At 48.0% G+C, this 57,671-nt stretch carries 48 protein-coding genes (2 of these 48 cut by a window edge); 28 read left to right on the top strand and 20 right to left on the bottom strand.

Annotated features, from left to right (window positions below; all coding sequences use genetic code 11):
• The 11 genes from KE626_RS26715 to KE626_RS26665 all read left to right on the top strand — a co-directional run.
• A protein-coding gene (locus KE626_RS26715; protein WP_211976084.1) for a FecR family protein crosses the window boundary here: on the top strand, positions 1 to 383 show its 3' end. 763 nt of this gene lie to the left of the window's left edge; the window shows 383 of its 1,146 coding nt (coding positions 764-1,146); the start codon falls outside the window, past its left edge; the stop codon is at positions 381 to 383.
• Positions 384 to 785: 402 nt separating this feature from the next.
• On the top strand, positions 786 to 4,220 hold the full coding sequence (locus KE626_RS26710) for a TonB-dependent receptor (protein WP_249207703.1): 3,435 nt from the start codon (positions 786 to 788) through the stop codon (positions 4,218 to 4,220).
• Between the two features lie 17 nt (positions 4,221 to 4,237).
• Positions 4,238 to 5,659 (top strand): RagB/SusD family nutrient uptake outer membrane protein, encoded by a 1,422-nt coding sequence (locus tag KE626_RS26705; RefSeq protein ID WP_211976083.1) that lies wholly within the window; start codon positions 4,238 to 4,240, stop codon positions 5,657 to 5,659.
• Positions 5,660 to 5,679: 20 nt separating this feature from the next.
• Positions 5,680 to 6,765, top strand: a complete 1,086-nt coding sequence (locus KE626_RS26700; RefSeq protein WP_211976082.1) for a TlpA disulfide reductase family protein — start codon at positions 5,680 to 5,682, stop codon at positions 6,763 to 6,765.
• A 15-nt stretch (positions 6,766 to 6,780) separates the two neighbouring features.
• Complete coding sequence (locus tag KE626_RS26695; protein WP_211976081.1) at positions 6,781 to 7,890, top strand: redoxin domain-containing protein; 1,110 nt, start codon at positions 6,781 to 6,783, stop codon at positions 7,888 to 7,890.
• Positions 7,891 to 7,912: 22 nt separating this feature from the next.
• Positions 7,913 to 9,121, top strand: coding sequence for a TlpA disulfide reductase family protein (locus KE626_RS26690; protein ID WP_211976080.1), 1,209 nt, complete (start codon positions 7,913 to 7,915; stop codon positions 9,119 to 9,121).
• A 130-nt stretch (positions 9,122 to 9,251) separates the two neighbouring features.
• On the top strand, positions 9,252 to 9,935 hold the full coding sequence (locus KE626_RS26685; protein ID WP_211976079.1) for a response regulator transcription factor: 684 nt from the start codon (positions 9,252 to 9,254) through the stop codon (positions 9,933 to 9,935).
• On the top strand, positions 9,932 to 11,251 hold the full coding sequence (locus KE626_RS26680; protein ID WP_211976078.1) for a sensor histidine kinase: 1,320 nt from the start codon (positions 9,932 to 9,934) through the stop codon (positions 11,249 to 11,251). The genes KE626_RS26685 and KE626_RS26680 overlap by 4 nt, the downstream gene beginning before the upstream one ends.
• Before the next feature lie 121 nt (positions 11,252 to 11,372).
• Complete coding sequence (locus KE626_RS26675; protein ID WP_211976077.1) at positions 11,373 to 12,755, top strand: TolC family protein; 1,383 nt, start codon at positions 11,373 to 11,375, stop codon at positions 12,753 to 12,755.
• Between the two features lie 61 nt (positions 12,756 to 12,816).
• A complete protein-coding gene (locus KE626_RS26670) occupies positions 12,817 to 16,101 on the top strand; it encodes an efflux RND transporter permease subunit (RefSeq protein ID WP_211976076.1) in 3,285 nt (1,094 codons plus the stop codon).
• A 34-nt stretch (positions 16,102 to 16,135) separates the two neighbouring features.
• Positions 16,136 to 17,260 (top strand): efflux RND transporter periplasmic adaptor subunit, encoded by a 1,125-nt coding sequence (locus KE626_RS26665; RefSeq protein ID WP_249207702.1) that lies wholly within the window; start codon positions 16,136 to 16,138, stop codon positions 17,258 to 17,260.
• Between the two features lie 94 nt (positions 17,261 to 17,354).
• Here KE626_RS26665 and KE626_RS26660 read toward each other — a convergent pair whose 3' ends face one another.
• From KE626_RS26660 to KE626_RS26650, 3 genes are all read right to left on the bottom strand, one after another.
• Positions 17,355 to 18,092 carry a hypothetical protein gene (locus tag KE626_RS26660; protein ID WP_211976075.1) on the bottom strand — a complete coding sequence of 246 codons (738 nt, stop codon included), beginning with the start codon at positions 18,090 to 18,092 and terminating at the stop codon, positions 17,355 to 17,357.
• A 257-nt stretch (positions 18,093 to 18,349) separates the two neighbouring features.
• Positions 18,350 to 20,098 carry an ABC transporter ATP-binding protein gene (locus KE626_RS26655; protein WP_211976074.1) on the bottom strand — a complete coding sequence of 583 codons (1,749 nt, stop codon included), beginning with the start codon at positions 20,096 to 20,098 and terminating at the stop codon, positions 18,350 to 18,352.
• On the bottom strand, positions 20,095 to 21,876 hold the full coding sequence (locus KE626_RS26650) for an ABC transporter ATP-binding protein (protein ID WP_211976073.1): 1,782 nt from the start codon (positions 21,874 to 21,876) through the stop codon (positions 20,095 to 20,097). The genes KE626_RS26655 and KE626_RS26650 overlap by 4 nt, the downstream gene beginning before the upstream one ends.
• A gap of 110 nt (positions 21,877 to 21,986) precedes the next feature.
• Between KE626_RS26650 and KE626_RS26645 the strand changes: the two genes are divergently transcribed.
• Entirely contained in the window at positions 21,987 to 22,979 is a 993-nt protein-coding gene (locus tag KE626_RS26645; protein ID WP_211976072.1) for a helix-turn-helix transcriptional regulator, read from the top strand.
• Between the two features lie 124 nt (positions 22,980 to 23,103).
• Here the strand turns inward: KE626_RS26645 and KE626_RS26640 are convergent, their stop codons facing one another.
• Together KE626_RS26640 and KE626_RS26635 are read right to left on the bottom strand one after the other, a co-directional pair.
• Positions 23,104 to 23,940 carry a sugar phosphate isomerase/epimerase family protein gene (locus KE626_RS26640; protein ID WP_211976071.1) on the bottom strand — a complete coding sequence of 279 codons (837 nt, stop codon included), beginning with the start codon at positions 23,938 to 23,940 and terminating at the stop codon, positions 23,104 to 23,106.
• 95 nt (positions 23,941 to 24,035) lie between these two features.
• Positions 24,036 to 24,503, bottom strand: a complete 468-nt coding sequence (locus tag KE626_RS26635) for a hypothetical protein (protein ID WP_211976070.1) — start codon at positions 24,501 to 24,503, stop codon at positions 24,036 to 24,038.
• Positions 24,504 to 24,594: 91 nt separating this feature from the next.
• On the opposite strand from KE626_RS26635, the gene KE626_RS26630 reads away from it, so the two are divergent.
• The 3 genes from KE626_RS26630 (at position 24,595) to KE626_RS26620 (ending at position 27,795) form a co-directional block, all read left to right on the top strand.
• Positions 24,595 to 25,326 carry a DUF481 domain-containing protein gene (locus tag KE626_RS26630; RefSeq protein ID WP_211976069.1) on the top strand — a complete coding sequence of 244 codons (732 nt, stop codon included), beginning with the start codon at positions 24,595 to 24,597 and terminating at the stop codon, positions 25,324 to 25,326.
• Positions 25,327 to 25,401: 75 nt separating this feature from the next.
• Entirely contained in the window at positions 25,402 to 26,517 is a 1,116-nt protein-coding gene (locus tag KE626_RS26625; RefSeq protein ID WP_211976068.1) for a helix-turn-helix domain-containing protein, read from the top strand.
• Between the two features lie 87 nt (positions 26,518 to 26,604).
• Positions 26,605 to 27,795 (top strand): serine hydrolase domain-containing protein, encoded by a 1,191-nt coding sequence (locus tag KE626_RS26620; protein ID WP_211976067.1) that lies wholly within the window; start codon positions 26,605 to 26,607, stop codon positions 27,793 to 27,795.
• Between the two features lie 98 nt (positions 27,796 to 27,893).
• Here the strand turns inward: KE626_RS26620 and msrB are convergent, their stop codons facing one another.
• The gene (gene msrB / locus KE626_RS26615) at positions 27,894 to 28,409 is read right to left on the bottom strand and encodes a peptide-methionine (R)-S-oxide reductase MsrB (protein ID WP_211976066.1); all 516 of its coding nucleotides are present in this window, start codon (positions 28,407 to 28,409) and stop codon (positions 27,894 to 27,896) included.
• Positions 28,410 to 28,683: 274 nt separating this feature from the next.
• Here msrB and KE626_RS26610 point away from each other — a divergent pair, with 274 nt between their 5' ends.
• Positions 28,684 to 29,982, top strand: coding sequence for a spondin domain-containing protein (locus KE626_RS26610; RefSeq protein ID WP_211976065.1), 1,299 nt, complete (start codon positions 28,684 to 28,686; stop codon positions 29,980 to 29,982).
• A gap of 54 nt (positions 29,983 to 30,036) precedes the next feature.
• Positions 30,037 to 30,903, top strand: a complete 867-nt coding sequence (locus KE626_RS26605) for an AraC family transcriptional regulator (protein WP_211976064.1) — start codon at positions 30,037 to 30,039, stop codon at positions 30,901 to 30,903.
• A gap of 35 nt (positions 30,904 to 30,938) precedes the next feature.
• Here the strand turns inward: KE626_RS26605 and KE626_RS26600 are convergent, their stop codons facing one another.
• The 3 genes from KE626_RS26600 to KE626_RS26590 form a co-directional block, all read right to left on the bottom strand.
• A complete protein-coding gene (locus KE626_RS26600) occupies positions 30,939 to 31,313 on the bottom strand; it encodes a DUF302 domain-containing protein (protein ID WP_211976063.1) in 375 nt (124 codons plus the stop codon).
• Between the two features lies 1 nt (position 31,314).
• Positions 31,315 to 31,878, bottom strand: coding sequence for a carboxymuconolactone decarboxylase family protein (locus tag KE626_RS26595; protein ID WP_211976062.1), 564 nt, complete (start codon positions 31,876 to 31,878; stop codon positions 31,315 to 31,317).
• A 79-nt stretch (positions 31,879 to 31,957) separates the two neighbouring features.
• Positions 31,958 to 32,518, bottom strand: a complete 561-nt coding sequence (locus KE626_RS26590) for a TetR/AcrR family transcriptional regulator (protein ID WP_211976061.1) — start codon at positions 32,516 to 32,518, stop codon at positions 31,958 to 31,960.
• 107 nt (positions 32,519 to 32,625) lie between these two features.
• Between KE626_RS26590 and KE626_RS26585 the strand changes: the two genes are divergently transcribed.
• Positions 32,626 to 33,759 (top strand): lactonase family protein, encoded by a 1,134-nt coding sequence (locus KE626_RS26585; protein ID WP_211976060.1) that lies wholly within the window; start codon positions 32,626 to 32,628, stop codon positions 33,757 to 33,759.
• A gap of 44 nt (positions 33,760 to 33,803) precedes the next feature.
• Here KE626_RS26585 and KE626_RS26580 read toward each other — a convergent pair whose 3' ends face one another.
• From KE626_RS26580 to KE626_RS26570, 3 genes are all read right to left on the bottom strand, one after another.
• Complete coding sequence (locus tag KE626_RS26580; protein ID WP_211976059.1) at positions 33,804 to 34,538, bottom strand: glycosyltransferase family 2 protein; 735 nt, start codon at positions 34,536 to 34,538, stop codon at positions 33,804 to 33,806.
• A gap of 126 nt (positions 34,539 to 34,664) precedes the next feature.
• Positions 34,665 to 36,326 carry a lectin gene (locus KE626_RS26575; RefSeq protein ID WP_211976058.1) on the bottom strand — a complete coding sequence of 554 codons (1,662 nt, stop codon included), beginning with the start codon at positions 36,324 to 36,326 and terminating at the stop codon, positions 34,665 to 34,667.
• A gap of 445 nt (positions 36,327 to 36,771) precedes the next feature.
• Positions 36,772 to 37,416 (bottom strand): HAD family hydrolase, encoded by a 645-nt coding sequence (locus KE626_RS26570; RefSeq protein ID WP_211976057.1) that lies wholly within the window; start codon positions 37,414 to 37,416, stop codon positions 36,772 to 36,774.
• Positions 37,417 to 37,479: 63 nt separating this feature from the next.
• Here KE626_RS26570 and KE626_RS26565 point away from each other — a divergent pair, with 63 nt between their 5' ends.
• From KE626_RS26565 to KE626_RS26555, 3 genes are all read left to right on the top strand, one after another.
• A complete protein-coding gene (locus KE626_RS26565) occupies positions 37,480 to 38,535 on the top strand; it encodes a serine hydrolase domain-containing protein (RefSeq protein WP_211976056.1) in 1,056 nt (351 codons plus the stop codon).
• Positions 38,536 to 38,665: 130 nt separating this feature from the next.
• Positions 38,666 to 41,032 carry a glycoside hydrolase family 95 protein gene (locus tag KE626_RS26560; protein ID WP_211976055.1) on the top strand — a complete coding sequence of 789 codons (2,367 nt, stop codon included), beginning with the start codon at positions 38,666 to 38,668 and terminating at the stop codon, positions 41,030 to 41,032.
• Entirely contained in the window at positions 41,029 to 42,186 is a 1,158-nt protein-coding gene (locus KE626_RS26555) for an SGNH/GDSL hydrolase family protein (protein WP_211976054.1), read from the top strand. The genes KE626_RS26560 and KE626_RS26555 overlap by 4 nt, the downstream gene beginning before the upstream one ends.
• A 251-nt stretch (positions 42,187 to 42,437) precedes the next feature.
• On the opposite strand, the gene KE626_RS26550 is transcribed toward KE626_RS26555, so the two are convergent.
• Positions 42,438 to 43,316, bottom strand: a complete 879-nt coding sequence (locus tag KE626_RS26550; RefSeq protein ID WP_211976053.1) for an AraC family transcriptional regulator — start codon at positions 43,314 to 43,316, stop codon at positions 42,438 to 42,440.
• Positions 43,317 to 43,473: 157 nt separating this feature from the next.
• Here KE626_RS26550 and KE626_RS26545 point away from each other — a divergent pair, with 157 nt between their 5' ends.
• The 4 genes from KE626_RS26545 to KE626_RS26530 are packed head-to-tail and all read left to right on the top strand — an operon-like array spanning position 43,474 to position 48,457.
• Positions 43,474 to 44,244 carry an SDR family NAD(P)-dependent oxidoreductase gene (locus tag KE626_RS26545; protein ID WP_211976052.1) on the top strand — a complete coding sequence of 257 codons (771 nt, stop codon included), beginning with the start codon at positions 43,474 to 43,476 and terminating at the stop codon, positions 44,242 to 44,244.
• Positions 44,245 to 44,256: 12 nt separating this feature from the next.
• Positions 44,257 to 45,588 carry an alpha-L-fucosidase gene (locus KE626_RS26540; RefSeq protein WP_211976051.1) on the top strand — a complete coding sequence of 444 codons (1,332 nt, stop codon included), beginning with the start codon at positions 44,257 to 44,259 and terminating at the stop codon, positions 45,586 to 45,588.
• Complete coding sequence (locus KE626_RS26535; protein ID WP_211976050.1) at positions 45,585 to 46,826, top strand: enolase C-terminal domain-like protein; 1,242 nt, start codon at positions 45,585 to 45,587, stop codon at positions 46,824 to 46,826. Before KE626_RS26540 ends, KE626_RS26535 begins: the two co-directional genes overlap by 4 nt.
• The gene (locus KE626_RS26530; protein ID WP_211976049.1) at positions 46,823 to 48,457 is read left to right on the top strand and encodes a sodium:solute symporter; all 1,635 of its coding nucleotides are present in this window, start codon (positions 46,823 to 46,825) and stop codon (positions 48,455 to 48,457) included. The genes KE626_RS26535 and KE626_RS26530 overlap by 4 nt, the downstream gene beginning before the upstream one ends.
• A gap of 237 nt (positions 48,458 to 48,694) precedes the next feature.
• Here the strand turns inward: KE626_RS26530 and KE626_RS26525 are convergent, their stop codons facing one another.
• From KE626_RS26525 to KE626_RS26500, 6 genes are all read right to left on the bottom strand, one after another.
• Positions 48,695 to 49,507: an enoyl-ACP reductase FabI gene (locus KE626_RS26525; protein ID WP_211976048.1), complete on the bottom strand. Its 813-nt coding sequence runs from the start codon at positions 49,505 to 49,507 to the stop codon at positions 48,695 to 48,697.
• Between the two features lie 136 nt (positions 49,508 to 49,643).
• On the bottom strand, positions 49,644 to 50,321 hold the full coding sequence (locus tag KE626_RS26520; RefSeq protein ID WP_211976047.1) for a DUF2625 domain-containing protein: 678 nt from the start codon (positions 50,319 to 50,321) through the stop codon (positions 49,644 to 49,646).
• Positions 50,322 to 50,484: 163 nt separating this feature from the next.
• Entirely contained in the window at positions 50,485 to 52,197 is a 1,713-nt protein-coding gene (locus KE626_RS26515) for a GMC oxidoreductase (RefSeq protein ID WP_211976046.1), read from the bottom strand.
• Positions 52,198 to 52,208: 11 nt separating this feature from the next.
• Positions 52,209 to 52,760 (bottom strand): gluconate 2-dehydrogenase subunit 3 family protein, encoded by a 552-nt coding sequence (locus KE626_RS26510; protein ID WP_211976045.1) that lies wholly within the window; start codon positions 52,758 to 52,760, stop codon positions 52,209 to 52,211.
• A gap of 130 nt (positions 52,761 to 52,890) precedes the next feature.
• Positions 52,891 to 53,037, bottom strand: a complete 147-nt coding sequence (locus KE626_RS26505) for a hypothetical protein (RefSeq protein WP_211976044.1) — start codon at positions 53,035 to 53,037, stop codon at positions 52,891 to 52,893.
• A gap of 30 nt (positions 53,038 to 53,067) precedes the next feature.
• Positions 53,068 to 53,586: a DinB family protein gene (locus KE626_RS26500; RefSeq protein WP_211976043.1), complete on the bottom strand. Its 519-nt coding sequence runs from the start codon at positions 53,584 to 53,586 to the stop codon at positions 53,068 to 53,070.
• 73 nt (positions 53,587 to 53,659) lie between these two features.
• Here KE626_RS26500 and KE626_RS26495 point away from each other — a divergent pair, with 73 nt between their 5' ends.
• Positions 53,660 to 54,964, top strand: coding sequence for a putative oxidoreductase C-terminal domain-containing protein (locus tag KE626_RS26495; protein ID WP_211976042.1), 1,305 nt, complete (start codon positions 53,660 to 53,662; stop codon positions 54,962 to 54,964).
• Between the two features lie 81 nt (positions 54,965 to 55,045).
• Positions 55,046 to 56,233, top strand: a complete 1,188-nt coding sequence (locus KE626_RS26490; protein ID WP_211976041.1) for a M20 metallopeptidase family protein — start codon at positions 55,046 to 55,048, stop codon at positions 56,231 to 56,233.
• Between the two features lie 1,019 nt (positions 56,234 to 57,252).
• Here the strand turns inward: KE626_RS26490 and KE626_RS34960 are convergent.
• Positions 57,253 to 57,384 carry a hypothetical protein gene (locus KE626_RS34960; protein WP_283093181.1) on the bottom strand — a complete coding sequence of 44 codons (132 nt, stop codon included), beginning with the start codon at positions 57,382 to 57,384 and terminating at the stop codon, positions 57,253 to 57,255.
• 95 nt (positions 57,385 to 57,479) lie between these two features.
• Between KE626_RS34960 and KE626_RS26485 the strand changes: the two genes are divergently transcribed.
• On the top strand, positions 57,480 to 57,671 hold the start of the coding sequence (locus KE626_RS26485) for a glycosyltransferase family 2 protein (protein ID WP_211976040.1). The gene runs 909 nt beyond the window's last position; only the first 192 of its 1,101 coding nucleotides appear in the window; it begins with the start codon at positions 57,480 to 57,482; its stop codon lies off the right edge, out of view.

Here is a 57,671-nt window from a genome sequence, read left to right as displayed (position 1 = left end):
AAAGCAGCATCAAAACTACCCTGCTGAAAGGCGCGGTATTGATACGAACCGAAAACGGTATAAAACACCTGCTCCCGGGGCAGCAATCCAGGGTAACACCTGCCGGAGACGAGATTCTCGGGATCGACAGGGTAGATGGCAGCAACGCCATCGCCTGGAAGAACGGCTATTTTTCTTTTGAAGAAGCCGATATCCCAACAGTGATGCGGCAGCTATCAAGATGGTATAACATAGAAGTGAAATACAGTGGAAATATACCGGCAGAAACATTCACCGGGGAAATAGGAAGAGGACTTACACAGGAGCAACTGTTGAAAGTATTGTCACGCGCAAGAATAAATTTTAAAGTGGAGGAGGGAAGAAGAATTATCATTTATCCGTAAGTAAACCAACAACCAACCATAGCTGACACCACCAACGTCAGCAAAATAACCAATGTTGCAGGGCCCCACCAAAGCCCGCGCAGATAGCTATCCAGTAAATCATGTTATGAAGTAATGAGGTCCACCGGACGCGGAGATCTTATGTTCATCCATAAAAAAACCTGGTGTCAAGATTGGCGTCCGCACCAGGTTTTTGATCAATGGTTAACCCTGTTTTTAGGAAAGCTTTTCACTGCCTGCAAAGGCGGATGAGAAACATTTGTCAACCAAAAACCAATCTAAGGTATGAAAATTAATGTTGCGTGCAACAGGCATGGTATTTCCATGTTGATGATTAGTTCACATGACGATAGCAGATCCTCCCAACCAGGGATCAATTATGTAACCAAAATCTGGCGAGTAATGAAAATGACCGCAGTTTTATTAACGGTGCTGGCTTTACACGTTTGTGCCGGCGCAAAATCACAAACGGTGACGGTTTCCTGCAAACAGATGCCGCTGCAGCAGGTCTTTAGCGTAATCAAACAACAAACGGGGTACGTCTTTTTTTATCGTAGCAAGGACCTGTCGGATGTAAGCCCGGTATCGGCCGAGATCCGCGATATCCCGCTGAAAGTGGCCCTGGCCAAATTGTTGCAGGATAAGCCTTTGAGCTTCGATATTGAAGGCAATACCATCGTTATTTCCCGCAAGCCCGCGCCACAACCGGAGCGTAACGGCAATGACGAATTATCGCCCCCGGAAAATATCCGTGGGAAAATTACAGATAGTAAAGGCAGCCCGGTGCCCGGTGTCACCATTCGGGTAAAAGGCAGCGAAGTGGCAGCTATTACCGACCAGGCAGGGTTTTTTACGTTGCGTGGAGTAGGGCCCCGTGCGGTATTGGTGGTGTCCTGCGTAGGCTTTGAATCGCAAACCGTCAACCAGGGCGACAAACAATACCTGGAAATTGAACTGAAGTCAAAAGTGGATGACCTTAACCAGTATGTGGTGGTAGGGTATGGCAGTACTAAAAGAAAAGACCTGACCGGCTCTGTCGCGTCCGTAAACGTAGAGGAAGTAAAAAATGTTCCCTTTGCCAGTATCGACCAGGCGCTTTCCGGTAAAGCAGCGGGTGTACAGGTAACCCAGGCTGATGGCTCTCCGGGCGGCGTAGCCAAGATCCGTATCCGAGGAGGTACCTCGCTGCTGGGAGGTAATGATCCGTTGTACATTATCGATGGCGTGCAGGTGACTATCCAAAACAGGTATGTTCAAAACCAGGCGGAAGCCGTAAACCCTGTAGAACGCTTTGGCAGCGACAACCCTGATGTGGCTGTGGGCGGCTCTTTTGGCCGGGGATTGAACAGCCTCGCCGGACTTAACATCAGCGATATTGAAACCATAGATATCCTGAAAGATGCTTCTGCTACTGCTATATACGGTTCCAAAGCCGCCAACGGCGTGATCATCATTACCACCAAAAAAGGGAAGCTGAATCAGAAACCCATCCTGGAGGCTAATTATTATGCGGGTATCAGTTCGCCGATCAAAGAAAAGCTGCTGAATGCCGATCAATATCTAAACGTGATGAAAGAAGCGGCGCAAAACCTGAACGACGCGCGTGCCGCTGCCGGCCTGACGCCCTCAGCCCAGGCCACTAATATCCTCACCAAACCTGGCTTCCTCGGCACCGCTAATACCGACTGGCTGGGGCTTGTATTGCGTAATGCGATGTCGCATAATGCAGATATCTCCGTGCGCGGCGGAGGATCAGGTTCCCGTTACTATACCTCCCTCGCCTATACGAAACAAACAGGCGTTTTAAAAGGTACTGATTTTTCCCGCATCGCCGGAAAAATCAGCCTGGATAACGAAATTACACAGCGCCTGCGCATCATCACCAACCTGGATTATGGCTTCACTAAAAATAATATCACCAATGGTATCTATCCCGCTGCCTTATTTGCGCCACCTACCTTGCCGGCATATAATGCAGATGGCACCGCTTACCAGTTCCTGGGCTCACAGATAGGCGGTTATGATTACCAGGGCTATCAAAGTCCGATGGTATTGCTGGAGGGGATCAATGAAGGCAAAACATCTTCTCTCATCGGCTCTTTGTCCGGCGATTATGACATATTGAAGGATCTGAAATTCAGGTCTACCGTTTCCGTAAATTATAACAGCTACCACCAGCTGAATTATGTACCCAGCACCGCGGTGATTGCCTCGCCGAACGGCGTGGGAAGTTCCAATGGAGGAACCGCCAGCCAGGCCCAAACAGAAGATGTAAACCTCTTTTTTGAAAACACATTGACCTGGGATAAACAGTTTAATGAAAATAACCGGGTAAACGTGGTAGGCGGTACTTCCTGGCAGAAATACCGTTTTAATTCCTTCTCCGCCAGCGGGCAGGGTTTTCCGGATGATAAATACCTGAATAATTTATCTTCCGCTGCGGTGACGCTCCCCTCCACGGGAGTTTCTGGCCAGAATTCCCTGTTGAGTTTTTATGTACGTGCCAACTATGCACTGAAAGAAAAATACCTGTTTACTTTTACCGGCCGCTCCGACGCGTCCTCTAAATTTCCTGCTGCCAACAGGGTAGGATATTTTCCTTCCGGTGGCGTGGCCTGGCGTATTTCGGAAGAGCCATTCATGAAGAAAGCTAAGTGGGTAAATGAGCTGAAACTAAGGGCCAGCGCTGGTTATACCGGTACCCAGAATTTTGGTGACTACCTGTATTATACACTCTATACACCTGGATCGTACGGCGGTACCAATGCGCTGATACCCACGCAACTGGGCAACGATCAAATCAAATGGGAATCTACTTTACAAAAAGATCTCGGTCTTGATTTTGAACTGTTCGGCTCCCGGCTGCGCGGTGTGATCGGTTATTATGAAAAACATACCTCCGGTTTGTTGCTATCCACCATTCTGGCGCCCAGTTCCTCCTATGGCAGCGTGATCTCCAATATTGCCACCATCAGCAATAAAGGCCTGGAAATAGACCTGCGCATGGATTTCATTAAACATAAACAATTCAGCTGGAGTGGCGCAGTAAATATTTCCGGTAACCGCGCTATCGTGGAAGATGTGAACAGCGATTTCACCGACCCCAATGATGTCAACGCGTTTTCACTGGGCAACAGTATTGTACGGAAAGGAGAACCTTTAGGGCTCTTTTACGGCCACCAGTATGAAGGAATTATAAAAGATCAGAAACAACTGGATACGTACAAGAATGCGTTTACTTACGCACGATATTTTGCCCCCTACCTCGGTATCGGCGACCCTATGTATAAATTGGATAGCACGGGCTTTTTTGCCAACGAGGTAATAGGACGTGCCCAGCCTAAGTTCTATGGAGGATTTACCAATACGTTTACCTATAAAAATTTTAGCCTGATCACCCTGCTTACTTTTTCTTATGGAGGGGAAGTGCTTTACCTGGCAGATGTACAAAACAAATATATCTCCGGGTATATGAATAAAAGTACCAGGATACTTGACCGATGGACACCGGAGAACCCCAATGCCACCAGGCCCCGGCTCATCCTCGGGCAAAACAGCACGGCTTATACTTCCAGCAACGATATCTACGATGCCTCTTACATAAAATTAAAATCCATTACGCTTACTTATCAGCTGCCCGTGAAAACGGCTGCAAAATTACATATTCGCGATGCTTCCGTGTATGCGTCTGCCACCAACCTGTTTACCATTACAAAATATCCGGGGCCGGATCCGGAGGTAAGCAACAATCCTTACAGCCTCATTAACGGCAACAGCGACGTGAGTACATTTCCTACTGTTAAGCAGTTTAACCTGGGTATTCGTTTCGGATTTTAAACCAATAAAAAAGCATTATGAAAAGGATCATATATACAATTCTCGGAGTAGCATTAGTTGCCGGCGTTTCCTGCAGAAAGGAGCTGGCAAAACTACCTGAGAACGCAAAAGTTGACGGAAATACTATCCTGGATCAACGCACATCTGAAATTGCGCTCAACGGCGTTTACTATCGCTTTGCCAATGTGGATGCTGCCAATAATGTAACGGATTGGCAGGAGCATGAAGTTCAACCAGCTATGTTTGCCGGTTATCTTGGCTACGGTTACGGTGCCGATCCGGCAGAAGAAAATCAATATGCCAATTCCTGGTTCGGCAGCATTTACTGGACTTCTTCCTATAAGCTGATCAACGCCGCCAACGGCGTAATCAAGGGCGTGAGCCAGCTGGAAGATAAAGCGTTTACCGGCGACCGTAAAAAACAGCTCCTTGCAGAAGCAAAGTTTCTGCGGGCCTATGGAAACTTTAAGCTGTTGAGCTATTTCGGTCAGTGGTTCGACCTGAATTCTCCTTATGGCGTTTTATTACGCGACGAATTCATTTCCGTAGGAAATATCCCCAAAGCACGCAGCAACGTAAAGGAAAGCTATGCTGCTATCCTTGCTGATGCAAACGAGGCTATTGCTAATGCCCCCGCTGATAAGCCCAACTATAATGCTACCCGCTGGGCTGCCATGGCGCTGAAAATGCGCGTATTGATGAGTCATGCCCGGCCGGAAGATTATCCCGTGGTGATTGCACTGGCAGACAGCATCATCCTGCACAGCAAATACACATTAGAACCGCAAACAAAAGACATCTTTTATACAAAGGGGCTCAATAGCCCGGAAGTGATCCTCGGCATCCGCCCGCAGCAAAATCAGGAAAGCTACTATTATAATGTCAGCAGCCAATACTGGCCAGGCGCTTCTTCGCTGTATGTAGCCAAAACAAACCTGAAAGAGCTGCTGAAAGATGATCCCCGCCTGTCGTGGATAATAGGCAGTGCCAACGACAATGAGCCAGGCACCTACTTTTTCCTGAAATATATAAAAGAAGGAACAAACGCCACCACCGTTTCTGAAACAGCCTATGCTTTCCGTTTAACAGAAGTATACCTGTTGAAGGCCGAAGCAATTGTACGTGCAGGTGGCAGTCTTGCCGATGCCCGTGTTATCCTGAAAAATGTTATGGGTCATGCCGGTGTTACAGATTTTTCTGCAATAGACAATGCCACCACCACAAATGAAATGTTGAAACAACTGTACCTGGAAATTTCCCGCAACCTGGTGGGAGAGGACGGACAGGAATGGATGTCGCTGTTAAGGCTTCCTGCTGTCCTCATCCAGGAACTGAGGCCAACCGCAAACGATAAAGTCAAATATATTCTGCCTATTCCGCACGACGAATTCGTGAACAACCCAGCCATCGGTAAGCAGAACCCAGGTTATCAGCAATAATAAACACCTAAATACATTGTATGAAGATCCACACAAAAACCATGTTGGCCGCCGCACTGCTGGCAGCGGCCTGTAATCAGCCCAAGGCGCCTTCTGCCAGTATCACCGCGGAACTCAGGGGACTGAAAGATTCCGTAGTATTTATTTCCATTCCTGTAGCCGATTCTGCAAAAACGGATACGGTACCGGTAACGGATGGAAAGTTTACCTGGACAGGTAATATCAGCGAGCCGCAAAAAATATATATCGGTACCAGCACCCGGTACATTGAGCTGTTTATGGAAAATACTGCTGTCCGGATCAACGGGAACATCGATTCCACCGATCAGCTGGTGATCACCGGTTCTGCCACACAGGATGCCCGGAAGGCTTATGAAAACTCCATCGCGGATATTACCAAACAGGAAGAAGCCCTGTATCCGCGGTTTGAGGAAGTAAAAGATAACGATACCGCAAAAGCCGCACTGGAAGAAAGCCTGGAAGCATTGCGTTTACAAAGGAGAGGACGTGCCAAAGCATACATCGCCGCACATCCGGAAAGCCCGGTCAGCGTAAGCATGGTAGCGGATATGGCTGTTATGGATGAATACGCGGAAGTAGACAGCGTTTATCGTTTACTAACACCCGCTGCACAGGAAACCGCCACCGGTAAAAGACTGGCTGCCCGCCTGGCTATCCTGAAAAAAAGCGCCATCGGCCAGCCGATGATAGACTTTACCCAGGGAGATGTAGATGGTAAGCCGGTGCGTTTATCCGACTTCAAAGGCAAATATGTACTGCTGGATTTCTGGGCCAGCTGGTGCGGTCCCTGTCGCGCTGAAAACCCCAATGTGCTGAAGGCTTACAACAAATTCAAAGACAAAAATTTCACAGTAGTAGGGGTATCACTCGACGATAAGGCCGATAAATGGAAAGAAGCCATTCAACAGGATGGTATGCCCTGGATGCAGGTATCCGACCTGAAGGGCTTCCGGAATGAGGTAGCACAGCAATACGGCATACAGGCCATACCCTTTTCGTTCCTGATAGACCCGCAAGGCATCATCATCGCAAAGGAATTAAGAGGCGCCAAACTGCATACCCAACTCGCTGAAATATTAAAATAGAAAACCCAAACAGGTATGAAAAAAACAATCGCATTCCTGGCAGCTGCACTTACTACTGCCGCTGCACAGGCACAACAAAATACCACCATCACCGCTACCATCAAGGACCTTCCCGCAGGTCAATGGGTGTATTGGCGCTCACAGGGCGGCGACGATCGCCGCGATTCCGTGCAAACTACCGCCGGTGGCTTTACCATCAAAACAAATATCGCCCCGGGCGAAGCAGATTTTTATATCATCCAGATCGGGAAATCCTATAGCGACAATAGCGTGTTCCTTTATTACCTGGATAAAGGGAACATCACCATTAAAGGCGATGGTCCTATGTTTAAAGACGCCGTATTTGGCGGTCCGCAGTTTGTAAAAGACAACAACGGGTATAGCGCTATGATGAAACAGGCGCCCGGTTTAAAAGGTCAGGCAGACCTCTACAAACAGGCCAACAAACTATACGCGGAAAATGACTCCGCCGGCCTCGCGGCGCTGCAACCGAAAATAAAACAGATGCAGGAGGAAAGCGAAAAACTCACCAAACAATGGGTGCTGCAACATCCTGCGTCGGGTATCAGTGCGTCGTTGCTGTCGCACCTGAACGACACGCCACTGGATGAAAAAGAGCGGATCTTCAATAAACTGTCGGCCGCCGCAAAAGAAAACGGTCCGGCAAAACGACTGGCCCACAGCATCCGCGTCAATAAACTCACCGGTATCGGTAGCATGGCGCTCGATTTTACGCAGAACGATACCCTCGGCAAACCCGTTTCCCTGAAGGATTTCCGTGGTAAATACGTACTGGTCGATTTCTGGGCCAGCTGGTGTCACCCCTGCAGGGATGAAAATCCGAATGTAGTGGCAGCATTCAAAAAATACAACAGCAAAAATTTCACCGTGCTGGGCGTATCGCTCGATCAGCCCAACGGTAAAGAAAAATGGCTCAACGCCATCCACCAGGATGGCCTCACCTGGACACATGTATCGGACCTCAAGTTCTGGAACAATGCCGTTGCCAAACAATATGATATCGGCAGCATCCCCAGCAACCTGCTGATCGATCCTTCAGGTAAGATCATCGCAAAAGACCTGCATGGCGAGGAACTGGAAAAGAAGCTCGCAGAAGTTTTATAATTATCTCATCAAAAATAATCGCATGAAATATACGCTCATTGCCCTTCCCTTAATGATGTTGCAGTTTGGCGCACAGGCGCAAACAAAAGCACCGTTTACCCTTACGGGAGATATGAAAGGATTGCCCAACCGCTATGTATACCTCGCTTATACAGAGAGCGAAGGGAGATTCAGAACAGACAGCACCATGTCTAAAAACGGCAAATTTACTTTCCATGGCGAACTTGTACAGCCCGTGGAAGCCAGGATGTACCTCGACTGGAAAACTGCTATGTATGGCGAAGGTGATGTGACCAGCTTTTTCATGGAGTCGGCTCCGATGAAACTAACCTCTGCCACCGGGCGGCTGAAAGATGCCAAACTTACCGGCTCCAAAGTGCAGCTGGACCAGGATAAACTGACCGCCAACCGCGCTCCAGTAATGAAGAAACTGAAGCCCCTCTCTGATGCGTACAACAAAATGAACCTGGAGTACATCGCTGCTATGAAAGCCAAAAAGCCGGAGGCAACGCTGGAATCCTATAAAACAAAGCTCGACAAGCTGAAAGCACAGATGGAGCCATTCTATGATCAAATGGAGAAAGTAGATAAGGCTTTCATTGACCAGTATCCGGATTCTTATGTGTCAGCACAATTGCTCCGTTTCCGGGTAAGCAATATGCCGCTGCAGGAAGGTGAGGCCTATTATGCAAAAATGTCGCCGGCGATGCAGCAGAGCATGGATGGTATTGAAATCAAAAAGGAACTCGATGGCCTCCGCGGCGGTTCTCCCGGCAGCCCTGCCCATGAGTTTACCAAAACGGATATTGATGGTAAAACCCTTAGCCTCGCTGATTTCAAAGGCAAATACGTGATGCTTGATTTCTGGGCCAGCTGGTGCGGCCCCTGCCGCAAAGGCAATCCCCGCCTGAAAGAACTGTATGGTAAATACAGCGCCAAAGGCTTCGAAATTATCGGCATTTCGGACGATGACTCCAACCACGATGCCTGGAAAAAGGCGGTCAGCCAGGATGGTATTGGCATTTGGCGTCACGTACTCCGCGGACTGGACTGGGATAAAAGACAAAAGAACCTGCCTAACCCGGAAGATGTAAGCGATTATTACGGTATTCATTCACTGCCTACCAAAATACTTATCGATCCTAATGGCGTGATCATAGGCCGCTATGGCGGTGGCGGGGAAGATGACGAAGCAATGAACAAGAAGCTGAAAGAGGTGTTTGGTTCCTGATAACCGGAAATAAAGAGGATGTGTCCCCGTGGCCGATGGCTGCGGGGATTTTTTTATTATGCCCCTGTTGTTCCCTAAACTTCAAAATTCCTATAAATTTACATGCCACCTTACACCCAGGTATGTTTTTATGAAAGTATTGATTGTAGAAGATAACAAGGAACTGGCCAGCGGGATCTCCGATTACCTCAACGGTGAAAAGTATATCTGTGAACTGGCCTACACCTTCGAGGTGGCCCGCGAGAAGCTTTCTCTTTTCACGTACGATTGCATCCTGCTGGATATTATGCTGCCGGATGGCAACGGCCTGGAATTGCTTAAATACATCCGGCAGGAGAACATTAACAGCGGTATTCTCATTATTTCCGCCAAAGATGCGCTCGATGATAAGGTAAACGGCCTGGAAGGCGGGGCCGACGATTATGTAACCAAGCCCTTTCACCTGCCGGAGCTGCATGCAAGGCTCCGGGCTATTTACCGCCGTAAGAAGCTGGAAGGCAATAACCTGGTCATTTTCAACGAAATAGTGCTCAATACCGACACGGTAGAGGCCACCGTGAACAACACCCTGCTGGAGGTTACCCGCAAAGAATTCGACCTGTTGTTGTATTTTGTGGTAAATAAAAACCGTGTACTTTCGAGGCAGTCCATCGCCGCACATCTCTGGGGTGATTATACCGATAACCTGGCTAACTTTGATTTCGTTTACCAACATGTAAAAAATCTGCGGAAAAAGATCAGTGCGGTAGAAGGAATAGATTACATAGAAACGGTATACGGTCTGGGCTATAAGTTTAATACATCCAAAACATGAAGCTAATAAACAAAATAACAATCTGGTTTATCGGTATCGTGTTCCTGATCACACCGGTGACCATGTTCATCTCCCGTAACAACATCAAAAAACACCTTGATGAAGCGGAAGTAACCCGTATGAAGGAGGTGAACGACCGGGTAGCCCAGCAGTTAAAGGCGGGCGAAAAACCAGACCGCTATACCCATGGCAGGCCCATTGCCATCAGCCTGTTGCCGGGCGCGCTGCCGGAACAGCGGGTAACAGTGGTAAAAGACAATTACGTGGCAGAAGACCTCGGCCGCAAGGAATGCAGGATCACCGTTGACTCCTATTATGAAGTGGGCGCGCAGCATTATAAAATCTCTTCCTATAATTATGTAATTAAGTCAGAAGAAATTTTCCGGGGAATGCTGGGCACCGTGGTTTGGAAGATGCTGCTGATGATTGTGGCAGTAGCGGTTACTGCAAGACTGCTGTCCGGCAAGATTTTTTCTCCACTGCGGCGCACCATGAAAGCCATTCACAGCTTCGATCTCAAACAAAAAAATAAAATACAGCTGCCGCAAACCAGCACCACCGAATTCAAAGAGCTGAACGTTTTCCTCAGCAAAATGACGGATAAGGCGATGGAAGATTATGCGGCAGTAAAAGAGTTCAGTGAAAATGCTTCGCACGAACTGCAAACACCGCTCGCTGTAATCCGCAGTAAAATTGAATTGTTGTCAGAAACAAACATCGATGGCGTACAAGCCGCCCTGATAGGGGATATGCAGAATGCTATCGAAAAATTGTCGCATATTAACCGCTCTCTTATCCTGCTCACAAAACTGGAAAACCAGGAATTTAAAGCAACAGAAAGTTTGAAGTTCTGCCGGGTAACCAAGGAAGTGATTGCAACGTATGAAGACTGGATCACGATGCGGGAAATTCATCTCTCTACCAATCTCGATAAAAATATTCCGCTGACCATTCACCCGGCGCTGGCAGAAATGCTGATCAGCAACCTGCTGAGCAACGCGATCCGTCATAACCGCGATGGCGGTCAGATCAATGTACTGCTTACCCCGCGGGAGTTTTGTATCAGCAATACCGGGCTGCCGCCGCAGGGTCCTACCTGTGAACTGTTTCAGCGGTTCAAAAAAAGCAACCAGAGCAACGACAGTATCGGCCTGGGTTTGGCCATCGTAAAACAGATCTGCGAAGTCAACAATTATGCGATCGATTATACCTATTCAGATGGCTGGCACCGCATCCATGTATATTTTTATAAGAATGACCAACCTGTGATAAATAGCGCCGAAGCCTTGTCTATAGCGGAAGTACTGTCGGCGTAGTTCGCCATCTCTCCAAAAAAAAAATCAATTTTGAGTTTCCTTCAAAGTTACTTCAAAATGATACAGTCATTTTGCTGTTGAATATCCTTCAGGGTATTTCAACCGTAAAATCTATTTATTCATGTGGAGTAAACAATACTTCCTGTTGGCGCTGGCAGCGGTGCTTTCCGACTTTAGTGCAAAAGCACAACAGGTATTTACCCTTAAACAGGCCATTGACACCGCCATCGCCAACTATGGCACCATCAAGGCCAAAGCCAGCTATACAGCGGCTTCCCGGGAACAGGTATCCCAGGCACGCCGCGATTACCTGCCAAATTTTAACGTGGCAGTGCAGCAGGACTATGGTACTGTTAACGGCCAGAACGGCCCGTTATACGGCTTCGGAGGCCTTAGCGTGGCCTCTTCCGGGTTACCGCTCGATCATCAGAACTGGAATGCATCTTTTGGCGCATTATACCTTACTAATATCAACTGGGATTTCTTCGCTTTCGGCAGGGCAAAGGAAAAAGTTAAAACAGCATTAGCGGCCGCCGCACAGAACGATAAAGACTGGCAACAGGAGATTTTTAAGCACAAAATAAAAGTGGCGGCCACTTATTTAAACCTCGTAGCAGCGCAGCAACTGACCCGCTCTTACCGGGAAAACCTTGACCGGGCAGATACTATCCGCCGCGTGGTGGCTACCCGCGTAAAGAACGGACTCATTGCCGGGGTGGATTCCTCGCAGGCCAACGCCGAATATTCCAGCGCAAAAATTGCACTCACCAAAGCCATGGATTTTGAAGCAGAGCAGAGCAATCAGCTGGCGCAGCTGATGGGGATAACACCGCAATCTTTTGTAGTGGATACTTCCTATATGGCCCGTATTCCGGCCTTACCATCATCCACTTTCAACCCGGAAAATCATCCGCTGCTGCAATGGTACAAAAGCCGTATTGCCCTCAGCGATGAACAGGCAAAATACGCTAAAACCTTTTACTACCCGGCTTTTACACTGGTAGGCGTATTACAGACCCGGGGCTCCGGTTTTGGTTATGGCTATGCCTCCGATCAAACCGATTTCACGCATAACTACTGGGACGGCGTAAAACCTACCCGTACCAATTACCTTTTCGGAATAGGCGTAACCTGGAATATTACCCAGCCTTTCCGCATCTCGCGGCAGGTGAAGTCACAACAACTTATAAGCAAAGGATTACAATACGAATACGATCTGGCCGGTCAGCAAATCAGCGCGCAGCTGGAGCTTTCGGATACCAAAATAAAGAACGCGCTGGACAACTACCGGGAAGTGCCGGTACAGGTGAAAGCGGCTTCAGATGCGTATCTGCAAAAGTCGGTGTTGTATAAGAACGGGTTAACAAACCTCGTGGATGTAACACAGGCTTTGTATGCATTGATAAGGGCAGAAACAGACCGGGACATCGCCTATAGTAATGTTTGGCAGGCTTTATTGCTTAAAGCCGCTGCTGCAGGTGATTTCAGCATATTTGAGAACTAGCGTAATTCGCTTTCGTTAAACGGACGCCATTGATGGCTTTATTTATCAACACTTCATTACCATGAACTTAATCAGTTTCGCATTAAAAAAACCTATTACTATCCTGGTGCTGGTTGCCGGTCTGTTTTTCTTTGGGATAAAAGCGGTGAGCACGATTAAGATCGATATCTTCCCAAAGCTCGACATGCCCGTGATCTATGTATCCCACCCCTTTGGAGGATACACGCCAAAGCAAATGGAGTCTTTCTTCGCCAAACAATACATCAATATATTCCTGTTCGTAAATGGTGTTAAGAGCATTGAAACAAAGAATATCCAGGGGCTTACCCTGATGAAGATCAACTTTTATCCCGGCACCAATATGGCGCAGGCGGCGGCGGAAGTGAGCGCTTTTTCCAACAGGATACAGGCCATTTTTCCACCGGGTTCCAACCCACCCTTTGTTATTCGCTTTGATGCCTCTACCTTGCCCGTGGGGCAGTTGGTGCTGAGCAGCAGTAAACGGAGCAATAATGAACTGCTGGATATGGCGAATGTGTACGTGCGCTCTTCGTTTACATCCATTCCGGGACTGATTGGTTCCACACCTTTTGGCGGTAACATGCGTACCGTGGTCATCAAGGCCGATCCGGAGCTGCTCCGTCAGCATAACATGACGGCCGATCAGCTGGTGGAAGCCATGCGTTTGAACAACCAGACCACGCCTTCAGGTAACGTGCGTATCGGCAATAACAATTATATCACGCCCGCTAATACCACGATCCGCACGGTGAAGGATTTTGAAAATATCCCTTTATTTAAAGGAGATGTGCAAAATCTTTACCTGCGCGACGTGGCCACCGTAGAAGACGGCGCCGACGTTACCGCGGGCTATGCCCTTGTTAACGGCCGCCGCTCTGTATACCTGAGCATCGCCAAAAGTGCCGACGCTTCTACCTGGGAAGTAGTGCAGAACCTGAAAAAATCATTGCCCAAAATACAGGCACAGCTGCCTGAAGATGTGAAGCTGAGTTATGAATTTGACCAGTCGACCTATGTGATCAACTCCGTAAAAAGTTTGCTGACAGAAGGAACCATTGGCGCTATCTTAACGGGATTGATGGTACTGTTGTTCCTGGGTGATCCGCGGGGGGCCATGATCGTGATCCTCACGATTCCTACCTCCATTATCTCTGCGGTACTTTTTCTCAGCCTGTTCGGACAAACCATCAACATCATGACGCTGAGCGGACTGGCACTGGCGATCGGTATCCTGGTAGATGAGAGCACGGTGACGATAGAAAATATTCACCAGCATCTCGATATGGGGAAACCCAAGGCCCTGGCCATCTGGGATGCCTGTCAGGAAATTGCGTTTCCGAAACTGCTGATCCTTTTCTGTATCCTCGCTGTGTTTGCGCCTGCCTTTACCATGGGCGGCATCCCTGGTTCCCTGTTCCTGCCATTGGCGCTGGCCATTGGTTTCAGCATGATCATTTCCTATTTCCTGGCGCAAACCTTTGTGCCAATTATGGCCAACTGGGTCATGAAAGTAAAGCACCATAAGAAAGCAGACGGCAGCGAAATGACGGATGCGGAAGAATTTGCTGCATCGGGTTTGGCAGGCGCCGGAGAGCATGATACCTGGGAGCAGAAAAAAGTATTGGTGGAAAGGGCCGACGGTAACCGCGATGGTAAGATCAGCCGCTTTGAAAAACTAAGAAACCGCTACCTGCGGTTTATCGGCAGAATGATGCCTTACCGCAAACCCATCGTGGTGGCCTACCTGGTGATTGTTTGCGGCATAGTAGCATTGTTGCTTTCCGGCATCGGCCGGGATGTATTGCCAAAAGTGAATGGCAGTCAGTTCCAGGTAAGAATGCGCATACCGGATGGTACACGTATTGAACGCACGGAAGAACAAACCATCAAACTGTTGGACGGCATCAACCAGATTGTAGGAAAAGAAAATGTGTCTATTACTTCCGCTTATATCGGGATGCACCCACAGCTGTTTTCCACTGCGCCCATCTTTCTATGGATGGCGGGACCTCACGAATCGGTATTACAGGTGTCGCTCAGTGAGCATTATAAAACCAATCTCGAAGAATTGAAAGATAAGATCAGGGAAAAGGCGAAAGCAATAGATCCGCAAATGAGCCTTTCCTTCGAACCGATAGAGCTGACAGATAAAATCCTGAGCCAGGGCTCGCCAACACCCATAGAGGTGCGGTTTGCCGGTCGCGACAGGAAACTGAGCGAACAGTACGCACAACGGCTGGTAGGCCAGTTGAAACAGGTGTCGTATCTGCGGGATGTGCAGATCGGGCAATCCATTAAATACCCGGCCATCAGTGTAAATATAGACCGTATCCGCGCAGCCCAGCTGGGCGTAGATGTAAGCGATGTATCCCGTTCACTGATCGCTTCTACTTCTTCCTCCCGGCTCACGGAGAAAAATATATGGGTAGATGAAAAAGCAGGACTGAGCTATAATGTACAGGTACAGATACCGGAAAGTAAGATGAACAGCAAAGAGCAGATGGGCGAAATACCACTGCTGAAAAACGCCTCCCGCCCGTTGCTGGGGGATGTGGCTACTTTGTCTGCAGATACGACTTACGGAGAGGTGGATAACCTCGGCGCCATGCCTACCATGACGGTAACGGCGAACCTGAACAACAAGGACCTGGGTACTGCTTCTGCTGGTGTAAGAAAAGCGATTGCCGCACTCGGACCATTACCACGCGGCCTCAATGTGGAGATGATCGGTTTAAGCAATACGCTCACCGATACGCTCGACAGTTTACAAAGTGGTTTGATCGTGGCCATAGTAGTGATTTTCCTGATGCTGGCAGCAAATTTCCAGTCGTTCAAAGTATCTGCGATTGTGCTGGCCACCGTACCGGCCGTGTTACTGGGATCCCTGGCGCTGTTGATCATGTGCCGGTCCACACTCAACCTGCAATCATATATGGGTATGATCATGTCGGTAGGCGTATCCATTTCCAACGCGGTGTTACTGATAACAAATGCAGAACAGCTGAGGAAACATAACGGCGACGCTTTACTCTCTGCCACAGAAGCCGCCGCGCTGCGTTTACGTCCTATTGTAATGACAGCCCTGGCAATGGTGGTAGGTATGATACCCATGGCCAGCGGTTTGGGAGAAGCAGGCGATCAGTCTTCTCCTTTAGGAAGAGCGGTAATAGGCGGGTTGATTGCTTCCACTTTCGCAGCCTTGTTTATACTCCCGCTGGCTTTTGCCTGGGGACGTGCTAAAGCAGGCACCCGCAGCGTTTCACTGCATCCGAGAGATGAAGAAAGTGACTACTATATTCCATCAGGCGAAAAAGCATCAGCATAACAACAATCATCTAATTTCTATTAAAATATATTTTATGAACAGCGGTTTCCGTACAACATTTCCTTTATTATCAGTAATGATCATCAGCGCAGGACTGTATAGTTGCAGTACTTCCGGCGCCAAAGAAGGAAAAGAAGCATCCGCACCCGAAGCAGCAGCGCCGGCACTGGAGGCTTTCCCCCTGGAAAAAGGCAGTGTTTCTTCAGCCATACAAATACCGGGAGAGCTGATCGCTTTCCAGCAGGTAGACCTCTACGCAAAAGTGAGCAGCTTTATAAAGAAAATGAATGTGGATGTTGGCAGTGAAGTGACTACCGGTCAGCTGCTTTGCAGCATGGAAGCGCCGGAAATCAATTCACAGCTGTCTGGCGCCGAATCGAGACTCAAGTCGCAGGAGGCGATCTATCTTTCCAGTAAAGCCACCTACGACCGCTTACTGGAAACCAGCAAAACGCCCGGTACTATTTCACAGAATGACCTGGACGTGGCCTATGCCCGCCAGAAATCAGATCTCGCACAGCTCGACGCTGCTAAAGCTGCACACCGGGAGGTGGGCGATAATCGTAACTACCTGGAGATCCGCGCACCATTCAGCGGTGTAATCACCGCACGTAATGTGAGCGCCGGCGCCTACGTTGGCCCTTCCGGCAAAGGCTCTGAAATGCCCATCTTTACCCTGCAGGAACAAAAGAAGCTGAGGCTGGTGGTGAGCATACCTGAAGCCTATACCAGCTACCTGAATAACCAGAGCGAAGTGAATTTTACAGTAAGATCACTGGCAGAAAAACAGTTTAAGGGAAAAGTAATCCGTCTCGCCGGTGCGCTGGATCGTAAACTCCGTTCCCAACACATAGAAATAGATGTGGCCAATAACGATAAAACCTTATTGCCAGGTATGGTGGCCGAAGTAGCTATTCCGCTGAATGGCAATGGCAGCAACTTCGTGGTGCCCTCCAGCGCTATATTGAATTCTACCAAAGGTGTATTCGTGATCAAAGTAGCAGATAAAAAAACAAAGTGGGTACCGGTAACAACAGGACAAAGTGAAAAAGGCAGGACGGAGATATTCGGCGAACTGAATGCCGGCGATGTACTGGTGACCACTGCCAGTGAAGAAATAAGAGATGAAGCAGTAGCGGCAAATGTAAAGGTTAAGTAGGCCGATAGATGATGAAAAGAAGCAGTTAGCAGTTAGCTTTTAGCATTTAGTGAAATGCAGCGGATTTCACTAAATGCTAAAAGCTAACTGCATTTCAGGCCGGCAGCACATTTAAGTAGCCATAGTTGCCGGTACTGCGCTGTTGCGCGGTAAAGTAAATTTCCGTGTAGGCGTTATCGTTAATCACCGCAATAAAAGTGGAGTCGTTGCTCATGGTATCAAAACTCATAGGGTAGGATACTACACTGCCGTCGCTGTAGCTGAGATAGGCCATTACCTCGAAATCGTCCGGGGCCCAGAAACTTTTGCTGGTGTTCACGGTCAGCTTGCAGCCGCACATCATTTTAACCAGCACCGAAATGGTGTCGGCGGGCTGTGCATCGGTAGCGGGTTCCAGCAGTAAGCCGGGGACCAGTAGGGTAAATGTATAGGCTGATTGCCCCGCCGTGAGCACTACATTTTGCACAATTTTCAATGGAATACCTGTTGGCCGCGGAATGACAGCGATAATAGCTGCATTCATGAACGGCGTAATCGCGCTGGCTGGAACCGTCACTGTGCCTGCAATAGTATTGCTGTCTGTTGTCAGGAAGTTTTCGGTATACGTATTGTTATCCAGTGTAAGAATAGGTAACGTATAAGGTATACTGTTACTGAAGCCGGAACTGATGTTGCCGTCGTCGCTGGTAGCCGCCGCATAAGGCAGGTTGGCGTCGATGCTGCCACAGATAAAGGAAACGGTAATCGGCTCATCAGCAATGCTGAAAGCGTTGGGACCAAGAAATTTACCTCCCAGTGCCTGGAGGTATACTGTTATGGTTACCGGGTTCATATCATTATTTTGAGATGAGAGAATAGGGTATTTGTTCTCTCAATATAACGGATTTTTTTGTCCAGGATTAAACTGATTTTGAAGATTTACAGGATTTTTTTCTTGTGATAAATTGATTTTAAAAGATTCGGGAAGATGAAAGCGGGTATCGCTTCTATCTTCCCGGATCTTTTAAAATCAAAATGGAAAAAATCCTGTAAATCTTCAAAATCAGTTTAATCCTGGGCAAAAAAAATCCTGAAAATCATAAAATCAGTTTAATCCTGAGCAAGACAAGAATCCCCACTGATCAGCCATCCGTCGGCAGCCTGTTGCCGCTCCCACAAATGGCTGTAAAGGCCGCCGCGTGCCAGCAGCATTTCATGCGTTCCCCTTTCTTCCACCGTCCCGTTGTTCAGTACCAGGATCATATCTGCATGTTTGATGGTCGCCAGTTTATGCGCTATCACGATCACTGTTTTTCCTTTTACCAGTTGTTGTATGGCTTCCTGGATATAGATTTCGTTTTCGGGATCGAGAGAGGCGGTGGCTTCGTCCAGCAGTATTACCGGCGCATTTTTTAACAGCGCCCGGGCAATGCTGATGCGTTGTTTTTGTCCGCCGGATAATTTATTGCCGCCTTCGCCTGTCATACTGTGGATACCTTCGGGCAGCTCCATTGCGAAATCGAGTACCTGTGCGGTTTCGGCAGCCTCCAGTATTTCGGTTTCTGTAGCATCCATGCGACCGAAACGGATGTTGTTATATATGCTGTCGTCGAACAGGTATACCTCCTGGAATACTTCACTGATACAGGAATAAACGGCAGCGGGTTCCATGTTCTTTACATCGGTACCGCCAATTTTTATTGCGCCTTGTGTAGTGTCCCAGAAGCGTGCAATCAGGGAGGTGATGGTGGTTTTGCCGGAGCCGGAGGGGCCTGCCAGGGCCAGCATACTGCATTCCGGCACATGAAAGGAAATATTTTCCAGTACATTTTTGCCGGGATGATAGGCAAAACTTACGTTGTCAAAGGAGATGTCGTACCGTGGAGGTGTTAATCGTTCACCAGCGCTTTGCTCCCGTGTTTTCAGCAATTCAATTACGCGCCCCAGGCTGATGTTCATATAACGCAGCACTACGTAATCTACCAACAGCACTTTGATGGGTTCATACAAGCGATAGCCGATTATCAGGAAAGTAATAAGGGTAGCAATGCCCAGGGTGCCATTAGAAAGAAAGGTAACCGCCATGCCCAGCATCAGGAGGAAAAACAGTTCCAGCACAATGCCGGCTGTCATCACAAAGGGACCGGGTATGGCCTCTGTGCGGATGCTCGTTTTCCGGAAGTCGTTGAGCGCTGTTTCCAGTGTACTAAAGCGGCTGCCGGTCATACCAAATGATTTGATATGCCTGATCCCCTGTACATATTCCAGGAACCTGGCGCCGGTTTCATTTCTCGCCTGTACATGTTTTTTCCCTTGCCTTACAACCAGGTAGTTGGATACCTGTATCATGGCCCAGCAAAGAGGGAGTGCTGCCAGTAATACCAGCGCCAGCCGCCAGTCGGTGATAAAGAGGAAGATGGAAATAATCAGTGTGGCAAAAACACCACCGGCCATATTACCGATGGTATGACCAAAGATCAGTTCAAAATTAGCCACGTCCTGTAATACTACTGCGGCCAGGTCGCCTGGGTCGCGTTGTTTAAAGGTGCCCATCGACAGGCGCTGTAAATGGGTCCCCAAACGGATACGCAGGTGGGTGGAAATGGCATAGGTCATGGTGTTGCTGCCGATAATCGTTTTTACGGATACAAATAATTGCCCGATGAGAAAAACGACCAGGATCATAACGTATACGGTTAAACGCCAGGGGGAAGCTTGTCCCGAAAAAAGATCCTGTATGATCAGCAACAGGAAACCGGTAGGTACGGCGATAAAAAGACTGTGTAACAGTTCCAGGAGTATGCTGCGACGCACCTCGTCCGGCGCGGTTTTAAAAATATAGAGCAGATGCTTTATCATTCGGTGGTGATATTTAAGGTGGGTGTTTCTGTTAAGGCGAAAGATTTTGCCCGGGTATGCGCTTCCCACATGTGGAGGTAGAGCGGGCAGTTCTTCAGCAATGCTTCATGCCGGCCGATACCGGCTACAGCGCCTTTATTCATGACCACCACCTGGTTGCATTGGGTGATGGTACTGAGGCGGTGTGCAATAACGATCACCGTTTTATGGACAATCAGCCGGTTGAAGGCTTGCTGGATCAGGTATTCATTTTCAGGATCGCTGAAGGCGGTGGCTTCGTCCAGCACCAGTATGGGCGCATCTTTTAAAATGGCCCTGGCCAGCTGTATACGTTGTTGTTCGCCACCGCTGAGGTGTACGCCTTCTCTTCCCCATAGCGTTTGGTAGCCGTTGGGCAGCCGGGTAATAAAATCGTGGCACTGTGCGGCTTTCGCTGCGGCTTCGATGTCGGCCATACTTTTATCCATTCCCATCCGGATATTTTCCAGGATGCTTTGCTGGAACATAAAGCTGTCCTGGAAAACAAAGGAGATGTGTTGCATCAGTTCTTCCGGTTTAATTTTCCGGATGTCCTGGCCTCCAATGAGAATATGTCCCCTGGAGGTATCCCAGAAGCGGGCGATCAGCTGTGCTGCGGTAGACTTTCCGGAGCCGGAAGGCCCCACCAGCGCGGTAATACTGCCTTGTGGTATGGTAAAGCTTACATTTCTCAGCGCGTCTGCATGGCCGTCGTAGCTAAAGGATACATGGTCAAATTCAATGCTGTAGCTGGTACCCAGTCTTTCATCGCCGGCGGTGGCCTGTTCCTGGCTGAACAAAATTTCATCCAACCGTTTTACGCCATGACTGATGACCGAAATCTGCGGGCCAAGCGTACTTAGTGCAAACAAAGGCCTTATATAACCCACGCCGAGCACCAGGAATAACAGTAATACAGATAAGCTGAGCCCCTGCTGGAAGTACAGGTAAAACCCGGTGGCCAGCACAGGTAAAGAAGCATTGCTTACAAAGCTGATAAATACGCCAAAGGCAGGAGAGGAGCTGCGTATCCAGTCGATTACCATGTCCTGGAAACGATATACCGCGCCGCTGTATTTGTCGAAGCTCCCGGCAGTATGCCCGAATATTTTGATCACCGGCATAGCCCTTACAAATTCCACGATACCGGCATTCATGTCTTCCAGTGACCGGTGATAGTTGACTACCGCCTCCTTTTTTTTACGGAACGTTAGCGGCACCAGCACCGCGAGGATAACAATGGGTAAACAGCTGGCCAGTGCCAGCCGCCAGTTGACCGTAAACAGGTAAGTCAGCGTCATCAGCGGCAGCGCCATTCCTTTTACAAAATCCGGGATGCTGTGTGCAATGAAGTTTTCAATTCGCTCTATATCATCTGCCATGATTTTCTTTAAAGCGCCGGAATTGTGGCTGTTAATGAATCCCAATGGCAGCCGGCCCAGTTTTTCCGCCATCTTTTTGCGCAGTTCATACAGGATGTTGAATGCTGCCACGTGAGATGCCATGCCAGCCGCATACAGGAAAATATATGCCGCAATAACGGCGTATATAGCGTCACGGATATACGATTTTATCAGCAAAACATCCACCGGCGGAGTGATCAGCGCTTTGAGAATCGCATAAGTTAGTATATAAGGTACAACAGCTAATATAACGTGCAGCACAGCCAGTATGGCTGAAAGCAGTAACAGGCGCCTGCGGCTGCCAGCTATTTCCAGTAACCGTGCCACGCCCGACTTCATTTTTTTATTTTCTTCCATCGAATATTTAACTTTATTCAAAGGTGGTTTATATCATAAAGAGTATTTTTACACCAGCGGGATAGTTTTTTATATCAGCGGGATTGTTTCATGATTATAAAAGGTATGCTATGGGCATGATGGTACAGGACCGCGATAAGGTATGGCGGGATTTAACGCTGCCTTTTCCTATGGACGAGGCAGGTGCCGGCCGGCCACTGGTACAGGAGCGCCGGGAGAAGGTGAGTTTTGACTTTGGTGATATTGAGCTGGTACAGATCTGCCTGCCGGATATTTTTATTGTTTACGGCGACCTGAGATTACAGGAGCGGCACTTCCGCATCCGTTCCATGGCGGGGGAGGATGTGATAGAGCTGAATTTTGCATTGAACGGCACGGGTACCGTGAATAACCTGGTGAGCGGCGCCCGCTATGATTTTCAGCCTAATTTGCATAACATCATTTATATACCGGAATTTGACGGGGATGCAGCGTACCAATCGGCTGATCCCTACCAGTTTTTTGAAGTACATTTTTCCCGCCCTTATTTCATGGAGCTGGTAAAAAATACCGGCAGGGTATTAAGCGGCTTTGCAGAAAAAGTGGATCGTAAACAGGAAGCCAATGTAGGAAAGGAAAGTTTGCAGGTTACCTTCGCTATGCATCGCTGTATCCGCGATATTATGGATTGCCGTTTTTCCGGCGGACTCAAAAGATTATTCCTTCAGGCCAAATGTGTGGAGCTGCTTACTTTGCAGGCGGAAGCTTTTGAACGGGGCAACCCTGGTAAAACAGCGCTTACTACTGCGCGCGACAAAGATTGTATTATATATGCCCGGGAATACCTGGCAGCGCATATCACGGAGCCGCCCACCCTACAGGAGTTGGCGGCTATTTCCGGTACCAATACTTTTAAATTGAAAAACGGGTTTAAGGAGTTGTTTAATAACACGGTGTTTGGCTACCTGAACGACATGCGGCTCGACCAGGCCAGAACGTTATTACAGGAAGGAGTTCCCGTAAAGGATGTGGCAGATCGTACCGGATATTCTTCCGTGCAGCATTTCAGCACATCTTTCCGCAAAAAGTTCAGTGTTCCCCCCGGGAAATTTACCCAGTCCTGAATCGCCGCATTTCCCTAAAACAAATTCTGCATTCGCTGGATTTTCCCAAAAACCAATCCTTCATTCGCTGCATTTTTCTTAAACACAAATCCTGCGTTCGCTGCATTTTCCTAAAAGCTAAAAGCTAATAGCTAACCGCTGAAATCACTCCCCTGAAATATCCCGTTGATTCAGCAATACCCGGCAGCGGATCACTCATGTCTTTTTCATATTCAATGCTGCATACACCCTGGTAGTTGATTTTATCTAACGCAGCCACCAGTTTTTTAAAGTCAATCACGCCTCTGCCAATTTCAATAGCTTTACCGTCTTTCACCGCAGCACTCACATCTTTGATATGCAGATCAAAGATCCTGTTTTTGTATGCCAGTATCGCTTTGGAAGGCTCTTCGCCTGCACGCATCGCATGACCGATATCCATACACAGCCCTATACGTTCATCCCTGTTTTTGATCAGGTCATACGCATTCTTCGGGCCGGGGTAAAGCTTATCTTCAGGTCCGTGGTTATGCACCGCCAGCCTGATATTATAAGCTTTAACCTTTTCTTCTGTATAGTCCAGCAGGTCAGGGTTAGGGACGCCAACGATCATCGGAACACCTACGCGCCTGGCATATTCAAATGCTTCATCTACCGCCTGTTTTGTTTTCATGTAGATAACGCCTACCGCATATACTTTTATGCCTGCGGCAGAAAACTTATCCAGCACTGTTTGTATTTTTTCCGGTGTGCTGTTGAGGGGTAGTTGAATATCTTTTACAGAGATGTTCTTGATATTTACCCTGTTCATCATGGTAATGGTCTGATCCAGGTCAAATTTGGCAAAGGTATAGCCGGCCATTCCTACCGGGAGCAGCGCCTTAACTTTTTTAGCGCTGGCAGCAGTAGCTGCCAGAGGCCCGATGGCAGTGGTTGCCACACCCAATGCGGTTTGTAACAGGAAATTTCTTCTTGACGACATAGCAAATAATATTTACGTGGTTTTTTAGCATTCATGCCCTGCGCCGGTATGGAACAGGCGGGCTAATATCTCTAAAATTCTTTATTTTTTTTAGATTATTTCTTCCGGAGATGTAATAGCAGGCTATATAAAAGATGTGCTATAAATACCAGCTGCGCGGCGAGAAACAGGAAAACAAGCAAGGCATATACATACATCAGATTCATATACCAGTTCAGTGCAGCGGGCGTGTTCTGGTTTGCTGAGGGGAACAGGCTATCATGCCATTGGCCGGTGATGACGATCGCTGCCAGCATTAATAAAGTAAGCCCTACGTGTACCCATACCAGTGTTTTTTTTCGCAGGAATTTTCCCAGCCAGCTGTAGGCCAGCAGTAAAATCCCCAGGCAACCTACACTGACCCAAATGATAAAGGTGACAGACACCACAAACATGGTATCATGGAGATGAATATCGATGGTGTTACTTCTTTCAAAAAAAGAAATAATGATCAGCAAAATGGCTGCTAACAGGAACAACAGGTAGGGCTGTTGCCGGATGGTACCAAGGGTCCGCTTAAACATATATTAAATATACATATTTCAAGCCGGATGTTCAGGCACGTTAATTGTGCTGCCGGTGAATCGCATTAATCCAACACCTAAGCACCTGATCATGAAGAGAATAGTTTTACTTTGGATGGCTTTATTTTATTGCTTCAGCACTTTTGCCCAGTTCAGCGACTCGGTGCATTATTATGTCAAGTATGCGTCTACCGGTGCTGTAAACCGCACCAATAACGGGAATTCTTTTTTGCTTAATAATAACCTGGGTTTTAAAATCAGCAAGAAAAGAATTGCGCTGAATACCGGGGCCAGCTATGTGTATGGTAAACAGGATCACAGCATGACCAACAACGACGTGTCTGCCGCCATGGATGTGAGTGTGTACCGGGGAGAGAAGAAAGTTTATTACTGGGGACTTGCCAACTATGACAAGAGTTATTCATTAAAGATCAACAACCGTTTCCAGGGTGGCGGCGGTATCGCCTACGATGTGATACACCAGCCCAATGCCACGCTCAATATCAGCGATGGTGTGCTTTTTGAGGCCAGCGACCTTTACCTGCACGATACCATTCCGGACGTGTACAAAACAGTCCGTAATTCGCTGCGGGTATCTTATAAATGGGTTATCAAAAATATGGTGGTGCTGGAAGGATCTAATTTTATGCAAAATTCGCTTATTCACGGGAACGACTATATTATAAAGTGTAATAATAGTCTTTCTGTAAAACTTCGTTCCTGGCTCAGCATTACTGCTGCGATGACCTATAACAAAGTGAATCGGACCGATCGGGAAAACCTGCTGATGAACTATGGGCTTACGGTGGAGAAGTTCTTTTAACGCCGGAAGCGGTTGCCGGGAAAATATTTTAGCTTATTTTGTTTTCCAAACGGAGCATTTGTTGCCAGGCTTTCTATGAAGGGATTATTTCAGACAATTATTTTGTTGGGTGCGATACAGGGCTTTATTGTATGCGGCCTGTTATTTTATTCCACCCGGAACCGGTTTGCCAACCGGCTGCTGGCTGCATTTATTTTTTTCCTGGCATTGGCCAGTTTCAACCTTTACGCTTCTTTCAAGGATTGGTTTGGCTCCAGCTGGCTGGCGTTCCTGGCTCAATTGGTGCCTATGGTGATTGCCATGCCTTTTGGTCCGCTGATGTATTTTTATGTAAAGGCTTTCCTGGAACCGGATTTTAAAATCGGCCGCAGGGAGCGGTGGCAGTTCCTGCCGGCTGTTGTAGATCTGGGGCCTTCGCTGATCACCATCATTTATATAGCGGGGGTGCTCACTAACACCATTAAAAACAATCCGGCCCCCTGGGGTACTTTTATTGACGACTATAATGTGTATGCAGACATTCCCCGTTGGGTGTCGCTGGCGGTGTATGTATATCTCTCGCATACATACCTGGCCACACACAAAACGGCTAACAGCCCCCTGTTTGGATGGCCGCAGCAGTTTGTATGGCTGATGGCGGTATTTGTCGTATGGTGGTTATTATACCTGGTGCCGTATGTAATTCCCCGTTATACGGATATGATGCTTACCAGGTTTGATTGGTACCCGATCTATGTGCCTATGTCGATATTAATATACTGGCTTGGCATAAAAGGATACGTCATTTCCTGGCAGCAGCTGGTTACCGATAAAAAAACGGAAGCGGTACTGCCCGTAGCCACCATCGATACGGCCATCGTTTTATTGAAAAAGGCGATGGAGGAAGAACAACTTTACCTGGATTCTGCCCTCAGTTTAAATACGGTTGCCCGGCATACCGGTTTGCCGCCCAAAACAATATCCGCTGTGTTGAACCAGCATCTTGGTAAAAATTTTAATGAGTACGTAAATGGTTACCGGGTAGCATTGTTTAAGGAGAAATTATTGCAGGAAGATGCCGGGCAGCTAACCTTTGCCGGTATCGCCTACGATTGCGGCTTTAGTTCACCCGCCACCTTCCAGCGGGTGTTTAAACAACTTACGGGCATGTCGCCCTCCGAATTCCGGAAAAAGGCGTCTCAAATACCATAAATCTTCTTTTTTTCATTGCTCAAATCCGGATATGAGTAGGTGAAAGGCGCGTAAACAGGGAGCTTTGCCGTCAAATTAATCATCCGGATGATCAACTATTCAAGGTGTTTTTGCCAGCGCATTGTGCCCTTATCAGGGGCGTTAAGTTTCCTGCTGTTTTCCTGCCATACCACAAAAGTCAGTCGCCCTGTAACAAAAATAACCGGGCGCGACAGCGTTTGGAATGCCGCCCATATCACCGCATTTGAAAGCAAACTGGAGCATCTGCGGGAGCGGTATCATGTTCCGGGTTTATCTGCCGGCGTGGTAAACGGACAACAGCTGGTATGGAAAAAGGGATTCGGCTATGCTAACCGGGAGCTGCAACAGGCGCCGGATGAAAATACCGTTTACCAGGTTGCTTCTGTCACCAAAACTTTCGGAGCTATTATTCTCATGCAGCAGGTGGAAGCCGGGAGAATAAGCCTCGACGACCCGATCGGGAAGTACGGCATCAACCTGGGCGCCCGCTGGGGCAGCGATCCCCGGATAAAACTCAAACATTTACTAACGCATACGGCTATGGGCAATATGTATAACAGTTACAAGCCAGGTTATGTATTCCGTTATAACGGCGGATGGTATAATGAACTGGGGAAACCAATTGCCCGGGCATCCGGGGGCAGGTTCGGGGAGTTGCTCATGGAGCAAATCATTGTGCCGCTTTCGCTCAAAAACACGGTGCCTTCCACCGACGACAGCCTAGATTTTGCGCTGACAGGATATGATAAAGCCGCATTTATGGAGCGGGTAGCCAAACCCTACGATTGGAAAAATAAACAGCTGGTACCGGTCAAATTTACCTATGGGTTCGGACCCGCTGCCGGCATAATGAGTACAGTGAATGATCTGGCTGTGTATTCCAATGCAATTGATGAAGGGCGGTTTTTGAACGACAGCACCTGGAAAAAGATCTTTACGCCCTTTGTTACCCGCAAAGGGAAAACCATTCAATATGGACTGGGTTGGTACGTAACGTATTATAAAGGGCTGAAAGTAATATGGCATACCGGCTGGTGGACGGGCTACTCCGCGCTTTTTGTAAAAGTTCCGGAGAAAGACCTCAGCTTTATCATTTTAGCGAATTCCCAGGACCTGAGCCGCCCGTTTTACCACCTGGTAAAGGTGGGGCCGTTGGGTTTCTTTAATCCCTTCCGCCACAATCTGAAAAAGCAGCTGACGGCCTCTGATTTCGGGCGTGCTTTCCTGGAGTATTTCGTGGCAGATAAACGAATTTAGTGTGTTGCCCGTAATCCGCCGCCTGCCGGGAATGGAAGCAATGATTACAGGAATTTCAGGATCCATTCCCGGCGATGCAGCATTGTTAGCAATGATCGCTAGTGCGCGCCCGGATCGGGTTCAAAATCCAGCGACACAGAGTTCATGCAAAATCTTTTGTGCGTAGGAGGGGGACCATCGTCGAAAATATGCCCCAGGTGCGATCCGCAACGTTCGCAGATCACTTCTGTGCGCTGCATGCCTAAAGAATTATCTTCTTTATAAATAACGCTGTTGGCTTTTAAGGGCTCAAAAAAACTGGGCCAGCCGCAGCTGCTGGCAAACTTGGCATCGGACCTGAACAACGGGTTGCCACATACCGCGCAGTAATAACTGCCTTTTACATCGGTATCCCAGTACTTGCCCGTAAACGCCCTTTCGGTGGCGCTTTCCCTGGCTACTGCGTACAGATCGGGCGGCAATACCCGCTTCCACTCTGCATTGGTAATATGCAGCTTCCGCGTATCCGTTCTGGAGTAGTAGGGATTTTTAACCGGCGTTTCCTTGCTGCCTGTCTGGCTATGACAGGCAATCTGGGTGACCAGCATCAGTGTTAAAAGAAATAATGGTTTCATCTTTTCTTTAATTAGTAAGTCTACCTAAAATTACGGCTTTATATCCGTATGTACCTCTCTTACTAATAGACGGGGCAAACAGGACATCCTTACAAAAAAACGGAAATATTTGTAAGGATGCAGGAGATATTACGACTAATAAGCAGGAAACAAGAGGTGCTGTTGTCGGGAAGTATTGTCAACTAATCGGGAAGTACCGTCATTGATGATGGAGGATGCCCCGGATACCTTTGTAGTGTTGAAAATTGATTTCCTGCACACAAAAAATGTTCATATGCAACGATGGAAGAAAGCGATTCATTTACCTGCAATCGCACTGTTACCCCTGGCATTTGCTGCCTGTCATAAAGATGATAACAATATGCCTCCCGGACATAAAAGTACTATTACGGTAGAGAACGTGTTGAATTCGAAGCCACTGGTGCAATCCGGGACTTATAAAGGCACTAACACACCCATTATCTTTCCCGGGGAATCGGTTAACATACAGTTCTCCGCCGCCAAAGGTGAGACCATTACTTTTGCTTCCATGTACGGATGGTCCAACGACCTGTTCTTTGCGCCGGCTAATCCCGGTATCATGTTGTATGATGAAAAGGGCATGCCGGTAGAGGGAGATGTATCGCCACAGGTAAAGCTGTGGGACAATGGTACGCGAATTAACCAGGCGCCGGGTAAAACGGTGGTGCATCCGGGAACCGCGAACGCAGGGCCGATTGCTGAGGTAAAAGGTGCAGATGCACAGGGAAACCATTACCTTTCTGCTTCGCAGCTGCTCAGCGCTACGCTGAAGTATAACGGTAACTCCATGTTTACGCTTACACTGAAAAATATTTCCGGTGGCACGGCAAATGAAACGCCCATCAGTCCGGGTGTTTGGGCTGTATCTTATATCGCCGGCGGCCAACTGCTGGCTCCGTCGCCGTTGTTTAAAGAAGGCGCTGTAACAGCAAACGGGCTGACCGCTATTGCGGAAGCAGGCGACAACACCATGCTTGGCAGTTATATACAAGGAATCACCGGGATCTTTACCCCATTGTCGCCGGTACTGGTAGTGATTTATAACGGCATAGACAATCCCATCTACAAAAGCGGTGAAAATGATCGTGGCGAAGGCCTGAAACTATTGGCGCAACAGGGCAATGCAGATACCCTTGCAGCATTCCTGAAAAACAAGGCCGGTGTAAAAGCAGTGTATGTGTTGCCGGCGCCATCATCCAAAGTATTGCTCCCGGTGATCGATGGTCAGAAGGGCGGCATGGTAAGCCAGGATATTACGGTACAAAATGGCGACCGTATAGCGGTGGCCACGATGTATGGATTTTCAAATGATTGGTTTTTTGCATCCACCGGTAATGGTACAGATGCCGGCACTAAAGGTGATATTTCCGGCAGCATAGCATTGTACGACGACGGGACTGCCATTAATCAGTTCCCGGGCGCGGGTATCACCCAGTTTAACCTGGCAGGAACGCCGCTGTTTGAAAACAAACCGATTGCGCCGGTTCCTAACCCTAACGGATATACTACGTTGCCCCCGGTTGCTGAAATGATCAGGGTAACACTTCAATAAACAATACCCGGTCTGCCGCAGCTAATGCGACGGACCGGGTTTAACTGGTTGCAAATGAAATGGGAGTTTGAGGATAGCATTACACAAGGAAAATTTAGTTTGTCGATGGCAGAAGCATCACTCGGGGGGAGCGGTATGCTGAACAGTAAGCCGGCAACTACCAATACCATTGTGTTTAACCCCGGTCCTGCGCAACTGGTGGTGGTAGATGAAATTGAATACCCGTTTCCGGGCAACATGATATTGCCGCTGGTAGCCAACCAGCATTTCCGTTTCCAGGAGCCGGAGAACCTTGTTGCATGGCAGTTTAACCGGGAGTTTTACTGTATTGCTGATCACGATGCGGAAGTGGGCTGCGTAGGATTTTTATTTTATGGCATTGCGCATCCGCTTTTTATACCGCTGGCACATCACGATCTGGAGGGTATCGGTACCATTCAACAACTTTGTCTCGAAGACATGCAGGTGCAAGATAAAATGCAGGGTGAAATGTTACGCACGCTGTTGAAGCGGCTGATTATTAAAATTACACGTATCGCAAAAAAACAATCCGGCAATTGCCGCGACCTGTCCGACAGCAGGATGGACCTGATCCGAAAATTTAACCTGCTGCTGGAATGTAATTTCCGCACCCAACACGAAGTGCAGTTCTACGCAGCGGCACTAAACAAATCGCCTAAAACACTGACGAACATTTTTGGTATGTGTCATTTTCCATCTCCCTCCAAACTTATACAACAAAGGATTATCCTGGAAGCCAAACGCTGTTTATACTATACCGGCAAATCGGCCAAGGAAATTGCGGATGACCTGGGATTTACCAGTGCCGCACATTTCAGCCGTTTCTTTAAACTGAATACGGGGGTAAATTGTTCGGCATTTAACCGCAAAACAGAAGCGGCTCCGTTACCGGTAAATTAAGTATATCCGTTGCTGTTATATGCGCAAAATTGCCCTTACGTGCGCAACAATAAGGCTATCACCTGTTCCATTTTACCGGTCAGCGTTTCTGCTAATGCGGCTAATCCATTATATCCCTCCAGGTGGCGTGCGGGGTCATAATAACTCACCATTGTAGCGCCTGTTTCCGTTTCCCGCAATACCAGTTTAAGCGGCACTTCAATCACCGCGGAAGGATCGTTGTCCAGCAACTGTTTCATATACACCGGGTGAAAGAACAGCAATTGCCTGATTTTACCTGTTATGATCTGATGCGTGGCTAAGATGGCCTGCGGATTGATTTCATGCAGCAGCAGGAGATCATTTTTCGCGATAGCTGCCCTGGCACCGGAGAGAACCTGCTCGAACGGCTGGTTTATCAGTATAGACATTTTATCTGCTTTCATCGGGAACGGATTGTAAAGGTTTAACTATTACGGGCCAGTCTACTTCAGTGCCGGCCACGACATTGAGGTAGTTGGTAAAAATATTTCTGACTACGTTGGCAATAATTTCCAGCGTTTCACCATCTGTATACCCCGCATCACGAAGCGTTTGCACGTCGTTGGGCGATAAACTTTGCGGTGCTGCCAGCAGTTGTTTTGTAAACTGCAACCCTGCATTGATTTTTTCATCGGTAGCCTGCATGTTGCGGGCTTCCAGCAGGTCGGTGGAAGATAAGCCGGCTTTGGCGCCGAGGTGGCTGTGGGCCGACAGGCAATAGCTGCAACCGTTATATTCGGCTGCTGCCAGGGCAATACGTTCTGCCATAGGGGCGCCCAAACTTCCCCTGCGGAGTGCATTGCTGAATTGTACATAGGCTTCCAGTACGGCAGGTGAATGGGCCATTACGCCATACATATTGGGCACGCGGCCCAGCATACGGTTTACCTGTTCCAGTACCGGGCGTGCGGTAGCAGGAGCGTCTGTCAGGGAAAGTGCTGTAATTGTACTCATTTGTTGTTAAATTTAATTGTAGACAAATTTGTCTATAATAAGGTGAAAAAATAGCCCGCAGAACGGGCATATAAAAAAATCAGGTTGTTGCTATCAACCGTTTTACGGTTTTCTTCGCGGCTTTTACCGGCCAGGTATCTTTATACACTTTACTCTCCACAATAGCGCCTTCAAATAACAGGTACACCGTATCGGCCAGCGAGGGATCTGTTTGCCCGGGAATAGCGGTGAGCAGCTGTTGCAGGTAACGTCTCAGTTTTCTTTTATGCTCCAGCACCTGTTGCTGCATGGCAGGTTGATTATCGCCGATTTCCGCCAGCATATTAATAAACCGGCAACCTTTGAACTGCTGCTGCGGCAACTGACGCTCCAGGAAATCGAATGCTGCCAGCAAACGTTCTGCCGGCAGCGTTTTTTTATCTACCATGTCCATAATGGCTGCAAACCATTGTGCCCTGGCTTCCTGCAAATAGGCGAGGCCCAGTTCGTCCTTGGAACCGAAGTGACTGTATAAGCTGGCTTTCGCTACCCCCGCCTCTTCCAGCACCTGGTTGATGCCCGTAGCGTTATAACCCTGTTCGTAAAACAGCCGGGCCGCCGTAGCCAATATCTTTTCTTTTGGATTACCTGGTCTTGCCATAACAACCTAAAGTTACATGGAAAAATAATAATAGACAAATTTGTCTATTATTATTTTTTCGGGAGATGATTATCTTGTAGTCTGTTTCACGTTTAAATCTTTATCCGTTGCGTCTTAAATTTACCAGTCTCGCTTTGATAGCGCTGTTCAGCAGCTTCCTGGCAAATGCCCAGCAGTATTATCTTTTTATAGGCAGTTATAACCGTGATAAGGATAAAGACGGTGTGTACCTCTACCGCTTCGATTATCAAACCGGTGCGTTGCAGCCTGCTTATGCATTGAAAGGCGTGCTTAATCCATCCTTTCTCACCATATCGCCCAACGGCAAATATATTTACACCTGCTCGGAGGCGCAAACGCCTAATGTAGGTGGTGTGAGCAGCCTCGCATTTGATAGTGTGAACGCCACGCTGACCTTATTAAGCCGTCAGAACAGCGGAGGCGATAATCCCGCTTATGTGGGTACTGATAAAGATGGGAAATGGCTGATCTGCGCTAACTACTCCGGTGGCAGCTTATCTATATTTCCGCTGGAACCCAACGGGCAGATTGCTCCGGCTAAGCAAGTGATCAGCTTCCGGGACAGCAGTGTGCTGAAAAGACAAGCCAGCTCTCATGTTCACGCCGCCGTATTTTCTCCGGATGCGCAGTACGCTTTTTTCCCGGACCTGGGCGCAGATAAGATCCGCGGATATAAACTTGCAGCTAATGCAACGGAGCCATTACAACCGGCTGCACCGCCCTTTACGCCTACGGTTCCCGGCAGCGGTCCCCGGCATATTATTTTTCATCCTAAACTGCCATATGCCTATTGTATAGAAGAAATGGGCGGCATGGTAGCCAGCTATAAATACCATGCGGGTAAACTGGATCGCATACAGCGGATCAGCGCCCACCTGGAGGCGCCTGCGGAAGATTATAATGCCGCTGATATTCACATCTCTCCCGATGGAAAATTTTTATATGCCTCTACCCGGGAAGATGCCAATATGATTTTTATTTATGCCATTGATCAAAAGAACGGTACTTTAAAAAAGATAGGGCAGGAGCCTAGTCGGGGCATACATCCCCGGAATTTTGCGATCGATCCTACCGGTAAATTTCTCCTGGTGGCCAACCAGCGGTCAGGCAATGTGGTGGTGTTTAAACGGAATCAGCAAACAGGATTGTTAACCGCTACAGGCACTGAAATAAAACTACTGAATCCTTCTTCGCTGCAGATCAGGGAGTATGGTAAATAAATAAAAAGATGACAGGGCGCTGTTACTCCGGCGCCCTGTCATCTTCACTTTGCCATCTTTTTCTTGAAGTCTTTTAACCGTATCCGCATATACATCCACCAGCCCATACCCTTACGGATCAGCTGCAACCTGTCCTGCTCAAACAACGGGTCCCTGGTATCAAATGAAAAACCCGATAAATTATACAGCACGATGCTGACAGGATAGTGTTGCTTCCTGAAACTATGGTCTCCCCACAACAACAAGTTCAGCGCCCAATCTGCAAACACTTTATAGCGGAGGTTATAGGTATATTTTTCAAAAACTGTTTTCGGATAAATAATGGATTGGTGGTTCATACATAATTTGGCGAGCCGGTATTGGCTGAAGCTTCCTTTCATCAGGATATAAGGTACTTCTCCTTTATCGCTGTATCCTTCACTATCGCCATAATAAACGGTATGATCATCTTTTGCCTGTGCCAGCAGATCGCTGAAACCCGGCAGCAGGCGGTCGTCTGCTCCGAGGAAGTAAACATATTTACCACGGGCCATACGAACGCCTTTATTCAGCGCGTCGTAAATGCCTTTATCAGGTTCGCTTACCCATTGCAACAGGGGAAGCCCCGATGCTTTCATTATTTCCAGGGTATGGTCCGTGCTGCCTCCGTCTACCAACACCACTTCTATACCTGCAGCAGTTTGTGCTGAAACGGATTGCAGGCATGCTTCCAGGTGAAGCGCTGCATTATAGGTAGCAATAACAATACTCACTAAAACTTCGCCGGATCTGTCGTTCATTCGATGTTATATATTGATATATCCGGCCAAAAGTAATATTATTTTTTTATTTGATTACCCGGGTAGCTTGTCCAGATAGCCCGGCGTTCCCACATCTTACCCGGGTAATCAAATGAAAAAATCAGCTTACTGGTTTACCCGGAACTTTTCGTTAGCGCCGGCAGTGGTGCGGGTGCAGGTCATGGCCTGTGTACCGCCTTCACTGGAAACAAATTTGCCGTTACTACCTTTTAGCGAAATGGTACCGTCCCCGTTGCTGATCCAGTCGAACTGCTCCCAGCCGCCAATAGCGGTGCGGTTGCAGGTAATGGGTTGGCCGCCGTTTTCAGAGGACACATATTTACCGCCATTCTGGAGGGCGATTTTACCATTGCCTGCGTTCACTACTACAAACTGTTCCCAGGGGCCTACCGCGGTGCGGTTGGCATTCATGGCCTGGGTAGCATTTTCGCTGCATACATACAGGTTATTAGCGCTTTTCAGCGTAATAGTTTGACCGATAGGAGCGCCGGTACCGCCGCCTACTACCGGTTGGGTAGGCCGTGTAGCGGTTAACCCGATTTGTCCTTTCAGCATTTTGCCGCCGTCGGCGGTTAAACGCAGGTAGTAATCAGCAGAGCATGCTACGCCATCTTCATCCAGCGTCACAAAATTGGATCCGGCTGGTATAAAGGATGGGTTTTCGGCTGTTTTTGCGATCTGGTTGCCTTCGTTGTATTCATCAAACATAGAGATATAAATACCCTGGGCGCCAACTCTGACCATATTGTAAAACTGCCGCCACATAAAATCGCCGTGTGCGCGCTGATGTTCCTGTAAATCGCCCGGCAGCACACAGGGCTGATAGTCGATACCGTTGTTGTTGCAATACGCCTGGTCCGGTGTGTTCACATTGGCGTAGAAATTATCTACGTCATTTACATTACCGATGCGACCTACCATCCAGGGGGAAATCATGTTGAGCGCGCTATACGTGGCCAGGAAGCCGGGTCTGGAATCATCGCTTTCGGTACGCCAGTGAGTAGGCACGCCACCGATCACATAGCAGCCCTGGTTTTTGAACCAGTTGATGACATCCAGGCATACTGCGGCCGACCAGGTATGGTTGTTATCATTAAAACCAAAGCCCCAGATGCATACCACCGGTTTACCGTTTTGTTTTGCGTAGGCGGAAGAAGCAGTATAGGCCGACATTTTGTTGGTCCAATCTGTTTTTATTTCCGACTGCATGTTGGTCCAGCCGCTTACATCATACATGATGTAGAATTTTCGGCCATAGTTTTCGGCCGCCGTTTTTACTTTTGCCGTGATGGCATCCCGCACCGGACCTTCCGAGCCGTTGGGGTTAAAACGCTGCAGCGCCGCAGCATCTATCCCATTCTGCTGCATCCACAAAAAGTGCGTGTTAATGGTTTGGTCATTAAAGGAAGAAAACAACTTCGCCGGTTGTCCGTTGTTGAGATTTGCCCAGGCAGTCTGATAGGTACTGCTGTAATCCCGCACGTCCGGCCAGGACTTAATGCCATTATTCGTGGAAGAGGGAGATGCGCCCCAGTTTTGTGTCCAATGCCACCAGGCATTAATGGGGGAGCCGTCGCCGTTGGCAGCAAACCAGCCCTGGTAACCTACCGTGATTTTGCCGACTACATCGCCCACGGGGGAGCCTAACGCATTGACGGCAGATTTTTTCCCGTCGAGCGGCTGTAAGCGGGTGGCAGCCTCTTTTTTTGAGCAGCCAACAGACAATGCAACAAGGGTTGCGAACAGGAGATGCAACTTGTTTTTCATGTGTGGAATAATTGAAGTTTAGGAATTACTATCGGATTCTCCTATCAGCTGTTAGTGAATGAAACAACTGATGTGGTTTTCTTAGAACAATGCCGGGCTATGGATATCATCGTGGAAACTTCCTGCAAGTACGCAGAGAGGAACTAACGGATGCCTTAATAAAGGGCTAATAAGCAATTTTTTTTAGCTTTTAGCCATTAGCTTTTAGCAAAAATGCAGCGGATTTTGTCTTTGGGCAGGATTAAACTGATTTTTGTTGATTAGAGGATTTTATTCATGTGATTTTTTGATTTTAAAAGATTTGGGAAGAGATAGGCGAATTTTATCCGCTTATATCTTCCCAAATCTTTTTTAATCTTTTAAATCAAAAAAGTAAAATCCTCTAATCAACAAAAATCAGTTTAATCCTGCCCAAAGACAAAATCCGCTGCATTTTTGCTAAAAGCTAAAAGCTAATGGCTAAAAGCTCCCCAACAGACCTGCACATGAAATCCGGTGCAGCAGCGGTGAGTTCTTCCGTACTGCCGTAACCGTAGCCTACGCCAATGCAGGCGATATTGTTTTTCCTTGCGCCGATAATATCGTGTTTGCGGTCACCTATCATAATGGTATCGGCGGCAGCCAGATGTTCGGTTTCGAGCAGGTGGCGGATCAGTTCTCCTTTATCGGCATGGGTACCATCGAGTTGGCTGCCATAAACAGCCGTGAAGTAACTGCCAAGATTAAAATGCCCGATTACTATATCAGCAAATACCTTTGGTTTGGAGGTGGCTACAAATAAACGGCGGCCCTGCGATTGCAGCGTGGTCAGCAGCTCGGGAATACCCTCATAACGTTCGTTTTCGTAGATGCCGGTGGTTTTAAAATATTCCCGGTAGGCATGAACCGCTTCCCAGGCCTGGGTTTCCGTAAAAGCATAGAAATCCATAAACGATTGTTGCAGGGGAGGGCCAATAAACGGTAACAACTTTGACAGGTCACCTTCATAAATGCCTGCCTTTTCCAACGCATACTGCACGGATTTTGTAATACCTGTTTTTGGATCTGTTAACGTACCATCCAGATCAAAAAGAACGTTATTATAATGCATAGAGGGCAAATTAACGAAAAAGGGGAGGTTGAATAAGTTTTATTAATTTCTTAGCTTACGCACATGAAAAAAGACCTGCACTGTTATTTCCTGTTTTGCTTTGCAGCCGTGCTGTTTGCCGGCTGCAGCAAGTCCGAATCCAAAACAATTATTACACCCGATTACAGCGACGTGGGTAAAGTAATGACCGATGCTGCCAACAATGATTTTGGTGGTAAAGCATATGCTGTTATACAGGTAGATGGAAAAACGGTGTATGCCAAAGGATTTGGAGGATATGACGGCGGTACCCGGCAACTGATCGCTTCCTGCTCCAAATGGTTGTCGGCCGCCGTGGTAATGAGCCTGGTAGACGAAGGCAAAATTAAACTGACAGATACCGTAGGTAAATTTCTGCCCCTGTTCACCACCCGGCACAAGGGGAATATTACCATCGCCCAGTTGTTTTCCCATACCTCAGGTTTCCCCGGAAACTCTACCCAGGGCTATGAATCCAATGTGTTGATCACCCTTGCCGCTGCGGCGGATGGTATCGCGCAAAACGTGCCCCTGTCGTATACGCCGGGTTCAACATTTTATTATGGCGGCGTAAGTATGCAGGTAGCCGGCCGCGTTTGTGAAGTGGCTTCGGGTAAAGACTGGAAAACGCTGGCGGCAGAAAAAGTGTTTACGCCGTGCGGCATGACCAACACCGATTTTGGACTGACCGCCAATCCGCAGATCGGCGGGGGCGCCCGCAGTACTCCTGACGATTATATGCGTTTCCTCTATATGGTCATGAACAAAGGCGTTGCCGCCAATGGTACCCGTGTACTCAGCGAAGCCGCGGTTACCGCCATGGAACAGCCACAAACTACCAACGCCACAGTAGCTTATTCTCCCTACCCTGTGGCATTGCTGCAAACAAAAGGCATCTATGGTATCGGCAACTGGCGGGATGTGACCGGCCCCGGTGATGTGTTGATCGAAAACACCAGCCCCGGCCTCTTTGGCAGCCATCCCTGGATCAACCGCGAGAAAAAAATAACCGGCTTTATATTTACCTATATCGTTAACAACGGCTACCTCACTACCATGCCCGCCAGTTTAAAGATCAGGAGCATGGTGAGAGGAAAGTAAGCTTTTCCCGGTTATCGGTAAGTTAATATAGTGTTGGTTAAAGTCAATTTCCTGTAATCATTGGATCAAATCTCCATGTAATTTTATTCCTTCGGCATGTCCATAAAATATACGGCGCCGATTGATAGTTATGAGCCACCATTCCACGTGTTATTTCACCAGCCGGCTGGTATCAGCCTTTATTATTTTTTATTTGCTGCCATTACCCGGCCGTGCGCAACAAAAGTCATTGCGGCTTTGGTACGACAAACCTGCACAGGTATGGGAAGAAACCCTGCCGTTAGGGAATGGCCGCATCGGTATTACGCCCGATGGCAATGTAACGCAGGAAAAGATTGTTTTAAATGATATCACCTTGTGGTCCGGCGCCCCCCAGGATGCCAACAACTACGAGGCGTGGAAACAGTTGCCCGCCATCCGAAAACTGCTCGCAGAAGGAAAGAACAATGAGGCCCAGGCCTTAATGGACCAATCATTTGTGTGCACCGGCAAAGGCTCTGGCGACGTGCCATTTGGCTGCTTCCAGATGCTCGGAGAGCTCACCCTGCAGTTCAGTTATCCGGCAGCTACCCAACCGGTATCACCCACCCGTTACGAAAGAACGCTCTCTTTAAATGATGCTGTTGCCACCACCGTATTCGAGGTAAACGGTATAACTTATACCCGCGAATACTTCACCAGTTTTGGCGATGATGCCGCCATCATCCGATTAACCGCCAGCAAACCCGGACAACTCCATGTAAAGGTGGCGATCAGCCGCCCGGAAAGAGCCGGTATCAAAATGGCGGGTACAGCATTACAGATGTCCGGCGAACTGGAAAGCGGAACCAGCGCCCCCGGAATGAAATACCTTACCAGGGTACAGGCGAAGTTGAAAGACGGACAGCTGGCTGCAGAGAAAGATACCCTGGTTATTAAAGATGCCACGGAAGCGATTATATATATATCCACCGCCACCGATTTCAGGAACCCCGGTTACGAAGCAACAATGCAGCAGGTGCTGGCTGCCGCCATGCAGAAAGACTACGCAGCGCAAAAGCAGGAACACATTAAAGCCTTCCGGCGTTTATTCGACAGGGTTAGTGCGGAGTTGGGCGGCAATAATAACGGGGAGCAGGCGCAACTGCCTACAGATCAGCGGTTGCTGGCTTTCCGGCAACATCCCGATGGGGATAATGGATTGCCGGTATTGTTTTATCAGTACGGCCGGTATCTTACCATCAGCAGCACAAGAGTAGGACTATTGCCCCCGAATTTACAGGGCCTCTGGGCTAACCAGATCCATACGCCCTGGAACGGCGACTACCACCTGGATGTGAACGTACAAATGAACCACTGGCCCGTGGAAGTGAGCAACCTGTCTGAATTAAACCTGCCACTGGCAGATCTTGTACACGGACTGGTAAAACCCGGCGAAAGAACCGCCAAAGCCTACTATCATGCGGAAGGATGGGTAGCGCATGTGATTACCAACGTATGGGGCTTTACCGAGCCCGGAGAGAGCGCGTCCTGGGGTACTACCAAGTCGGGCTCCGGATGGTTGTGCAACAACCTGTGGGAGCACTACGCATTTACCAATGATGTAAAATACCTGGAAGATATTTACCCCATACTCAAAGGCTCTGCAGCATTTTACAACAGCATGCTGATAAAAGACGGGAAAACAGGTTGGTTGGTAACATCACCCTCTTCTTCCCCGGAAAATTCTTTTTACCTGCCCAACGGTAAAACAGCCAGTATCTGTAACGGGCCTACGATCGATAACCAGATCATCCGGGAACTGTTTATGAATGTGATCACGGCATCACGTACACTGGGCAAAGATGCTGCCTTTCGCAGTACGCTGGAAGCAAAGCTGAAACAGCTGCCGCCGGCCGGGCAAATTGGTAAAGACGGCCGCCTGATGGAATGGCTGGAAGAATACAAAGAACCGGAACCGCAGCATCGCCATATTTCCCACTTATATGGACTGTACCCTGCTTCATTGATCACACCCGAACAAACACCAGCACTGGCAGCAGCCTGTAAAAAAACGCTGGAGGTAAGAGGCGACGATGGCCCCAGCTGGTCTATTGCGTATAAATTATTGTTCTGGGCAAGATTACATGACGGGAACCGTGCCTATAAATTATTCACGGAAATCATGAAACCTACGCTGAAAACGAATATCAACTATGGCGCCGGCGGAGGCGTTTACCCGAACCTGTTATCTGCCGGTCCCCCGTTCCAGATAGATGGTAATTTCGGCGCTGCCGCAGGTCTGGCAGAAATGCTGCTGCAAAGTCACGCCGGTTTTATAGACCTGTTGCCCGCCCTGCCGGATGTTTGGAAAAAAGAAGGAATGGTAAAAGGATTAAAAGCCAGGGGAAATTATATCGTTGACATGAGCTGGAAAGATGGTAAAGTGACCAGTTACCGCATTACAGGTAACCCTGGTAAAAAGGTCAGCGTAAAGGTAAACGGTGTTATCACGAAGATTCAACCAACAAAAATATGATAAGAAAATATGTGTGGCTGCTGCTGAGTATAGTCGTTACCGTTACTGCGCAGGCACAGGAGAAATTTATAGAGCGGTATGGCAACCTGGATAATGCCCTGTACCATATTAAAGCCGGTAAAGCAGCCACTGTTACTTTTCTGGGCGGTTCTATCACCAACATGGAAGGCTGGCGTGGCAAGGTATGTACTTACCTGGAGGACACCTATCCCGCTACGGAATTCCGGTTTATCAACGCCGGCATTCCTTCTCTGGGAAGTTTGCCGCACGCCTTCCGCTTTAAGCAGGATGTACTGGACAAGGGAAAAACAGACCTGTTGTTTTTGGAAGCCGCGGTAAATGATCATGTAAACGGTACTAACGAACAAACACAACGCAGGGCCATGGAAGGTATTATCCGTCATGCGTTGACGGCCAACCCGCAGATGAACATTGTACTTATGGCCTTCGCGGATGAAGATAAAATGGCCGACTACCGCGCAGGTAAAGTGCCGCTGGAAGTACAGGTGCATGAAGAGCTGGCCGGGAAATATCATCTGCCTTTTATAAACCTGGCCAAAGAAGTAACCACCCGCATTGATGCACACGAGTTTACCTGGAAAGATGATTTCAAGGACCTGCATCCATCTCCCTTTGGACAGCAATTATATTTTAATACCATCAAACAACTGCTGATATTGACTTTGGACCGCCCCGTCCCTAAGCGGCTGCTAACGGTAAAACTGCCCAAAGCATCGGCGCCGCTGAATTACGCCAATGGTGACTACGGCGATATACGCAAAGCGACCATCAAAGATGGGTTTACCCTGGTCCCATCCTGGGAACCCACCGACGGCGTAGGGACCCGTGAAGGCTTTGTAAAAGTTCCTATGCTGGTATCCGGTAAAGCGCACGCCTCGCTGGTATTTCCTTTCACCGGCAGAACGGTAGGCATTTGTATAGTATCCGGTCCTGATGCGGGCATCATCCGTTACAGCATCGATGGCGGCGCCCCGCAAACAAAAGATTTGCGTACGCAGTGGAGCAAAAGCCTTTACCTGCCCTGGTATCTGATCCTCGGAGATGACCTCGCACCCGGCAAACATGAGTTGAAAATAGAAACCGGCGATGCTGCGGAAGTAACGCGGATCGTACATTTCCTGGTAAACCCTTAGCGGATTTTTTCTTGCCCGGTTTTTTTTCTTGCCCAGGATTAAACTGATTTTGATGATTTACAGGATTTTCTTCTTGTGATTATAATTTGATTTTAAAAGATTAGCGTAGATGTAAGCAAATTCGCTTAGATCTACGCTAATCTTTTAAAATCAAAAAAGAAAAAAATCCTGTAAATCATCAAAATCAGTTTAATCCTGGGCAAGAAAAAAAAACCGGGCAAAAAAAAACCTGGGCAAGAAAAAATCCCGCATCAATCGAGTTGCGAAATCTCTCTCTTATAGTCCCTCGGTGTTTTCCCTTTTATTTTTTTGAAGAAGCGATTAAAGTGGGTAGTGTTCCTGTATCCGCACTTATTAGACAACTCCGCCATCGACATTTCCTTTTCCTGCAACAGGCGGCAGGCGTATCCGATTCGTAGTTCGTTTACAAAATGGGTAAACGATTTTTGTGTTCTGCTCTTGAAGAAGCGGCAAAAGGAGTGTACGTTGATACCTGCTATGGCTGCTATTTCCGACAAAGGGATATCTCTTTTAAAATGCCGGAAAATATATTTGAAGACGTTATCCATGCGGGATTGATCTTTATCGCTATACAGGTTTACGTAGTTGGTGCCGGCAAGGAGCCGGTATTCTTTGGTGACCATCATCTTTTGCAGCAAGGTCATAAAGGAAATGGTTTGCGGCAGGTCCTGCTCCCGCAGCATTTGCTGCATCAGGGTTAGTATAGCTGTTTTGGCGTTGCCATAAAACTGTATGCCGCGTTGTGCTTTTTTCAGCCAGTTTTTTACTGCGCTGACGTTACCGAAAGGATCCAAATGTTCCACCAGCAGGTCGGGCGAAATATAGAGTGCCAGCGACCGGGCCTGCAGTTTATCTTTTCCTTCGAAATACTTCTGCTCATTGTGCCACACATGCGGTGTATTGGATCCTACGAAGATCAGCTCACCACTTTCAAAGTATTCGATGTTATCGCCGATAATACGACGCCCGGCACTTTCCACCACGTATACCAGCTGACACTCATGGTGAAAATGGAACTCGGTCGAAAAGTATGGCTGTGTAATTTCCTTTACCAGGAATACACGCTGTTCAAGGGCTTTGTCGCCCGGTATGGCAAAAAAAGGCTTCATATTACCAGTCTAAAATAGGTAAATTCACTAATAAAGTCAAAATAGTGTTGATTTAAGTCAATTTCGCCGGGATGATATACCTTATCACTTGTTACTTTTGATACCAGGCGCCAACCGCCCTGTATGTCACGTTTAATTTTCCACGGAAACAATCCGAATGATGATACTGAAAAATAAAATAGTGCTGGTTACCGGCGGGGCATCCGGGATAGGAGCTGCCTGTGTAGCCACTTATATGCAGGAAGGCGCTACTGTAGCGGTGCTCGACAAAGATGAGGCGGCATTACAGGCATTAAAAACGGGGACAAACGCGCCGCATTTACTGCTGCATGCTGATCTGAATGATGGTACTGCCATTGAATCGGCCATTGCCACGGTATTGCAAACCTATGGGCGGCTCGATGCCATCCATAATAATGCAGGTGTTGCGAGTCCTTCGAAACCGTTGCATGAAACCACCGAAGCGGAATGGGAGCAGGTGATGAATGTGAATATCCGCAGTATCTACTATACTACGCGATACGGTATTGCTGCGCTGAAAGCATCCCGTGGTTGTATCCTCAATACCAGCAGCCTGGTGGGAGAAATAGGGCAGGAGAACCACGCCGCATATGCAGGCAGCAAAGGTGCGGTGAATGCGCTTACCAAAGCCATGGCACTGGATTATGCCCGCGACGGGATCCGGGTTAACGCGGTAGCTCCCGCCGGCGTATGGACGCCCATGCTGCGGCAGTGGAGTAAAGAGCAGCCTAACCCGGCACAGATTGAACAATACCTCGATCATATTCATGCACTGGGTTACTGCCCGGAAGCCATAGAAATAGCCAGCGTATGTGCGTTCCTGTTATCCGACAACGCACGTTTTGTAACCGGCTGTATTATGCCCGTAGGCGGCGGGGCAGAACTGGGATATAAACACACATCATAAATTCTACGAATAATGAAGAAAATCCTTTCCTTATGTTTACTGCTGTTGGCACTCAACAGCCAGGGCCAGACCAATGACCAGCTGGACCAGAAAATTCTAACCAGCAAAGCGGTGATGGACAAATTTATGGACCTGCGTTTTGGTATGTTCATTCACTGGGGGCCTGTTGCGCTGCGGGGTACGGAAATAGGCTGGTCGCGGCACGTGCAGGTACCTGCTGCCGATTACGATACATTGTATAAAATATTCAACCCGGTAAAGTTTAATGCGGAAGAGTGGGTGAAAACGGCCAGTGATGCCGGTATGAAATACCTGACCATCACCGCCAAGCATCATGATGGATTTTGCCTATGGCCATCTGCCTATACCGACTACAACATCATGGCTACTCCCTTTAAGAAAGACGTGGTAGGGTTGCTGGCCAAAGCCTGTAAAAAGTATGGTATCAAATTTTGTATTTACTACTCTGTACTCGACTGGCATTATCCCGATTACCCGATCGATAATCCGAATGATTCGAATGGTGTACGTAAAAATGCAGACATGAAAAAATATGTGACGTATATGAAAAATCAGCTGAAAGAGCTGATCGTCAAATACGACCCGTACATGCTGTGGTTTGACGGCCCCTGGGAAGCCCCCTGGACATCAGAGATGGCGCTTGATATGTATGCCTATCTCAAAAAACAGAAGAAAGACCTGATCATCAACAATCGCCTGGGTAAGGCATTTTCGGGCACCGGCGCTTCCGGCACGGCCACTTTCCTGGGTGACTACGATACCCCGGAACAACGTATCGGTGATCTGAATATGAAAACGCCCTGGGAAACCTGTATGACCATCTGTGAACAATGGGCCTGGAAGCCAAATGATAAAATGAAATCGTTACAAACCTGTATACAAACACTGGCCAAAGTAGCCGGCGGTAACGGCAACCTGTTGTTTAACGTAGGCCCCCGTGCAGATGGCGCAATAGAGCCGGAGCAGGTAAACCGGTTAAAAGAAATGGGCAACTGGTTGCATCAATACGGTGCGGCGATCTATAAAACCAATGGCGGACCTTTTAATCCCAATAAAACATTTGCCACCACCCGCAGCGGAAAACGTATATACGTACACGTATTTGAGCCGGTGCAAACATTGACACTGAGTGGTTTGCAAGGTATAAAAGTTCAGAAGGCTTATATCATGAACGGTGCAGCAGTGCCCGTGCAGCAAACCGGGGGAGATGTTAGTATCACGTTGCCTGCCACTTTACCAGATACCAATGATACAGTAGTTGTGTTGGAAACAGATCAACCAGCTATGAGTATTGCTCCTATAAAAAACGACGATAAAAAATGATCACAAAAGTAGTAGTTAAAGATGCCCGGTTCCCGCTGGCAGCGGGGGCCGGCAGTGATGCGATACATCAGAACCCGGTCTATTCTTATACCGTTGCCTGTTTGTATGATGATAAGGGAAATTGCGGCACCGGCCTGGCTTTTACGCTGGGAGCGGGTAATGAGCTGGTATGCGCCGCTGCCAGGTTTTATGGCGAAAAACTGGTTGGTAAAGATCTTCCTGAAATAATGGCTGCTTTCGGCGACTGGTTTAAACAACGTTCCGATGAGCAGCAATTCCGCTGGCTGGGCCCACATAAAGGAGTGGTACATCTTGCACTGGCAGCGGTGACCAACGCCTGCTACGACCTGTGGGCAAAACAACAGCAGGTGCCTTTATGGAAACTGTTGCTGGATCTCACACCGGAGCAGCTGGTGAATACACTGGACCTTTCCTATCTCGAAGAAATATTGTCACGTGAGGAAGCGGTACGGATGTTAACGGATATGCAGCCGTCGCGCAGCAGCAGGGAAGGTGTATTGAAGCAGGGTTATCCTGCATATGATACTTCTGCCGGCTGGTTCAACTACTCCGATGATCAGCTGGAAACCAATTGCAAGCGTGCGCTGGAGAATGGGTTTAAGGCATTAAAATTAAAAGTGGGAGCGAAGAACCCGGAAACGGATATACGAAGAGCACATATTGTAAGAAATACGGTCGGCGATGATATCAAAGTAATGGTAGATGCCAATCAGCAATGGAATCTGCCGCAGGCAATTGCTATCGGCAAAAGACTGGCTGATATCCGTCCTTACTGGATAGAAGAGCCCACGCATCCGGATGATGTGCTGGCGCATAAGAAGCTGGCAGATGCGCTGGACCCTGTGAAGCTTGCCTTAGGGGAACATGTGCCGAATAAGGTCATCTTTAAAAATTACCTGGAAACAGGTTGTGCAGGGTTTATACAGGTAGATGCCGTTCGTGTAGGCGGTGTTAGCGAGTTTTTAACTGTGAGCCTGCTATGTAAAAAATACGGTGTGCCGGTAGTGCCGCATGTTGGTGATATGGGGCAGCTGCATCAGCACCTGGTATTGTTCAATCATATCGGCATGGGTCATGACGCGTTATTCCTGGAACATATTCCGCATCTGCGTGCGCATTTTTCAACACCGGCGCTGATTACAGACGGATTTTATCAAACTCCTGAAATGCCGGGCAGCAGTTGTGACCTGCTTTCAGTTAATACTTTCCCCGGATGATTTCCTCCACAGATATAGTCATCAGCATTTGTTACGTGGCGTTTATTGTGCTGCTGGGATTTTGGGCCGGCATGTCCGGTAAAAAGGACAGCAATGCCGCGGGAGAATATTTCCTGGCGGGTAAATCGTTACGCTGGCCGATGATCGGCATGGCTTTGTTTGCCACCAATATTTCCTGTCTGCACCTGGTGAGCCTGGCGCAAAGCGGTTTTGACACCGGTTTGCTGGCAGGCAACTTCGAATGGATGGCAGCATTTACGCTGATACTGCTGGCGCTTTTCTTTATACCGTTTTACATCCGGTCGGGTGTGGCCACCTTGCCTGACTTCCTGGAACGGCGGTACAACCGCAACTGCCGCGACTGGCTGGCGATTGTGTCTGTTGTTTCGGCAGTGGTGATTCATATTGCCTTTTCTTTCCTGGCAGGTGGTATTGTGCTCGAAACGTTATTTGGTATTAACATGTTTACCAGTATCATCATGATTGCGGTGGTAACCGGTGCTTACACCATCGTGGGCGGTTTACGCGCTGTAGTGGTAACAGAATCGGTACAAACAGTGGTGTTGCTTGCCGGCGCAATTATCATCACGATATTATCGTGGTGGAAAGTAGGCGGCTGGCACCCGGTGATCGATGTATTACAGGGAAATGAGCAGATGGATAAGTTGTCTATGTTGCGTCCGCCAGGCGATCCCGGCGGACTCCCCTGGTATGCTGTATTCCTGGGTTACCCGGTGATCGGTATCTGGTACTGGTGTGCGGATCAAACGATTGTGCAGCGCGTGCTGGGTGCAAAAGATGAAAACCATGCGCGCACCGGCGCTTTGTTTTGCGGATTTATAAAAGTGCTGCCTGTTTTTATTTTCATCTTACCCGGGTTGCTGGCGTATGTGCTCTATAAACAAGGCGCACTAGACCTGAGCGCCTTGCAACAGGCAGATGGGAAGCTGCATACCAAAGGGATCTATTCACTGATGATTACTAAACTGGTACCTCCCGGATTGGTAGGTATTTTAGTGGCGGCATTATTATCCGGCCTGATGAGCCAGATTTCCGGGGCATTGAATTCCATCGCCACGCTGGTAAGTTATGATCTGTACAAAAGGTACCGGCCGGAAGCTACCGACAAACAACTGGTGAAAACAGGCCGTGTTGCGGCCGGTTTGGCGCTGTTGTTATCGATCGGGCTGCTGCCCCTGCTGAATAGGTATGAGAGTCTTTTTAACGGCATAAATGACGTAATCTCGCATATTGCGCCGCCCATCACCTGTGTATTCCTGTTAGGAGTATTCTGGAAAAAGGCGTCGGCGCTGGCGGCGCAGTATACTTTATGGCTTGGCTCTGCGTTGGGCGCCATCGTATATGTTATCGGCAAGGTATCCCCTGAAGGACCTTTGAGTCATATTCCTGCGTTGATGGTGGCGTTTTACCTGTTTGTAGTTTGTATGCTGCTGCAGGTGACCTTATCTTTTGCTTTTCCGATGCAGCATACCCCGGAAAGCAGCCGTTTATATTGGGAAAGCCCGCTGGCGCCCTTACGCGTAAAAGGCTGGCCGGGACTTGCAAATTATAAAGTATTGTCGGGTGTGTTGCTGGGAGTAATGGCGGTGTTGTATTGGTACTTCCGCTGACGCCACGGATTTTTTTGGCCAGGATTAAATTGTCTTGCCCAGGATTAAACTTATTTTAGGATTTACAGGATTTTTTCTTTTTGATTTTAGATTGATTTAAAAGATTGTGGGAGATATAAGCAAATTTATTTTCGCTTATATCTCCCACAATCCTTTAAAATCAAAAAGAAAAAATCCTGTAAATCCTAAAATAAGTTTAATCCTGGGCAAGACAATTTAATCCTGGGTAAGGCAGTTTTATTTCCCCATCTGCGCAACTACCGCTTCTGAAACGCCGGTGCTGGAGAACCCGCCATCATGGAAGAGGTTTTGCATGGTCACCATTCTTGTGTAGTCCGAGAACAGGGCGACGGTAAATTCCGCGCATTGTTCGGCGGTAGCGTTTCCGAGGGGCGACATTTTTTCTGAGAAGGAAACGAAGCCATCGAAACCGGCGATACCCTGACCTGCCGTAGTGATAGTAGGCGACTGGGAAACGGTATTGATACGTACATGCTTTTTGTTGCCGTACTGGTAGCCAAAGCTGCGGGTAATACTTTCCAGCATCGCTTTAATATCGGCCATTTCGTTGTAGTTGGGAAATGCCAGGTGCGCTGCGATGAAGGTAAGGGCTACTACGGAACCCCATTCGTTGATGGCGTCGTGCTTCATCGCGGTTTGTAATACGCGGTGAAGGCTCATCGCCGAAATATCGACCGACTTATGCATGAAGTCGTAGTTCAGGTTCGTATAGTCGTTGCCTTTACGCACGTTTACGCTCATTCCTATGGAATGCAGCATGAAGTCCACGCCGCCGCCAAAATGCTCTTTTGTTTTGATGAAGAGATTTTCCAGGTCATCCATGTTCGTTACATCTGCCGGTATGATCGGGGCATTACATTGTTTGGCCAGCTCATTAATTTCGCCCATGCGGATGGCGATAGGCGCGTTGGTTAAAACGATTTCTGCGCCTTCTGCAACGCAGTGCAGCGCCGTTTTCCAGGCAATTGACTTTTCATCGAGGGCGCCAAAAATAATTCCTTTTTTACCTTTTAATAAGTTGTGGGACATGACGGTGTTTTAGTGTAAGAATATTGATTACTACAGGGCTTAAATGTATAGTAATTATTCCTGCACAAAGAAGGACATGATGAATTTTAACATTTTATGCAATCACGTTTGTTAAAGTCATCACACCGGGTGATGATTAATGTCCCGCCTGTTGTTTAAGTTGCATCTGCAACAGCCATAATTCTTCCATTGGTACGGGTTTCCTGCTGACTTTTTCCATATCTTTTCCTTCTTTTGTAAACAGGAATGGATAGAAGCTCATGCCCTGTGTACCGTTCATCTTTGCTACATCTTCCTGCCATCCTTTCCAGCGGAAAGCTTTGTAAAAGCCTTCTATATCTCCGGAGCAACAAAACCCGATAAAGTCGCTATACCCGATTTCCATATTTTCCCATTCCAGCGCATCGGGTGCAAAATAGAATACGCTGCTTATTCCTTCCTGGGTAGCGATGCCGCCGTTGTTGATGGCAAAGAATCCGCCTGTTACATCGTCTGCTATCAGGAGGAAAGAGGGTTGTTCGCCGGTTTGTGTAAATGATTTGCCTTCATTCCATGCCGGAAGACTGCGATCCAGCTTTTCATGGCCGGAGCCTAATACCCTTATCCAGCCATGATCTACGAGTAGTCCGCCTGTTTCGTATATAATAGCACCCATAGGAGAGCGGGTCGTTACCTGCGTTTGATACAGGGCCTGTTCAGCGCGTGCGCTGTCTTTCGGGAGGATTTCAATATGATTGCTGCCTTTGTTAATCCAGTCTTTTACCAGGTCCCAGCCGGGTTCTTTTGTATTGATCAGTTCATTTAAAGTTCTCATCTTATGAATTTGTGCATTAGTAATAAAAGGCAACATCAGCAGTGTATTGATGATAACAAGCCAATATTTTTTCATGGGGTACAGATGAATAGTATGGCTGCAAATTAAAGCAAAAAAGCCTGTAAACGGGGGAGGTTTACAGGCTTTTTATTGCTATAGTAAATTAGATCTCTCCTTTCTTCAGCTGCTTCACCGCATAGTCCGCTGCCCTGGCAGTAAGCGCCATATAAGTCAGTGACGGATTTTGTGTGGAAGTAGATGTCATGCAAGCGCCGTCGGTTACAAATACGTTGGTGCATGCATGCAGCTGGTTCCATTTATTGAGCATGGATGTTTTGGGATCCAGTCCCATGCGCACACCGCCCATTTCGTGGATATCGAGTCCCGGCGCCTGTTTGGAGTCGCCGGTGCTGATATTGGTAAATCCTGCTTTGGTATACATTTCCGTCATTTGTTCGAAGAAATCCTTCAGCATTTTTTCATCGTTATCATCGTAGTCCAGGTCGATATTGATTTGTGGAATGCCCCATTCGTCTTTACGATTGGCGTCCAAAGTAACGGTGCTTTTTTCTTTCGGGATGGTTTCTCCCATCATATGTGAACCTACGAACCAGGCTGAATCGGTTTGACTGTTGAACAGCTGTTCTTTCAGGCTTTTGCCAAATCCGTTGGTATCGGTATGGGAGCCTCTGCCACTGGAAAATCCGGCTGCATAGCCACGGAGGAAATCTGTTTCCTGTTTCATTACGTTACGGAAGCGGGGCAGGTAGGCGCTGGTGGGACGTCGTCCGTCGGTAGTGGAGTCTTTAAATCCTTCGTACTGACCGGAAATATGTCCGCGGTAATTATGAAAAGCAAAGTATTTACCCAGCACACCACTGTCGTTACCCAAACCGTTAGGAAAGCGGTGGGAGGTGGAGTTGAGCAGTATCAGGTTGGTATTAACGGCAGCGGCATTTACAAAAATGACGTTGGCGTAATATTCCATCATTTCCCTGGTATTGGTATCTACTACGCGTACGCCGGTAGCTTTTCCTTTTTGTTCATCATAGATGATGGAATGTACTACGGAGAAGGGACGGAGAGTAAGATTACCGGTTTTTTCTGCCCAGGGAAGGGTAGAGGAGTTGCTGCTGAAATAGCCGCCAAATGGGCATCCGCGCTGACAGAGATCTCTTTTCTGACATTGGCCTCTGCCCTGATCCAGGTGTATCTGCTGCGGTTGTGTTAAGTGTGCGCAACGGGCGTAGATGACTTGTCTGTCTTTATAATTGGCTTTTACAAAATCTTTGAAGTAATTCTCTACGCAGGTAAGTTCCATGGGTGGTAAAAACTCGCCGTCCGGAAGATGGGGGATACCGTCTTTGTTACCGGAGATACCTACAAATTTTTCTACGTAGCTATACCAGGGTTCAATATCCTTATAACGGATAGGCCAGTCGGTGGCGAAGCCGTCGCGTGCCGGACCTTCGAAGTCGAAGTCGCTCCAGCGTTGCGTTTGCCTTGCCCACATCAGTGACTTACCGCCTACCTGGTAGCCGCGGATCCAGTCGAACGGTTTAGGCTGTCCATAAGGATGGTCATTGTCTTTCACAAAAAAGTGCATAGCATCTTCCTTATAGGCATAGCAGCGGCTGATCGACGGGTTAGCTGCTTTTATTTCCTGTGGTACTTGTCCGCGGTGCGGAAACTCCCAGGGAAACTGGCTGGTGGTTGGATAATCTTTTAGGTGTTTTACGTCGCGGCCTCTTTCGAGCACCAGCGTTTTTAATCCTTTCTCTGTAAATTCTTTTGCTGCCCATCCGCCACTGATACCGGAACCGATAACGATAGCATCAAACGTGCGGTTTTGCAGACTGGTATTATTATTACTCATATTGTTGGTAGTTAGGCAATCTTCCGGGTAGTGGGTTTCAATGGCACGCATCCTTTGAAGCGTGCGGGTACCAGCTCATAGATGTCGACGTTGGTCAGGAAATATTTGGAGCTGGTATATGCCTTGATGGTCAGGTGTTTGGTAGTCCGGTAAAAGAAGGACATGTCGTCCTTGTTATTCCAGCCGGCTTCCATGGTGGTGAGCAAGGCTTCTCTTTGTGCCGGTGTACTTTTCAGGAAAGAGCGTCCGTTTAATTTTTTGCAGGCCTGTTCAAACGCTTTTAGTCCGTTGAGCCACTGCTGCTGCTCTTCTTTCTTATAGCAGTCGTCCATCATAATCAATGTAAACAAATGCGCTGAAAGTGCTTTTGCGCCGGGTGTGGTGGTAGCGGGAATAATTGTTTCCACGAGTTCGGCCAGCATTTTTTCCTGGTCACCATCTACCTGAATATGTTTTAGTGCTAAGGAAGCCCTGGTTGTGTGTTGCAGACAGGCGGGCAAAAATGCCACACCGGCTGAAACAAACAGCAGCTGCTTGATAGCGGATCTTCTGTTCACTGCCATTGAAAGGAATTTTGTCTAATAAAACGGGAATTGATCAGCATTATATTTAAAATCTCGTTAAAGATCGGCGACGGGTTTTTATGTTGCCGACATGAAACAGGGATTAAATATAAACGAATCTGTGATTTTTTCACAGGTAAATTTGCGATGGCATCAGGGCAGTGCTTCCGGGTGGTGGCGGGGCTGCCTGTTTGGCTTTTTTCCGGGGAATGGTCATCATGCTGAGGGCGACGCTGTTAATAGCAGTGTTGCCTGCCCCGGGGGCAGGCCATGCCATATTTGTTCGCCACGTGGGCCCGGTATGCCGTTACTTCACGCCTTTCTCCGGATTCCAGCTACCCTGTTGTTTGCGTACGAAAAGGATTTGCCCGATATGATACGCATTATGCGCATTGATATGAGCGATCGTGGAATAGCTGGAAGACAGTGTTTTTTCATCTGCCTGCTCAATGGCCTGTTCCCAGGCGGTTAATACGCTGTCGATCCTTTTTACAGTACCGTCCCACGTCGCCTGTGTGGCGGGCGAAAAGGTATCGTCATTATTGATGTTGACCGGATCTTTTTTCCGTCCTTTGAACTTTTCGAGCTGATCAAGATCCCAGAAAATGAGGTGGTTGACCAGTTGGGCAATGGAGTGATTGCCGCTGCTGTCTTTCCAGTTGGCCTGTTCAGGCGTTAGACCTTCAATGGCGGTGTTTACCGGCACAAACCAGTCCGCCTTATTATGCGTGGTTTTCAGTTGTTCCAGTAAGATAGCTTTGGTGGAGGTTTGGCTATAGCAGCAATAGCCGACTAACAGGAATGGGAGTACGATATATTTTCTCATAGCGGGGGTATTTATTAAATTAAATATAGGTTCTTTTTTAGTATGTTTCCATCAAAATAAAAGGCACTTGTCCATGCAACTGATCGCCCTGGATCCCGGTCATTTCCACGCTTCGCTGGTACAACAACAAATGTATCCGGATATAGATTCCGTGATACAGGTGTACGCGCCAGAAGGCCCTGAAGTAGAACAATACCTGCAGCGGCTGGCTGCCTATAATAAACAGGGTAGTCCGGAGGTACACTGGATACCGAATGTATATACCGGCAGCGACTACCTGCAGCAGCTATTGTTATGCGCACCCGGTAATATCGTGATATTGGCGGGGAATAACCGTTTAAAGCCAATGTATATCCGCAGTGGGATTGGCGCCGGTATGCATGTGCTGGCAGATAAGCCCATGGCCATAGATGCGGCGGGGTTTGCATCTTTACAAGCTTCCTTTGCTGATGCAGCTGCCGGAAAGGTGCAGTTGTTTGATATTATGACGGAGCGTTATGAGATTCATAATGTGTTGCAGCGGGAACTGGCGCGGATGCCTTCACTCTTTGGCACCCTGCAACCGGGCACTGCTTCCGAACCCGCCGTGATTAAGAAAAGTGTGCATCACTTTAAAAAAATGGTGGCGGGCGAAGCCTTGGTGCGGCCCGGATGGTATATGGATGTACAGCAGCAGGGGGAAGGCATTACCGATGTAACCACCCACCTGGTAGACCTGGTGCAGTGGACCTGTTTTCCAGGGCAGGTGCTTGACTATAAAAAAGATATTCATATTGACGCCGCCACTACCTGGCCTACGGCGATGAGCAGGGCTCAATACCGCGATATTACAGGAGGAGCACCGCTTACAGCCGCACTGGCGGCCACCGCGGGGGATGATGGTCTCCTGGAGATATACGCCAACGGTAGTTTTGACTATACCATCCGGGGCGTACATGCCCGGATTACCGTGCAATGGGATTATGAAGCAGCGGCGGGGGCCGGTGATACCCACTATTCGCGGATACAGGGTAGCAAGGCCGCGCTGTTGATCCGGCAGGACAAAGAACAGGGTTATTTGCCGGTACTGTACATTAGCCCCGTATCGCCTGATGCCGCGTACATGGAGCAGCTCAGCAACGGGGTTGCTGCACTGGCGCAGAGATACCCGGGCATAGCGCTAAAGGCAGCCGGGCGGGATTGGGAGGTGGTGATTCCCCGGGAGTACCTGAATACCCATGAATCGTTATTTGCAGCCGTAATGCAGCAATTCCTGGTGTATGTGCGGGCAGGACAGATGCCGGCCTGGGAGGTGCCCGGTATGATAGCAAAGTATTATACCACTACACACGCATTGTCAGTTGCGAAAAAATTAGAATATGATAGCCGGAAAATTTAAACGCCGGAATTGTATGAATGCGGCTATTTTTGCTGCTTTCCATATTTTTATCTCGGAACAGTATAGAAAAATTGTTACTATATGCTTAAAGAAAGAATCCGGCAATTAGCCAGCGGACTGCTGGGGGAGGCAACGGCGAATCGCCGCCACCTGCACACCCATCCGGAGCTTTCCTACCGGGAATACCAGACGGCAGCTTTTATAGAAGATAAGCTGCATGCCCTGGATATTCCTTTCGAAAGGATGGCTGATACCGGTATTGTTGCTTTATTGCAGGGCGGTGCTGCGCCATCAGATAAGGTAGTGGCCCTGCGGGCCGATATAGACGCACTGCCCATTTTTGAGCTAAACCAGGTACCCTACCGTTCCCAAAATGAAGGGGTGATGCATGCCTGTGGCCACGACGTACATACGGCATCATTGCTAGGAGTAGCGGGCATTCTTACCCGTATGAAGCCGGAGTTCAGCGGCACAGTAAAATTTATTTTTCAGCCGGCAGAAGAGGTGATTCCCGGCGGCGCCAGTTTAATGATCAAGGCCGGGGTATTGGAAAATCCTCGTCCTGCGCATATCCTGGGGCAGCATGTGATGCCGGAGTTGCCGGTGGGCAAGGTGGGATTCCGCTCCGGCCGGTATATGGCCAGCAACGATGAGATTTCCATTACGGTAAAGGGCAAAGGGGGCCATGGGGCTATGCCTAACCTGGGGATAGACCCGGTGCTGATTGCCTGTCATATTATCATAGCGCTGCAGCAGATTGTGAGCCGCCGTGCCAGCCCGCTGTCGCCTTCTGTATTATCCTTTGGCAAAATGATCGCCAATGGCGCTAATAACGTGATCCCGGACGAAGTGAAGATATACGGCACTTTCCGCTCGCTCGATGAAACCTGGCGTACGAGCGCTCATGAAAAGATCAAAAAAATGGCCATCTCCATAGCAGAAGGTATGGAAGGCTCCTGTGATATTGACATAGAAAGAGGGTATCCTGTTCTGATCAACGAAGACAAGCTCACCGCGGCCAGCCGCGCGCATGCCATCGATTACCTGGGCAAAGCGCAGGTAGAAGACCTGGACATCTGGATGGCAGCAGAAGATTTTGCTTCCTATTCGCAGGTAGCCGATGCCTGCTTTTACCGGCTGGGCGTACGGAATGAAGACCGTGGCATGGTATCCGGTTTACATACCGCTACGTTTGATGCAGATGAAAAAGCGCTGGAAACCGGCGCGGGGCTTATGACTTACCTCGCATTGAAAACGCTGGGTAATTAGCAAAGAAAGGTGGCTGACACGCTTATTTTTTTGTTAATGGAGCGTTAACAGCGGTCGATTCTTTGCATTCACCGGGAATAATAATGCGTTCACGAAATAAGAAATTGAACTAACGCCGATGAATATATCTTTGTATCAGGTTTTTCATAGGATATGGTTAAAATATTAAAGGGGAGGTATTCTTACCACCCCTTTTTTTATTCCTGTAATGCTGATCTCCATTGCGTTTCCACGGACCCGGTCTTTTGCTATCGGTTGTTTTTTAAGTGTTCATATTACGTGCAGATTTCATCAAATCATGTTAAGTGCTGGTTAACGTACCCCGATTTTATGCATTCACCAGATGATATTATGCGTTCACGAAATAGCGTGTTGAACTAACGCCGATGAATATATCTTTGTATCAGGTTTTTCATAGGATATGGTTAAAATATTAAAGGGGAGGTATTCTTACCACCCCTTTTTTTATTCCTGTAATGCCGATCCCCATTCCATTTCCACGGACATAGTTTTTTGCTATCGGTTGTTTTTTAAGCGTTCCTATTACATGCAGTCTTCATCAAATCATGTTAAGTGCTGGTTAACGTCCCCTGATTTTATGCATTCACGGGATAATATCATGCGTTCACGAAATAGCGTGTTGAACTAATGTGTTGGCGCGTATCTTTGTATCAGGTTTTTCATAGGATATGGTTAAAATATTAAAGGGGGGTATTCTTACCACCCCTTTTTTTATTCCTGTAATGCTGATCTCCATTGCGTTTCCACGGACACAGTCTTTTGCTACCGGTTGTTTTTTAAGCGTTCCTGTTACGTGCAGTCTTCATCAAATCATGTTAAGTGTTGGTTAACATCCCTCGATTTTATGCATTCACAGGATAATATCATGCGTTCACGAAACAGCGTGCAGAACTAATGCAGAGGAGCATATCTTTGTATCAGGTTTTTCATAGGATATGGTTAAAATATTAAAGGGGAGGTATTCTTACCACCCCTTTTTTTATGCATTTATTTTTACCTCAATCTTCGTTCAGCAGAAATTTATTGGATATAACCTTGAAGGATATACGACGATCGGCAGAGCGGATCACGAGTTCTTCGCGTTCTGTTTTCCTGCCGGCAGGGCTGAGTATCGAAGCTCCCTCTGCCATGTGGCAATTTTATCAGGTTAACAAATAAACGGCTGCAAATATATATTTTTTTTGCTTTGCGAAAGCGAAAAGAATGTTATTTATCTTCGCGCCCTATGTTGACATTTTCAAACTCGATCGATATTATTATTCCTTCTTTCCGGTTGGATGAACAGTATTTGCTCCCACTGATTCACTTACCCAAGCCCAATGGATGGCGGTTTAACTACTACGTAGTGGTGGATAATCCGCAGGTGAAACCAGGCAGAGAAATGCTGCGTTTGGCGGAAGAAGGCGCTATTCACCTG

Source organism: Chitinophaga hostae, from assembly GCF_018224885.1.
GTDB classification, from domain to species: Bacteria; Bacteroidota; Bacteroidia; order Chitinophagales; family Chitinophagaceae; genus Chitinophaga; species Chitinophaga hostae.
This window is presented reverse-complemented; position numbering and strand designations above follow the sequence as displayed.

Coding starts and splice junctions, on each gene's coding strand:
- KE626_RS26710 (WP_249207703.1), top strand. CDS start 786: ATGAAAATGACCGCAGTTTTATTAACGGTGCTGGCTTTACACGTTTGT.
- KE626_RS26705 (WP_211976083.1), top strand. CDS start 4,238: ATGAAAAGGATCATATATACAATTCTCGGAGTAGCATTAGTTGCCGGC.
- KE626_RS26700 (WP_211976082.1), top strand. CDS start 5,680: ATGAAGATCCACACAAAAACCATGTTGGCCGCCGCACTGCTGGCAGCG.
- KE626_RS26695 (WP_211976081.1), top strand. CDS start 6,781: ATGAAAAAAACAATCGCATTCCTGGCAGCTGCACTTACTACTGCCGCT.
- KE626_RS26690 (WP_211976080.1), top strand. CDS start 7,913: ATGAAATATACGCTCATTGCCCTTCCCTTAATGATGTTGCAGTTTGGC.
- KE626_RS26685 (WP_211976079.1), top strand. CDS start 9,252: ATGAAAGTATTGATTGTAGAAGATAACAAGGAACTGGCCAGCGGGATC.
- KE626_RS26680 (WP_211976078.1), top strand. CDS start 9,932: ATGAAGCTAATAAACAAAATAACAATCTGGTTTATCGGTATCGTGTTC.
- KE626_RS26675 (WP_211976077.1), top strand. CDS start 11,373: ATGTGGAGTAAACAATACTTCCTGTTGGCGCTGGCAGCGGTGCTTTCC.
- KE626_RS26670 (WP_211976076.1), top strand. CDS start 12,817: ATGAACTTAATCAGTTTCGCATTAAAAAAACCTATTACTATCCTGGTG.
- KE626_RS26665 (WP_249207702.1), top strand. CDS start 16,136: ATGAACAGCGGTTTCCGTACAACATTTCCTTTATTATCAGTAATGATC.
- KE626_RS26660 (WP_211976075.1), bottom strand. CDS start 18,092: ATGAACCCGGTAACCATAACAGTATACCTCCAGGCACTGGGAGGTAAA.
- KE626_RS26655 (WP_211976074.1), bottom strand. CDS start 20,098: ATGATAAAGCATCTGCTCTATATTTTTAAAACCGCGCCGGACGAGGTG.
- KE626_RS26650 (WP_211976073.1), bottom strand. CDS start 21,876: ATGGAAGAAAATAAAAAAATGAAGTCGGGCGTGGCACGGTTACTGGAA.
- KE626_RS26645 (WP_211976072.1), top strand. CDS start 21,987: ATGGGCATGATGGTACAGGACCGCGATAAGGTATGGCGGGATTTAACG.
- KE626_RS26640 (WP_211976071.1), bottom strand. CDS start 23,940: ATGTCGTCAAGAAGAAATTTCCTGTTACAAACCGCATTGGGTGTGGCA.
- KE626_RS26635 (WP_211976070.1), bottom strand. CDS start 24,503: ATGTTTAAGCGGACCCTTGGTACCATCCGGCAACAGCCCTACCTGTTG.
- KE626_RS26630 (WP_211976069.1), top strand. CDS start 24,595: ATGAAGAGAATAGTTTTACTTTGGATGGCTTTATTTTATTGCTTCAGC.
- KE626_RS26625 (WP_211976068.1), top strand. CDS start 25,402: ATGAAGGGATTATTTCAGACAATTATTTTGTTGGGTGCGATACAGGGC.
- KE626_RS26620 (WP_211976067.1), top strand. CDS start 26,605: ATGATCAACTATTCAAGGTGTTTTTGCCAGCGCATTGTGCCCTTATCA.
- msrB (WP_211976066.1), bottom strand. CDS start 28,409: ATGAAACCATTATTTCTTTTAACACTGATGCTGGTCACCCAGATTGCC.
- KE626_RS26610 (WP_211976065.1), top strand. CDS start 28,684: ATGCAACGATGGAAGAAAGCGATTCATTTACCTGCAATCGCACTGTTA.
- KE626_RS26605 (WP_211976064.1), top strand. CDS start 30,037: ATGAAATGGGAGTTTGAGGATAGCATTACACAAGGAAAATTTAGTTTG.
- KE626_RS26600 (WP_211976063.1), bottom strand. CDS start 31,313: ATGTCTATACTGATAAACCAGCCGTTCGAGCAGGTTCTCTCCGGTGCC.
- KE626_RS26595 (WP_211976062.1), bottom strand. CDS start 31,878: ATGAGTACAATTACAGCACTTTCCCTGACAGACGCTCCTGCTACCGCA.
- KE626_RS26590 (WP_211976061.1), bottom strand. CDS start 32,518: ATGGCAAGACCAGGTAATCCAAAAGAAAAGATATTGGCTACGGCGGCC.
- KE626_RS26580 (WP_211976059.1), bottom strand. CDS start 34,538: ATGAACGACAGATCCGGCGAAGTTTTAGTGAGTATTGTTATTGCTACC.
- KE626_RS26575 (WP_211976058.1), bottom strand. CDS start 36,326: ATGAAAAACAAGTTGCATCTCCTGTTCGCAACCCTTGTTGCATTGTCT.
- KE626_RS26570 (WP_211976057.1), bottom strand. CDS start 37,416: ATGCATTATAATAACGTTCTTTTTGATCTGGATGGTACGTTAACAGAT.
- KE626_RS26565 (WP_211976056.1), top strand. CDS start 37,480: ATGAAAAAAGACCTGCACTGTTATTTCCTGTTTTGCTTTGCAGCCGTG.
- KE626_RS26560 (WP_211976055.1), top strand. CDS start 38,666: ATGAGCCACCATTCCACGTGTTATTTCACCAGCCGGCTGGTATCAGCC.
- KE626_RS26555 (WP_211976054.1), top strand. CDS start 41,029: ATGATAAGAAAATATGTGTGGCTGCTGCTGAGTATAGTCGTTACCGTT.
- KE626_RS26550 (WP_211976053.1), bottom strand. CDS start 43,316: ATGAAGCCTTTTTTTGCCATACCGGGCGACAAAGCCCTTGAACAGCGT.
- KE626_RS26545 (WP_211976052.1), top strand. CDS start 43,474: ATGATGATACTGAAAAATAAAATAGTGCTGGTTACCGGCGGGGCATCC.
- KE626_RS26540 (WP_211976051.1), top strand. CDS start 44,257: ATGAAGAAAATCCTTTCCTTATGTTTACTGCTGTTGGCACTCAACAGC.
- KE626_RS26535 (WP_211976050.1), top strand. CDS start 45,585: ATGATCACAAAAGTAGTAGTTAAAGATGCCCGGTTCCCGCTGGCAGCG.
- KE626_RS26530 (WP_211976049.1), top strand. CDS start 46,823: ATGATTTCCTCCACAGATATAGTCATCAGCATTTGTTACGTGGCGTTT.
- KE626_RS26525 (WP_211976048.1), bottom strand. CDS start 49,507: ATGTCCCACAACTTATTAAAAGGTAAAAAAGGAATTATTTTTGGCGCC.
- KE626_RS26520 (WP_211976047.1), bottom strand. CDS start 50,321: ATGAGAACTTTAAATGAACTGATCAATACAAAAGAACCCGGCTGGGAC.
- KE626_RS26515 (WP_211976046.1), bottom strand. CDS start 52,197: ATGAGTAATAATAATACCAGTCTGCAAAACCGCACGTTTGATGCTATC.
- KE626_RS26510 (WP_211976045.1), bottom strand. CDS start 52,760: ATGGCAGTGAACAGAAGATCCGCTATCAAGCAGCTGCTGTTTGTTTCA.
- KE626_RS26505 (WP_211976044.1), bottom strand. CDS start 53,037: ATGGCATGGCCTGCCCCCGGGGCAGGCAACACTGCTATTAACAGCGTC.
- KE626_RS26500 (WP_211976043.1), bottom strand. CDS start 53,586: ATGAGAAAATATATCGTACTCCCATTCCTGTTAGTCGGCTATTGCTGC.
- KE626_RS26495 (WP_211976042.1), top strand. CDS start 53,660: ATGCAACTGATCGCCCTGGATCCCGGTCATTTCCACGCTTCGCTGGTA.
- KE626_RS26490 (WP_211976041.1), top strand. CDS start 55,046: ATGCTTAAAGAAAGAATCCGGCAATTAGCCAGCGGACTGCTGGGGGAG.
- KE626_RS34960 (WP_283093181.1), bottom strand. CDS start 57,384: ATGGCAGAGGGAGCTTCGATACTCAGCCCTGCCGGCAGGAAAACAGAA.